At 59.0% G+C, this 57,347-nt stretch carries 54 protein-coding genes and 1 tRNA gene (2 of these 55 running past the window's edge); 22 read left to right on the top strand and 33 right to left on the bottom strand.

Features of this window, described 5'->3' with window-relative positions; genetic code table 11:
- The 5 genes from ACYVI2_RS11645 to ACYVI2_RS11625 all read left to right on the top strand — a co-directional run.
- Window positions 1-155, top strand: partial view of an alpha/beta hydrolase family protein gene (locus tag ACYVI2_RS11645; RefSeq protein ID WP_415820706.1) — the 3' portion only. The gene continues 1,705 nt to the left of window position 1, outside the view; 155 of the gene's 1,860 nt are visible here — the last part of the coding sequence; the start codon falls outside the window, past its left edge; its stop codon occupies window positions 153-155.
- Window positions 156-303: 148 nt separating this feature from the next.
- Window positions 304-2,958, top strand: coding sequence for a penicillin-binding protein 1A (locus ACYVI2_RS11640; RefSeq protein WP_415820705.1), 2,655 nt, complete (start codon window positions 304-306; stop codon window positions 2,956-2,958).
- 61 nt (window positions 2,959-3,019) lie between these two features.
- Window positions 3,020-4,192 (top strand): PepSY-associated TM helix domain-containing protein, encoded by a 1,173-nt coding sequence (locus ACYVI2_RS11635; RefSeq protein WP_415820704.1) that lies wholly within the window; start codon window positions 3,020-3,022, stop codon window positions 4,190-4,192.
- On the top strand, window positions 4,189-4,392 hold the full coding sequence (locus ACYVI2_RS11630; RefSeq protein ID WP_415820703.1) for a hypothetical protein: 204 nt from the start codon (window positions 4,189-4,191) through the stop codon (window positions 4,390-4,392). Before ACYVI2_RS11635 ends, ACYVI2_RS11630 begins: the two co-directional genes overlap by 4 nt.
- A 39-nt stretch (window positions 4,393-4,431) precedes the next feature.
- The gene (locus tag ACYVI2_RS11625; protein ID WP_415820702.1) at window positions 4,432-6,285 is read left to right on the top strand and encodes an ABCB family ABC transporter ATP-binding protein/permease; all 1,854 of its coding nucleotides are present in this window, start codon (window positions 4,432-4,434) and stop codon (window positions 6,283-6,285) included.
- Window positions 6,286-6,500: 215 nt separating this feature from the next.
- On the opposite strand, the gene rarD is transcribed toward ACYVI2_RS11625, so the two are convergent.
- The 6 genes from rarD to ACYVI2_RS11595 form a co-directional block, all read right to left on the bottom strand.
- Complete coding sequence (gene rarD, locus ACYVI2_RS11620) at window positions 6,501-7,436, bottom strand: EamA family transporter RarD (protein ID WP_415820701.1); 936 nt, start codon at window positions 7,434-7,436, stop codon at window positions 6,501-6,503.
- 110 nt (window positions 7,437-7,546) lie between these two features.
- Window positions 7,547-7,762, bottom strand: a complete 216-nt coding sequence (locus ACYVI2_RS11615) for a hypothetical protein (RefSeq protein ID WP_415820699.1) — start codon at window positions 7,760-7,762, stop codon at window positions 7,547-7,549.
- 178 nt (window positions 7,763-7,940) lie between these two features.
- Window positions 7,941-9,047, bottom strand: coding sequence for an AGE family epimerase/isomerase (locus ACYVI2_RS11610; RefSeq protein ID WP_415820698.1), 1,107 nt, complete (start codon window positions 9,045-9,047; stop codon window positions 7,941-7,943).
- A 139-nt stretch (window positions 9,048-9,186) separates the two neighbouring features.
- Window positions 9,187-9,399 (bottom strand): hypothetical protein, encoded by a 213-nt coding sequence (locus ACYVI2_RS11605; protein ID WP_094821683.1) that lies wholly within the window; start codon window positions 9,397-9,399, stop codon window positions 9,187-9,189.
- Window positions 9,400-9,622: 223 nt separating this feature from the next.
- Window positions 9,623-9,847 (bottom strand): hypothetical protein, encoded by a 225-nt coding sequence (locus ACYVI2_RS11600; protein ID WP_415820697.1) that lies wholly within the window; start codon window positions 9,845-9,847, stop codon window positions 9,623-9,625.
- Window positions 9,848-10,168: 321 nt separating this feature from the next.
- On the bottom strand, window positions 10,169-11,158 hold the full coding sequence (locus ACYVI2_RS11595; protein ID WP_415820696.1) for a LysR substrate-binding domain-containing protein: 990 nt from the start codon (window positions 11,156-11,158) through the stop codon (window positions 10,169-10,171).
- Window positions 11,159-11,257: 99 nt separating this feature from the next.
- On the opposite strand from ACYVI2_RS11595, the gene ACYVI2_RS11590 reads away from it, so the two are divergent.
- From ACYVI2_RS11590 to ACYVI2_RS11555, 8 genes are all read left to right on the top strand, one after another.
- Complete coding sequence (locus ACYVI2_RS11590) at window positions 11,258-11,671, top strand: Bug family tripartite tricarboxylate transporter substrate binding protein (protein ID WP_415820695.1); 414 nt, start codon at window positions 11,258-11,260, stop codon at window positions 11,669-11,671.
- 140 nt (window positions 11,672-11,811) lie between these two features.
- Window positions 11,812-13,032: an amidohydrolase gene (locus tag ACYVI2_RS11585; RefSeq protein ID WP_415820694.1), complete on the top strand. Its 1,221-nt coding sequence runs from the start codon at window positions 11,812-11,814 to the stop codon at window positions 13,030-13,032.
- A 357-nt stretch (window positions 13,033-13,389) separates the two neighbouring features.
- Window positions 13,390-14,070 (top strand): S24 family peptidase, encoded by a 681-nt coding sequence (locus ACYVI2_RS11580; protein ID WP_415820693.1) that lies wholly within the window; start codon window positions 13,390-13,392, stop codon window positions 14,068-14,070.
- 255 nt (window positions 14,071-14,325) lie between these two features.
- Window positions 14,326-15,336, top strand: coding sequence for an ABC transporter substrate-binding protein (locus ACYVI2_RS11575; RefSeq protein ID WP_415820692.1), 1,011 nt, complete (start codon window positions 14,326-14,328; stop codon window positions 15,334-15,336).
- Between the two features lie 4 nt (window positions 15,337-15,340).
- The gene (locus ACYVI2_RS11570; RefSeq protein WP_415820691.1) at window positions 15,341-16,213 is read left to right on the top strand and encodes an ABC transporter ATP-binding protein; all 873 of its coding nucleotides are present in this window, start codon (window positions 15,341-15,343) and stop codon (window positions 16,211-16,213) included.
- Window positions 16,210-16,998 carry an ABC transporter permease gene (locus tag ACYVI2_RS11565; protein WP_415820690.1) on the top strand — a complete coding sequence of 263 codons (789 nt, stop codon included), beginning with the start codon at window positions 16,210-16,212 and terminating at the stop codon, window positions 16,996-16,998. Before ACYVI2_RS11570 ends, ACYVI2_RS11565 begins: the two co-directional genes overlap by 4 nt.
- A gap of 11 nt (window positions 16,999-17,009) precedes the next feature.
- Window positions 17,010-17,963, top strand: a complete 954-nt coding sequence (locus tag ACYVI2_RS11560; RefSeq protein WP_415820688.1) for a substrate-binding periplasmic protein — start codon at window positions 17,010-17,012, stop codon at window positions 17,961-17,963.
- A gap of 133 nt (window positions 17,964-18,096) precedes the next feature.
- Complete coding sequence (locus ACYVI2_RS11555) at window positions 18,097-18,975, top strand: DUF2242 domain-containing protein (protein ID WP_415820686.1); 879 nt, start codon at window positions 18,097-18,099, stop codon at window positions 18,973-18,975.
- 6 nt (window positions 18,976-18,981) lie between these two features.
- Here ACYVI2_RS11555 and ACYVI2_RS11550 read toward each other — a convergent pair whose 3' ends face one another.
- Genes ACYVI2_RS11550 through ACYVI2_RS11535 form a run of 4 tightly spaced genes read right to left on the bottom strand, consistent with a single transcriptional unit; the run spans window position 18,982 to window position 24,189 of the window.
- The gene (locus ACYVI2_RS11550; protein ID WP_415820685.1) at window positions 18,982-19,860 is read right to left on the bottom strand and encodes an ABC transporter permease; all 879 of its coding nucleotides are present in this window, start codon (window positions 19,858-19,860) and stop codon (window positions 18,982-18,984) included.
- A gap of 23 nt (window positions 19,861-19,883) precedes the next feature.
- A complete protein-coding gene (locus ACYVI2_RS11545) occupies window positions 19,884-20,834 on the bottom strand; it encodes an ABC transporter permease (protein WP_415820684.1) in 951 nt (316 codons plus the stop codon).
- Between the two features lie 45 nt (window positions 20,835-20,879).
- Complete coding sequence (locus ACYVI2_RS11540; protein WP_415820683.1) at window positions 20,880-22,541, bottom strand: peptide ABC transporter substrate-binding protein; 1,662 nt, start codon at window positions 22,539-22,541, stop codon at window positions 20,880-20,882.
- The gene (locus ACYVI2_RS11535; RefSeq protein ID WP_415820682.1) at window positions 22,534-24,189 is read right to left on the bottom strand and encodes an ABC transporter ATP-binding protein; all 1,656 of its coding nucleotides are present in this window, start codon (window positions 24,187-24,189) and stop codon (window positions 22,534-22,536) included. The genes ACYVI2_RS11540 and ACYVI2_RS11535 overlap by 8 nt, the downstream gene beginning before the upstream one ends.
- A gap of 172 nt (window positions 24,190-24,361) precedes the next feature.
- On the opposite strand from ACYVI2_RS11535, the gene ACYVI2_RS11530 reads away from it, so the two are divergent.
- The 3 genes from ACYVI2_RS11530 (at window position 24,362) to ACYVI2_RS11520 (ending at window position 27,321) form a co-directional block, all read left to right on the top strand.
- Window positions 24,362-24,991 carry a cupin domain-containing protein gene (locus ACYVI2_RS11530; protein ID WP_415820681.1) on the top strand — a complete coding sequence of 210 codons (630 nt, stop codon included), beginning with the start codon at window positions 24,362-24,364 and terminating at the stop codon, window positions 24,989-24,991.
- Window positions 24,992-25,019: 28 nt separating this feature from the next.
- A complete protein-coding gene (locus ACYVI2_RS11525; protein WP_415820680.1) occupies window positions 25,020-26,327 on the top strand; it encodes an NAD(P)/FAD-dependent oxidoreductase in 1,308 nt (435 codons plus the stop codon).
- Window positions 26,328-26,394: 67 nt separating this feature from the next.
- On the top strand, window positions 26,395-27,321 hold the full coding sequence (locus tag ACYVI2_RS11520) for a 2-hydroxyacid dehydrogenase (RefSeq protein ID WP_415820679.1): 927 nt from the start codon (window positions 26,395-26,397) through the stop codon (window positions 27,319-27,321).
- A gap of 99 nt (window positions 27,322-27,420) precedes the next feature.
- On the opposite strand, the gene ACYVI2_RS11515 is transcribed toward ACYVI2_RS11520, so the two are convergent.
- Genes ACYVI2_RS11515 through ACYVI2_RS11490 form a run of 6 tightly spaced genes read right to left on the bottom strand, consistent with a single transcriptional unit; the run spans window position 27,421 to window position 35,261 of the window.
- Window positions 27,421-28,815: an amidase gene (locus ACYVI2_RS11515; protein ID WP_415820678.1), complete on the bottom strand. Its 1,395-nt coding sequence runs from the start codon at window positions 28,813-28,815 to the stop codon at window positions 27,421-27,423.
- A 28-nt stretch (window positions 28,816-28,843) separates the two neighbouring features.
- A complete protein-coding gene (locus ACYVI2_RS11510; RefSeq protein ID WP_415820677.1) occupies window positions 28,844-30,484 on the bottom strand; it encodes an ABC transporter ATP-binding protein in 1,641 nt (546 codons plus the stop codon).
- Window positions 30,481-31,323 carry an ABC transporter permease gene (locus tag ACYVI2_RS11505; RefSeq protein WP_415820676.1) on the bottom strand — a complete coding sequence of 281 codons (843 nt, stop codon included), beginning with the start codon at window positions 31,321-31,323 and terminating at the stop codon, window positions 30,481-30,483. The genes ACYVI2_RS11510 and ACYVI2_RS11505 overlap by 4 nt, the downstream gene beginning before the upstream one ends.
- Window positions 31,320-32,297 carry an ABC transporter permease gene (locus tag ACYVI2_RS11500; RefSeq protein WP_415820675.1) on the bottom strand — a complete coding sequence of 326 codons (978 nt, stop codon included), beginning with the start codon at window positions 32,295-32,297 and terminating at the stop codon, window positions 31,320-31,322. Before ACYVI2_RS11500 ends, ACYVI2_RS11505 begins: the two co-directional genes overlap by 4 nt.
- Window positions 32,294-33,901, bottom strand: coding sequence for an ABC transporter substrate-binding protein (locus tag ACYVI2_RS11495; RefSeq protein WP_415820674.1), 1,608 nt, complete (start codon window positions 33,899-33,901; stop codon window positions 32,294-32,296). The genes ACYVI2_RS11500 and ACYVI2_RS11495 overlap by 4 nt, the downstream gene beginning before the upstream one ends.
- Window positions 33,902-33,938: 37 nt before the next feature.
- Window positions 33,939-35,261 (bottom strand): ArgE/DapE family deacylase, encoded by a 1,323-nt coding sequence (locus ACYVI2_RS11490; protein ID WP_415820673.1) that lies wholly within the window; start codon window positions 35,259-35,261, stop codon window positions 33,939-33,941.
- 172 nt (window positions 35,262-35,433) lie between these two features.
- Here ACYVI2_RS11490 and ACYVI2_RS11485 point away from each other — a divergent pair, with 172 nt between their 5' ends.
- Complete coding sequence (locus ACYVI2_RS11485; protein ID WP_415820672.1) at window positions 35,434-36,195, top strand: IclR family transcriptional regulator; 762 nt, start codon at window positions 35,434-35,436, stop codon at window positions 36,193-36,195.
- A gap of 21 nt (window positions 36,196-36,216) precedes the next feature.
- Here the strand turns inward: ACYVI2_RS11485 and ACYVI2_RS11480 are convergent, their stop codons facing one another.
- The 8 genes from ACYVI2_RS11480 to ACYVI2_RS11445 form a co-directional block, all read right to left on the bottom strand.
- Window positions 36,217-36,759 carry a cytochrome b gene (locus tag ACYVI2_RS11480; RefSeq protein WP_415820671.1) on the bottom strand — a complete coding sequence of 181 codons (543 nt, stop codon included), beginning with the start codon at window positions 36,757-36,759 and terminating at the stop codon, window positions 36,217-36,219.
- Window positions 36,760-36,872: 113 nt separating this feature from the next.
- Entirely contained in the window at window positions 36,873-37,127 is a 255-nt protein-coding gene (locus ACYVI2_RS11475) for a hypothetical protein (RefSeq protein ID WP_415820670.1), read from the bottom strand.
- Between the two features lie 47 nt (window positions 37,128-37,174).
- A complete protein-coding gene (locus ACYVI2_RS11470) occupies window positions 37,175-38,176 on the bottom strand; it encodes a Bug family tripartite tricarboxylate transporter substrate binding protein (protein WP_415820669.1) in 1,002 nt (333 codons plus the stop codon).
- 249 nt (window positions 38,177-38,425) lie between these two features.
- On the bottom strand, window positions 38,426-39,394 hold the full coding sequence (locus tag ACYVI2_RS11465) for a Bug family tripartite tricarboxylate transporter substrate binding protein (RefSeq protein WP_415820668.1): 969 nt from the start codon (window positions 39,392-39,394) through the stop codon (window positions 38,426-38,428).
- 40 nt (window positions 39,395-39,434) lie between these two features.
- A complete protein-coding gene (locus tag ACYVI2_RS11460) occupies window positions 39,435-40,544 on the bottom strand; it encodes an enolase C-terminal domain-like protein (protein ID WP_415820667.1) in 1,110 nt (369 codons plus the stop codon).
- A gap of 68 nt (window positions 40,545-40,612) precedes the next feature.
- The gene (locus tag ACYVI2_RS11455) at window positions 40,613-41,764 is read right to left on the bottom strand and encodes a mandelate racemase/muconate lactonizing enzyme family protein (protein WP_415820666.1); all 1,152 of its coding nucleotides are present in this window, start codon (window positions 41,762-41,764) and stop codon (window positions 40,613-40,615) included.
- On the bottom strand, window positions 41,761-42,738 hold the full coding sequence (locus tag ACYVI2_RS11450) for an NAD(P)-dependent oxidoreductase (protein ID WP_415820665.1): 978 nt from the start codon (window positions 42,736-42,738) through the stop codon (window positions 41,761-41,763). The genes ACYVI2_RS11455 and ACYVI2_RS11450 overlap by 4 nt, the downstream gene beginning before the upstream one ends.
- Entirely contained in the window at window positions 42,738-43,082 is a 345-nt protein-coding gene (locus tag ACYVI2_RS11445) for an NIPSNAP family protein (RefSeq protein ID WP_415820664.1), read from the bottom strand. The genes ACYVI2_RS11450 and ACYVI2_RS11445 overlap by 1 nt, the downstream gene beginning before the upstream one ends.
- A gap of 183 nt (window positions 43,083-43,265) precedes the next feature.
- Between ACYVI2_RS11445 and ACYVI2_RS11440 the strand changes: the two genes are divergently transcribed.
- On the top strand, window positions 43,266-44,024 hold the full coding sequence (locus tag ACYVI2_RS11440; protein WP_415820663.1) for a GntR family transcriptional regulator: 759 nt from the start codon (window positions 43,266-43,268) through the stop codon (window positions 44,022-44,024).
- A gap of 100 nt (window positions 44,025-44,124) precedes the next feature.
- Here the strand turns inward: ACYVI2_RS11440 and ACYVI2_RS11435 are convergent.
- From ACYVI2_RS11435 to ACYVI2_RS11395, 9 genes are all read right to left on the bottom strand, one after another.
- Window positions 44,125-44,201: transfer RNA gene (locus tag ACYVI2_RS11435), tRNA-Pro, on the bottom strand.
- Between the two features lie 106 nt (window positions 44,202-44,307).
- A complete protein-coding gene (locus tag ACYVI2_RS11430) occupies window positions 44,308-44,745 on the bottom strand; it encodes a MerR family transcriptional regulator (protein ID WP_415820662.1) in 438 nt (145 codons plus the stop codon).
- Between the two features lie 57 nt (window positions 44,746-44,802).
- Window positions 44,803-45,144, bottom strand: a complete 342-nt coding sequence (locus ACYVI2_RS11425) for an integration host factor subunit alpha (RefSeq protein ID WP_415820661.1) — start codon at window positions 45,142-45,144, stop codon at window positions 44,803-44,805.
- Window positions 45,145-45,146: 2 nt separating this feature from the next.
- Complete coding sequence (gene pheT / locus ACYVI2_RS11420) at window positions 45,147-47,564, bottom strand: phenylalanine--tRNA ligase subunit beta (RefSeq protein WP_415820660.1); 2,418 nt, start codon at window positions 47,562-47,564, stop codon at window positions 45,147-45,149.
- Between the two features lie 13 nt (window positions 47,565-47,577).
- Window positions 47,578-48,600, bottom strand: coding sequence for a phenylalanine--tRNA ligase subunit alpha (gene pheS / locus ACYVI2_RS11415; RefSeq protein ID WP_415820658.1), 1,023 nt, complete (start codon window positions 48,598-48,600; stop codon window positions 47,578-47,580).
- Window positions 48,601-48,880: 280 nt separating this feature from the next.
- Complete coding sequence (rplT, locus tag ACYVI2_RS11410; RefSeq protein ID WP_415820656.1) at window positions 48,881-49,240, bottom strand: 50S ribosomal protein L20; 360 nt, start codon at window positions 49,238-49,240, stop codon at window positions 48,881-48,883.
- Between the two features lie 15 nt (window positions 49,241-49,255).
- Window positions 49,256-49,453 carry a 50S ribosomal protein L35 gene (rpmI, locus tag ACYVI2_RS11405; RefSeq protein ID WP_012249552.1) on the bottom strand — a complete coding sequence of 66 codons (198 nt, stop codon included), beginning with the start codon at window positions 49,451-49,453 and terminating at the stop codon, window positions 49,256-49,258.
- 274 nt (window positions 49,454-49,727) lie between these two features.
- On the bottom strand, window positions 49,728-51,176 hold the full coding sequence (locus ACYVI2_RS11400; protein WP_415820655.1) for a YifB family Mg chelatase-like AAA ATPase: 1,449 nt from the start codon (window positions 51,174-51,176) through the stop codon (window positions 49,728-49,730).
- Between the two features lie 182 nt (window positions 51,177-51,358).
- On the bottom strand, window positions 51,359-52,333 hold the full coding sequence (locus ACYVI2_RS11395; protein ID WP_415820654.1) for an alpha/beta hydrolase family protein: 975 nt from the start codon (window positions 52,331-52,333) through the stop codon (window positions 51,359-51,361).
- Between the two features lie 207 nt (window positions 52,334-52,540).
- On the opposite strand from ACYVI2_RS11395, the gene ACYVI2_RS11390 reads away from it, so the two are divergent.
- The 4 genes from ACYVI2_RS11390 to ACYVI2_RS11375 all read left to right on the top strand — a co-directional run.
- Window positions 52,541-53,587: a DUF1611 domain-containing protein gene (locus ACYVI2_RS11390; RefSeq protein WP_415820653.1), complete on the top strand. Its 1,047-nt coding sequence runs from the start codon at window positions 52,541-52,543 to the stop codon at window positions 53,585-53,587.
- Between the two features lie 50 nt (window positions 53,588-53,637).
- Window positions 53,638-55,266, top strand: coding sequence for an ATP-binding cassette domain-containing protein (locus tag ACYVI2_RS11385; protein WP_415820652.1), 1,629 nt, complete (start codon window positions 53,638-53,640; stop codon window positions 55,264-55,266).
- Window positions 55,267-55,343: 77 nt separating this feature from the next.
- Entirely contained in the window at window positions 55,344-56,918 is a 1,575-nt protein-coding gene (locus tag ACYVI2_RS11380) for a sensor histidine kinase (protein ID WP_415820651.1), read from the top strand.
- Window positions 56,911-57,347, top strand: the 5' portion of a protein-coding gene (locus ACYVI2_RS11375; protein WP_415820650.1) for a response regulator transcription factor. It continues 259 nt past the right edge of the window; the window shows 437 of its 696 coding nt (coding positions 1-437); its start codon is at window positions 56,911-56,913; its stop codon lies beyond the right edge, outside the window. Before ACYVI2_RS11380 ends, ACYVI2_RS11375 begins: the two co-directional genes overlap by 8 nt.

The raw sequence follows: 57,347 nt of genomic DNA, 5'->3' as shown, positions 1-57,347 counted from the left end.
AGAGCGATCAAGTGGTACAGGCACTACGGGACCGCGGGGTCGAAGTGCAATACCTGGTCAAAGACAACGAAGGCCACGGTTTCCACAACGATGAGAACAAATTCGAGTTTTATGAGGCCATGGAGGCGTTTTTCGTCGCGCACCTCAAACCCTGAGTCATCCCAAAACAGGGACAATCCCCGATAAAATAGCGTCAACGCCGCCTCGCCCGAGGCGGGTAAATCGCCCTTTGCCACGATTGGTTACGGAAACCTAATCCACAGGGGGCGTGTCTATCTGGTTCTGGCCTAGAATCAGCAGCAAATGAATACCCCTGAAAAATCGAATTCAGCCCCCCGTCGGGGCATCAAGCAGTTTCTGCGCAAACGTATCGTGGTGCAGACCGCGGTCGGCGTGGCAGGCCTGGGCCTCTGCGGTGCAGTGCTTGTCGGCCTCGCGGTTGCGCTGACTTGGCCCAATCTGCCGTCCCTGCACGCCATGACCGACTACCGGCCCAGCGTGCCGTTGCGTATTTACACGGCCGATCACGTCCTGATCGGCGAATTTGGCCAGGAACACCGTAACGTCGTGCCCTTTGACGACATCCCGCTGGTCATGAAACAAGCCATGCTGGCAGCCGAGGACGACGACTTTTACTCCCACGGCGGTATCGACTGGATGGGCATGGCGCGCGCCATGCTGACCAACTTGATCCATATGTCGAAATCGCAAGGCGCCAGCACCATCACCATGCAGGCCGCGCGCAATTTTTATCTGTCGTCTGACAAGACCTATCTGCGCAAATTCTACGAGCTGCTGCTGACCTTCAAGATCGAATCCGAGCTGACCAAGGACCAGATCCTGGAGCTCTACATGAACCAGATCTACCTGGGTCATCGCGCCTACGGCTTCGAAGCTGCCTCGCGCACCTATCTGGGCAAGCCCTTGGCCGAAATCACCCCGGCCGAGGCTGCATTGCTGGCAGGCATTCCCAAGGCGCCCTCACGCTCCAACCCGATCACAAATCTCGACCGCGCCGTCGTCCGTCAACATTACGTGCTGGGGCGGATGCAAACCCTGGGCTATCTGACCCCGGAACAAGCCCAAGCCGCCCGCGAACAGCCGCTGCAGATTCGCGGTGGCCAGGGCGGTCAGAACGACGACTTCACGGTCCACGGCGAATACCCGGCGGAACTGGTGCGCCAGATCATGTATGGCCTGTTCCAGGACGGCACGTACACCCGCGGTATCGACGTCTACACCACCATAGACTCCAAATCCCAGCAGGCCGCCTATCAGGCCGTGCGCACGGGCGTCCTGGACTACACCCGACGCGCCGCCTACCCCGGCCCCGAAGATCAGATCGAACTGCCTGCCGACATCGAACAGGATCCGCAGGCCTTCGAAGAAATCCTCGATGGCGTCCAAGACGAAACCCCCGACAGCAGCGACCTGCTGACCGGCGTGGTGCTCTCGGCCAGCCCCACCGAAATCAAAGTGGCGCGCAGCGCGAAAGAGATCATCACCGTCTCCGATAAAAAGGCCCTGGCCATCGTGGCGCGGGCCCTCAACCCACAGGCCAGCGAAACGCAGCGCATCCAGCGCGGCTCGGTCGTCCGCCTGCACAAAAATGGCGATCAGTGGGAAATCCTGAATATGCCGACGCTGCAGGCGGCGTTGGTGTCGTTGGCCCCGAAAGACGGCGCTATACGCGCTCTAATCGGCGGCTTCGATTTCTATAGCGGCACCTTCAACCGCGCGACTCAGGCTTGGCGTCAACCCGGCTCGACCATCAAGCCGTTTATCTACGCAGCCTCGCTCGAGCGCGGCATGACGCCCGCCACGCAAATATCGGATCAGCCCTTTACGCTGTCGGTAGAACAGACCGGATCCCGCCCCTGGACACCCAAAAACGACGGCAATGACTACCAGCCGATGCAAACCATGCGCCAGGGCCTGTACCGGTCCAAAAACATGGTGTCCATCCGCATTCTGCAGGCCATCACGCCGCAATACGCCCAGGATTATCTGACCCGTTTTGGATTCCAGAAAGACCGTTGGCCCGCGGTGTTGCCCATGGCACTGGGAGCGGGCGGCGCTACGCCATTGCAGGTCGCCGACGCCTATGCCGTCTTTGCCAACGGCGGCTACCACGTGCCGCCTTATCTGATCGACAAAGTCACGGATCGCTCGGGCAATGTCCTGATGCAGGCGCAACCCGTCGTGGCGGGCGACGAGGCGGCTCGCACCATCGATCCCCGTACCGCGTGGGTCATGGATGACATGTTGCGCGGCGTGGCCACCAGCGGTACGGCGGCTCGCGCCAAGCGTACGCTCAAGCGCAACGACGTCGCGGGCAAGACCGGCACCACCAACGACGCCGTCGATGTCTGGTTTGCAGGCTACACCCCCGCACTGGCCACCACCGTCTGGATGGGCTTCGATCAGCCGCAGTCGCTGGGCACCAACGCGTTCGGCAGCGGCCTGGCCCTGTCAACCTGGTTGGACTACATGCAGCCCGTGCTCAAAGGCGTGCCCGAACAAGCGCAACGCCCCCGGCCCGACGGATTGCTGGTCGATAACGGCGAATACTATTTCTCGGAATTTCCGCCCGGGCGGGCCATCGCCTCGCTGGACCTGCCCACTGGCGACCAGTTGACCGACTTTCTCAACAACATGCGGCCCAGCGATGGCGCACCGACACAGGTGCGTCCGCTGAATGCTCCCGGCGGCGGCAGCTTGCCCGCGCCGGCGACCCCGGCGGCGCCATTGAGCCAAGCGCCCATGCAGGGTTCCATGGCTGCTCCCGTGGTAGCTGCCCCGGCCACGCCACAAACCTCGTCTGGTACGGGCTCCACCGCCAACCGCACACCCGCCACGTCTGGCGGTTCCCCGTCGGGCCAGCACGATGCCGCACTGGCCATCCCCATTCCCCTGGCTCCGCCACCGGCAAATCCCCAGCCTGTCACAGGATATTGATAGGAATAAATATTATTCGTGATATCGTTGCGAACTAGGTCAACTCAGTTCCGCAACGACCATGACTGCCGCCACCACGATCAAAACCTGGTATCTGGTCCACAAATGGACCAGCCTTGTCTGTACTGTATTCCTGCTGGTCATCTGCCTGACCGGGTTACCGCTGATTTTTCATCACGAAATCGAGGACCTGTTCGACGAAGGCAAGCCCGTCGCGACGCTGCCCGAGGGCACGCCGCCCGCCAGCCTGGACAAAATCGTCGCCTCGGCCAAGGCCTTGTATCCCGACGAGTATGTCGACTACGTCTACCTGGACGATCACGAGCCGCAGGCTTACGTAGGCTTTGCCCCCGAGCTAGGCACTGCGGTAGAAAAAGGCCACGCCGTGCGCGTCGATCTGCGTACCGCCGAAGTCCTGCACGATGCACCGCCCTATTCCGAGGATCGTTTCTCGTTCATGGGGATCATGCTGGCGCTGCACGTAGATCTATTCGCTGGACTGCCCGGCGAATTGTTCCTGGGATTCATGGGCCTGCTTTTCGTGGTCGCTATCGTATCAGGCGTTGTCCTCTACGGCCCCTTCATGAAAAAAATCGAGTTTGGCACCGTGCGTGCCGCGCGCTCGACTCGCCTGAAATGGCTGGATCTGCATAATCTGCTGGGCATCGTCACGCTCGTCTGGGCCTTTGTCGTCGGCGTGACGGGCGTGATCAACGAACTGTCCACGCCCATGTTCCGTATGTGGCAAGCCTCCGAACTGCCGCGCATTCTGGCGCCCTATCAGGGCCGCAGTGTGCCCAAGGATCTGGCCTCGGTGCAAAACGCCTCCGATACCGCGATCAAAGCCCTGCCAGGACGCGAAGTCTCGTTCATCGCCTATCCCGGCAACGCCTACGGCAGCCCGCATCATTATGTGGTCTGGCTAAAGGGCGACACCCCCCTGACCTCGAAACTGAATACGCCCGTGCTGGTGGACGGTGTCAGCGGCGAGCTCAGCGCCGTGGCGCGCATGCCTTGGTACCTGACGGCCCTCGAAGTCTCTCGTCCCCTGCACTTTGGCGACTATGGCGGCATGCCGTTGAAAATCCTGTGGACCCTGCTCGACCTGATCACCATCGTGGTGTTGGGCAGCGGCCTGTACCTCTGGATCGCTCGCCGCAAGGCAAACAACGCTCGCATCGCAGAGCTCGTTCGGCGTCATCAACAACTCAAACCGCAACAAACCCCCGCATGAGTTCACGCAGCCGCTTTTTATTCGTATGGGGTGCGCCCATCGTGCTGGGCGTGCTCAGCATCTTCGGACTGCTGGCAGCCCTGCTGGGTACCGGCCTGTGGCACTGGGCCTCCTGGATCTCGCTGGCGGTTCTGCTAGTGGTCATCGTCAAGTACTGGTGCTTCCCGGCGAAACCAGCGGACTCGACTGCCCGGCGTTGAGATCGGCGTGGCCTGTTCAGGCCGCCTGCTACGTCCACCATGGCCACTGTGAAACCCGGTTCCCTCGCTTCTCCGACTCGCGGCGGCCTGACCACGCTGCGCACCTTGCTGCCTTATTTGTGGCCCAAAGACCGGCCGGGGCTCAAAGTGCGCGTGGTCGTCGCCATGCTCTGCCTGCTGGCGGCCAAACTCGCCATCGTCTATGTGCCGATGCTCTATGCATCGGCTATCGATGAACTCAGTAAAAACACGGCAGGCGCCGCTGTCGTCGTTCCGGTGGGCCTCATTCTGGCCTATGGCGCCGCTCGCGTACTTTCCCTGCTGTTCTCCGAATTACGCGATGCCGTCTTTGCCCGAGTCGGCCAGCATGCGATCCGCGCCGTGGGGTTACAGATCTTCCGCCATCTCCATGCTCTCTCGCTGCGCTTTCATCTGTCGCGGCAGACGGGGGGACTGACACGGGTCATCGAGCGAGGCACCAAGGGCATCCAGACCCTGCTGTCTTTCACGCTATTCAATATCCTGCCCACTTTTTTCGAGATTGCGCTGGTCTGCGGGGTGCTCTGGAAACTCTTTGATATCTGGCTCGCGACAGCAACTATCGTGACGATCGTGCTGTACCTGGCCTATACCTTGGCCGTGACCGAATGGCGCACCAAGTTCCGCCGCTTGATGAACGAAACGGATTCAGAGGCCAACACCAAATCTGTCGAAAGCCTGCTGAACTATGAAACCGTCAAATATTTCGGCAATGAGGAACACGAGGCTCGCCGCTACGATGCATCGCTGACACGCTACGAGCGCGCTGCCGTGCGCAGCCAAGTCAGCCTGTCTATTCTGAATGTCGGCCAGGCGGCCATCATTTCCGTGGGACTGACCATTGTCATGTGGATGGCGGCACGCGGCATTGCCGACGGCCGCTACACGCTGGGCGACTTCGTATTGGTCAATACCTATTTGCTGCAGCTGTATGGTCCGCTGAATTTCTTTGGCTTCGTCTATCGCGAAATCAAACAGTCGCTTATCGACATGGAACGCATGTTCGAGCTCTTGGATCAGCAGCGCGAGATCAGCGATCCCCCCAACGCTGGCACATTGCAGCTGTCCGGCGCCAGTATCGAGTTTCGCGACGTCGCCTTTGGCTACGATCCGCGCCGCCCGATTTTGAAAGGCGTCAGCTTTACGATTCCCGCAGGCCGTACGCTGGCAGTGGTGGGCTCGTCCGGAGCGGGAAAATCGACATTGGCCCGGCTGCTATTCCGCTTTTACGATGCGCAATCCGGTGCCATTCTGATTGATGGGCAAGACATCAGAGAAGTCACACAGAACAGCGTGCGCGCGGCGATTGGCGTCGTGCCCCAAGATACCGTGCTGTTTAACGACACGATTCACTACAACATTGCTTATGGCCGTCCCAATGCGACCGAAGCGGACGTTCATGCCGCAGGCCGTCTGGCGCACATTCACGAACTGATCATGGCCATGCCGGACGGTTATCAAACGCTGGTTGGCGAACGCGGCTTGAAATTATCCGGCGGTGAGAAACAACGTGTCGCGATCGCGCGCACCTTGCTGAAAAATCCCTCGATCTTTCTCTTTGACGAGGCGACCAGTGCATTGGATACGCATACCGAGCGGGAAATACAGGCCAACTTACGTGAGGTCAGCCAGGGGCGTACTACGTTGATCATTGCGCATCGGCTGTCTACTATCGCGGACGCGGACGAGATCATTGTGCTGAGCGATGGGCGGATTGTGGAGCAAGGGCATCATACTGCGCTGCTCATGCGCGATGGGGTGTATGCGGCGATGTGGCGGCGGCAGCAGGGTCAAGGGAATAACGGGGGAGAGGATGCTCCGGGAGATGTTGATTTGTCGTCGTCCCGGGGGTAGGACGATATCGGCGGATTGGGGTTCTTCAGGCGTCTAGGACGCGTGCCGGGCTGCCGCACCGGGCCTATCGCGGCGACTCGGCCCATGACCAGGGGCCTCGGCCCGCTTCGCGGGCTGAATCGCCGCTCTACGGCCCGGCGCGGCAGCCCGGCACGCGTCCTAGACTCATGATGTCGATTAACGGCGGAGCTGGATGGAGGGAGGTTGGGATTTGTCTATTTGCGTCGGAGTGGGGTTTGCCTGGAGCGGTATAAGGAGCGTCCGCCTTCGGCCATTAGTACCAGGACTGCCAGCCAGATCGCGATATAGGTGGGCCATTGTGCAGCGGCGATGGTCTCGCCCAACAAAACCGATACGACTACCAGCAGTACGGGCTCGACATAGATGAGTAGTCCAAATAATGTCAGGTTCAACCGTGGCGCCGATAATGCCTGGCATCCCAATGCCGAGGCGCTGATGACCCCCAATCCCAGCACCAGCCATAACAAATGGGACGAACTATCCAATGTACCCAGTACTTCGCCGCCCTGAAAAATGAAAAAGAGGCTGATGGGCAAACTCAAATTCATGTCGAACCACAGACCGCCCAGGGTATTGGTGTTCGTGACTCGGCGCAGCCAAAAATACCAGGGATATCCCAGACACACTGCCAATACCGGCCACGAGATTGCGCGGGCGATCACCACCTGGTTCACGATCCCGGCCAGCGCCAGCAGACACGCCGCCAGCTGAAACCCGCTGAGCCGATCGCCAAATGCCACACGCCCCACGACTACCATCGCCAATGGCAACAAAAAATAGCCCAGAGATACGTCCAGCCCATAACCATTGATCGGGGCCCACATGAACAGCCACAGCTGCGCCCCTAGCAAAATGGACGACAACAGGCGTTTCCCCCAAAACCATTTCTCGTGCCGGACACGATGCAAAATGGCACGCACTTCGTGCCAGCGGCCCGTGAGCAACACCATCAACGTCAGGCATGGCGCGGTCAACAAGATGCGCCATCCATAGATTTCCTCGCCGCCCAGTTCCGCGAGCAAGCTGGTGTAGCCATACATGATGGCAAACAACACCGACGCCAGAACGTTGAACCCCACCCCGATCGAGGTGTTCACGGTACTGCCCGCACCCGTATTACCCGTACTCATTAATCCGCCAACGGCCTTTGCTCAATCAACCCAAGGGTAAAACGCGTGAATGCGATGTGCCCCTCAAAGGCTCAATAATTTATTGCATATCGGCTGATAATTGGTGCCCGTCAGGGCGCCAGCTTGAATCCCAGGTCAGTGCCCCATTTGTCAGTCTCGCGCAGCCACTTGGCCTCGCAAGCCAGGCAGCGGAAACGATCCTCGCGACTGCCCTCCCGCCCTCTTTGGGTAGAGTAAATAAAGCCCTGATGCCCCAACTCACCGTGGGGCTCTGTTCCCGGTACACCTGGCATGATTGCCTGGCACGCTGGACACATGATGCTCATGACCAATCTCTGAACGATAATTGGCAAATTGTAAGCGATTACACCAATTGTTGACGCCTCATTCGTGACTGGGATCAAGAGATCCTGGCCTAGCGACCGTTTTTGCGGCAAAAAACCCTCATTGTTCTAATGTTCCCATCGACAGCCGCCCCCAAAACGCGCACCAATCCGTTGCCCCTCAAGCTGTAGGCAATGCCGCGTAACAGGTGGCCAAATGATAAGGCGTTGACGAGGGCATATCCGCGCGTGCGAGCCCGCCGCTGCCGTCCAGGCATTCGCGCCAGCCCCCCGGATGCAGAAAGCGGCTCTGGAACTGCTGCAACTGCCGCGTCAACTCGACCCATTCCCCTGACGCCGCCAGATAGCGCGCATACTCGGCCTGCGCCCAGATGCGTTCCGTCGGATCCTTGATCCGGCCATCCTCGTACAACGCGGCGCACACACCAGCAGTCCTGACTGCTACCCCTTGCTCTCGTGCCCAGGTGCAACCGCGTGGCAGCGCCAGAGGCAGTTCCAGATCGGCAAACACGGCCGGCGCACTATTGAGCAAAACAAACCATTCAAACTGATGTCCGGGCTCGATATGATTGTCGTTTTTTCCGGCCGGTGCTTCAGTAATACACAACGTCGGCGCATGCAAAAAAGTATCCGCCACACTTTGCGCCACATTGCGCAACGTCTGTGCAAACCAGGCAGGCTCCGCCACGCGCGAAGCTGCCAGATAGGCTTCGGTCAAATGCATCACGGGATTTTGTGCCGGGCCCGCTAAAGCTTGTTGCCAATCGGCCGACATCGACGCGTGATAGCGGCCATCCTCGCGTCGAAACCGCGCTTCGATCTGTTGCGCCGTTTGCAGCATCGCTTGTCTGGCCTCGGCTCGGCGTGAGCGTTCGAAATACGCGGCGCATGCAAACACCACAAACGCGTGCGTATACAAATCCTGGGCATCGTCCAACGGCAGTCCGTCGGCATCGATGCTATAGCGCCATCCGCCATGCACGTCATCGCGAAAATGCCGCAGCAGCGCATCAAATAAACGATCCGCATGATGCGCATACGCAGCACCCGGGGCACATGCATAGACGTACAACTGACGCGCGCACGCCATCGCCCGATAGCGCTGCACGGGCAACGGCAATCCAGTATCGCCGGCCAATGCCTCGTAAGGCAGGTCCATGCGTTCGTTAAAACCGCGTCCTGCCCACAAGGGCAAAATCACATCATTGAAATGCTGCTGCAGCGCCCGAATGGTGCGTGCGAGGTCAGTAGGGACAGAAATAGCCATCGGAACATGGCGCGCAATCAGCGCGCGCCGAAAATGACGAAGTAACGACGATAACCCGAATCATGCTACCACCAGAACCGGCGTCGTTCCGACCTCATGCGGCGCGCGCGACCTGCATCAAGTTTTCACCTATCCCAAGTTAGCGAACGATGTTTTCTTCGACCCAGTTCTGGGCAAAGATCTCTGCGCGGTCACGCGCCTCATGCAATGAAGAACAAACACCCAGATAGGAAAAGGCGGCATCGACTTCGGTGCCTCCCTCAGCCGTTACCGTCAGCAGTACGCCGTACCCGCCGGTATCCATGGCTGCTGTGGATACGTCGATCAGCACTTCCTGGTCTTGATGCTGCATGGCTTCCTCCCAGTCGGTTATCCAAACGCGTGAATCCACGCGCAACAAAGAGCGGGATCCAATGCAGATGCAAGTTGGACACGTCTTTGTCACGCAAGTTCATCTTACCCACTAGTTGTCGGCTGCGATACTCAAACCATGTCGCAAACGTGACCAAATCCCCTGGGATATTCCCTAGTCCTGCAGCCGGAAAATGCAAAGCATTGCAAAGTGCACACGGGCACTATCCGAGATGAATTGCGCCCGGAGACTCCATGCGCAGCGCCAGACGCCCTTTGTCGGTCAGCACCAGTTGGCCCTGATCGGTTTCTTTTATGCAGAGCAGAATCAGCAGCCCCTCGGCGACATGTGACGGAATCTGATCTCGAGATACCCCCGCCGCCTCACCATCCGAGATGAATTGTAACCATTGGGCTAATTCGCCTTGTTGAACGTTGATACGGGGCATAACGGGTGTCCGAAGAGATATTGCAAAACCGGGGGCTACGATAGCATGCCGCCCGCTGTGCCGAGCCAGTGCTCGGCCACAATGCGTTGTTGCCTTTACGCCAAAAAAGGCCCCCACGCTGCGCCTTCGGCTTGCTGCCCCCCAAGGGGGCGTTTTTGTTTTGGGGCGGCCCGGCAACAAAAAATTTCCCGCGCTGGAAACAATTTAGTGCTTGCATCCGCAAAATCGCAGCGCTACATTGAATTCACCAAGTGTTCTGATACCCAATGCGTACGAGACTTGGTAGGAGCGCCCCAGACTCATCTCGAGCTGGGGCGCTCTTCATTGGGTTGACGCTACGGCCCTACTTTTGCCTGTGGGATAGGTCCCCGCAGCGTCCATCAACGCCGCATGCAAATCGCTGCTCGCCCGGGACTTCAGCGACGGGTTGCGAAATAACGCGATACTCGTAATCCGGCTGGACGCGATCGAACTCAAATCGACATTCAAAACCTGCACCAGATTCCACTCAATCAATTTGTCTGCCAGTGTCTGCGGCAACAGCGCGACATGGCGTTGATCTTTTAATAACTCAGCCACTAGCGGCATGGACGTCGTGCAAATCGGTGCCGCGCGCGGCCCATAGGGCTGTTGGCACAGCAAGTCGAACACGCTGCGTGTCTGCGTCCCTTGCGGCGCGACGATCCAGGCATATTCCGATAACGCGTCCACACTGACAGCAGGCTGCCGAGTCAATACATGCAAGGGGTTCGCGACCACGACCGCCCGATCATCCAACAAAGGGATGCATTCCAAATTAGCCGGACAATCATCGGTATACCGGCCCAAAACCAGATCCAGTTGTCCCGACACCAATTGCGGCAACAGGTTGTGGCTATAGTCCTCGTTGACCAACAGTTGCACTGCGGGATGACGGCGGCTGAAATCCGGCAAGATCGAACACAGAAACCGGGCCGCAGCCTCGATTGCGCCCAACCGCACGACAGCGGCCCCGTTTTCGCGCAATGCGACCACCGTCTCAGTCGAACGCCGTAATCCCATCAGACTGGATCGCGCAAACTCGATCACCAGCAATCCGTACGCATTGGGGCGCACGCCCCGGCTATGACGCTCAAACAGCTCCACGCCCAACAGGCTTTCGATCTCGCGAATTGCATGGGTGGCCGATGGCTGGGTCAGGTCCATGCTCTCTGCCGCAGCCTGGATACTACCCAACTCGGAAATCGCCACAAACAACTGCAGATGCCGCAGGCGCACACGCCCTAATAACCGGTTGTACAGCGCATGAGCGGTGTCGGTGCTGCCAGACATAGAAGAGCTTTATAGGTATCGAAAAATTGGACTATCTGGCCTGACGGCACCTGCGCATAATGCACCGCAACTAGCACTCTGACCTGCGGGACATCATACATGAGCCGTCGTAACGCCCTTCCATCCCTGACTCGCCGCAGCGCATTGGCTCTGCTGATGATGCCGGTGCTCAGTTCACCGGCAATTAGCGTAGCGCAATCCTTTCCCAGCCAGCCCATCACGATCATCGTGCCCTCGTCGGCGGGCGGGTCCGCCGACATCATTGCACGTGTCATTGCCGAGCCCCTGGCACAGAACCTGGGTACGCCCGTCATTGTTGAAAACAAGGCAGGCGCAGGTGGCGCTATTGGCATGAATGCTGTCGCCGCGGCTAAACCGGACGGACACACCATCGCAATCGGTACTGCCAGCACGCTGACCACCAACCCACTGATGAACAAGGCCGCCAAGGTCGACCCGCTCAAAGGCCTGGCGCCAATATCTCCCTTGGTGGCCATCCCGGGGGTATTCTAAGCCCTGTCCGCCATGATCTCTGAGAGCCTGGAGCGCAATCGCGGCATCATCGCGCAACGCGGTTTGACCTTCGACTGACCCTCGTTGACTGCCCCGCACCTCGCCTAGACCCCTACAGCGACATTTCCCCGGACCGCTCGATGACAACAGAACACGCTACGCCAAACCCATACACTCACATCGATAATGCACGGCTCATGGATGGGCGTATTGTCCGCCTGACCATGGATCAAGGCACCATCACGGCCATCGTGCCCATGGCCGGCTTGCCTCGCGACGCGTCCAACGATCAAGCGCTCGATCTGCAACAAGCGCTGCTGCTGCCTGCACTGATCGATGGTCACGTTCATCTGGACAAAACAATGCTGGGACTGCCCTGGCTGCCTCATGCCGCGGGCGCCGACAGAACCAGCCGTATCGACTATGACAAGAAAATCCTGCCTAATCTGCCTGTCTCGACACGCGAACGGGCCGGCAACTTGATCCAGCGTTGCGTGACGCATGGATCGGGTTTCCTGCGCAGCCATGTCGATATCGACACCGATTGCCGTTTAGATAGATTGCATGGCGTGCTGCAAGCCCGCGAAGACCACGCTCATCGTATCGACATCCAGCTCGTCGCCTTTCCGCAAAGCGGTGTCATCCGTGACCCTGGCACGCTCGATCTACTGGATCAGGCCATCCGGGCCGGCGCAGATCTCGTAGGCGGCATGGACCCCTGCAGTATTGATCGGGACCCGGCAGGTCAACTGAATGGCATTTTTGACATCGCGCAACGGCACAGCGTCGGCATCGATATTCATCTGCACGAGACCGGTGAGCTGGGTCTGTTCAGCCTGCAAGAAATCTGCCGTCGAGCAAAGGCGCTGGGAATGCGCCACCATGTCACGGTCAGCCACGGCTTTTGCCTGGGAACCATACCGGAAAGCAGCGCGCTGGCGGCCGCCGAGATGATGGCCGATGCCGGCGTCATGTTGGCCACCCATGGCGCAGCCAAATGGCCCTTGCCGCCGCTCGCGTTGTTGCGCAATCAGGGCGTAATCGTCTTTGCCGGCAACGATGGCATTCGTGACACCTGGACACCGTACGGGACGGGTGATGTTCTCGAGCGCGCAGCCCTCATTGGCTGGCGGGCTGATTACCGGTACGACGAGCAGATCGGCCATGCTTTTGAACTCGTCACCAGCGCTGCCGCGCAAGCGTTAGGCATCAATGACTACGGCATTGCCGTGGGCAATCGTGCCGATTTCTTTTCCGTGCCGGCAGAGAATCTGCAAGCCGCCGTGACAGGATTTCCGCCGCGCGGCTGGGTGATCAAAGCCGGGCGTGTAGTGGCTCACAATGGGCAGATAATGCCTTGATGCAGGCGTCTTCGTCGCGCTCGCGATCGCGCCAATCAAATCGGACTAATCCCACAGAAGGAGGCCCTCCAATCAGCCTGGCACGAGTCCTACTGAGCCCGCTCCCAGGCCTTGAAGATACGAGGCTTTGCCAACCTAAGGAATTTTTTCCATGCCCGGGGGATTCCGTTTGTCCGCCATTGAGACACGGCTCCCGTTGTCAGATCGCACAGACGCGCAACTTCACTGGTACCGCCCAGCGCGTCAATTAAGTCACCATCAGTCTTTTGTTCATTCATGTTTAAATTTTAGTTGACTAATAATATATAAGCAACCAAATCACAGCCAACTAAGATTTAATTTGTTTAGCCTACTAAGATGTTGCTGTTCAAAGACCGCATTCAAGCTGCCTTCAATGAGGAAAACCACCGCCGCAAAGCGGAGGAAGCACCGCGTCTGACAAAAACCGATTTGTGGAAGGCAGCCGGCATGACCTCTGCGGCTGCTACGTTCTGGTTTGACGGATCCAACGGTGCGGACATGGACACCTGCATGAAGATCGCACCTCTCATGCGCGTGAATGCAAAATGGCTGTTTGATGGCACAAAACCCAAAAATATAGACCCTCCCCCTTCTGTTGCCGACGATCACACACCGATCCGGTTCGTAGACGCCAAGGCGTCGGCCGGCAAAGGAAAACTCGTTTTTTCAGACGATATCGCCAAAACGCTGATGTTCCGGCGCGACTGGCTGGCGAAAAACGACGCCAGCCCTGAAGACACCCTCGCCTTTCACGTCGATGGCGCGTCCATGACGGACCTGCACATTGTCGACGGCGCCGTCGTTCTGGCAAATCAAAAAAAGACCGACCCTATATCCAAAAAAGTGTACGTACTGTGGCTCAACGGCCAGCTGTACGTCAAACAATTGGTCAAACAAAAAGGCGTCTGGTACGCCAGGTCCCACAACGCCAACCAGGCAGACGACTACCCCGATATCCAGATCGAACCCGACGACCGTATCGTCGGCAAGGTGTTTTGGTGCGGGTTCGGTTTGTAGGCCATCGGTTGTTCGATGCACTCGCGTGGTCGCCACTCTCATTGCGTTCATACATCTGTCTAACGAGTCACGCAAGATCGAAACCCGCTCACAAGGCGGCAGGACTAGTCTGATTCGTACCACGGCGAGTTAAGCATCTAGCCGCATTTCGATATCCGAAATCAATATTTGGATCCGTGAAAGCAGCCACTACACTTTTGCTGTCTGCACGCAGCAATGTGTTTGTTGCGGCTCTATCCAAAATCGGAAATCGACATGAATCATCCTGCCCCGGCCGTATCCAGAGCGCGCCGCAATGCTCTCGTAAAACTTGGTTCGCTTGCCCTGGCAGGCACTGGCGTGGGCTTGCTGGGCGCGCCTGCGATCGTCCGCGCCGCGGGTGACAAGGTCACGTTCAAATACCCGTTGAACCCCACTTTCGACCTGATCTATCTGGCCGAAGACCTGGGCTATTTCGAAGGCACCAATACGCGACCGAATTACATCGGCCGAGTGTCATCGCCACAAATTATCCCGCTCACAAGTATCGGCGAAATCGACTTCGGTTCCCGCATGGTTCCGCTGGTGATTTCAGCGGTCGCCGCCGGCGGCGATATCAAAGTCGTCGCGGCAGGAGGCAAGACGCTGGAGGAAGCCCCGCACATGAAGTATTTCGTGCGCAAGGACAGCGGCATCAGCAAACCCAAAGACCTCGAGGGCAAGACCATTGGCTTTAACAGCTATGGCGCCTGCGCTGAATTCGTGACGAAAACCTGGTTGCGCCAACAGGGCGTGGACGTCAACAAGGTCAGTTTCGTCGTCATCCCTGATGACAAGGCCGAACAGACATTGGTCTCGGGCAACACGGATCTGGCAATCATTCATGCCCCATTCTCGGGCCGCGCGGATCATGCGCCAGAATTGACGCGTCTGTGGAGCGACTACGATCTCGATAAAGGGCTGGGCGGGATGGCCCCCTACAGCGCTCACGGCAAGTTCATCCGTGAACATCCCGAAGCCGTGCGTGATGTGGTGACGGCCATCGCCAAAGCGGCGAATTGGGTCAACGCCAATCCCGAAGAAGCGCGCAAGCTCGTCTCCAAACGCATCAACCTGCAATTGGAATTTGTTGACCGCTATGCCTATGTCGAAGATCTGGTGATCACCGAGCCGCCCATCCAATACTACATCGACGTGCTCGAACGCGAAGGCAAGCTGGCCAAGGGCAAGGTATCGACCAAAGACATCTATACCAACGAATTCAACCCTTATGCCAAAGCAGCCTGACGCCATGACGCAGAAGATCGCCGCCCGCGGCGTCTCCAAAGACTATGCAATACGGGGTGAAGACGGCAAACCCGCTGTCATCAGCGTACTGCGCGATTTCAATCTGGACATTCGTGAAGGCGAGTTCATCTCGATCCTCGGCCCATCGGGCTGCGGCAAGTCTACCTTTCTCAGTATCCTGGCCGGGCTCACCGGGCGCAGCGGCGGCAGCATCGCCATCAACGGCCAGGAACTGAAAGGCATCAATCCGAACCAAGGCGTCGTGTTCCAAGGCTATGCGCTTTTCCCCTGGTTGACGGTCCTGGGCAATATCGAGGTTGGCCTGGAGATACGCGGTTTGCCAAAGGCAGAGCGGCGCGACATCGCGCAGCAATACCTGCAGTTGGTAGGCCTGGATGGCTTTGGCAGCCGCTACCCGCATGAGATCTCCGGGGGCATGAAGCAACGCGTCGCCATTGCTCGATCGCTGGCTTATAAGCCCGATGTGCTGCTCATGGACGAGCCCTTTGCCGCGCTGGACGCGCAGACTCGTGAAATCCTGCAATACGAGTTGCTGAACATATGGGAAAAGTACAAGAAGACGATCGTGTTCATCACCCACAGCCTGGACGAGGCGATCTTTCTATCGGACCGCATTGCAGTGATGACCAAACGCCCTGGCACCATCAAGGAAATCATTGATGTGCCCTTGCCTCGCCCACGCAATCCCGAGTTACGTAATACAGAGGCCTTCGTACATTTACGCCAACGCGCCTGGGATATCCTCAAGGACGAAGTGCAGTTTCTCAATCCCGCCACCACGCCACGCCCATTGGGTGCCACTGCCAGCCCCGCCGAACGCGGCGTTCAGGCGGAAACTGCGGGAGCGGTGTCATGAGCCGCAGCAACGCGCGCAGCCGCCTGCGGGACCATACGCTGGGCCTGACAGGCATCGTCGGGTTTCTCGTGCTGTGGGAAGCCCTGCCTCGTCTGGGGTTGGTAAGCGAAGCCTATCTCAGCCCGCCATCTCAAGTGGTCGCAGCCATCGCCCAGCTATTCGCTGACGATCAATTGTTCAAGCACATATGGGCCAGCCTGCAGCGTTCGCTTTGGGGACTGCTCCTGGCTGTCGCATCAGGTGTGTTGCTGGGCCTGCTGATGGGGCGCCTGCCGCGCCTCGAACGCGTATTGGACCCTATCCTTCAGCTCTTTCGCCAGACCTCGGCATTGGCACTGTTCCCGGTGTTCATTCTGTTTTTCGGCATCGGCGAAGTCTCGAAGGTCGCCATTATTTTCTGGGCATCATTCTGGCCGGTCTTGCTCAACACTATTGGCGGCGTCAGGCAGGTGGATCCACTGCTGATCAACTCCGCTCGGTCCATGGGTGCATCCAGCACATTTGTATTTCGCAAGGTGATTCTGCCGGCAGCGGCGCCGTCGATTTTCACCGGTGTCAGGCTGGCGGGCACCTATTGCATCACAGCGCTGGTAGCCGCCGAGATGATCGGCGCAAGATCGGGGCTGGGCTTTCTCACACTGAATTCGCAGGAAGTTTTCCAGATCCCTTCGATGTACGCGGGCATTCTGCTGCTGGCTTTGCTGGGCCTGGTGCTGAACTACGTGCTTTCGCTGGTCGAGCGCTGGAGCTTGCGTTGGCGGCAGACGTTGTCGCCGCAGCATTAAAAGGACTTGCCATGGCTTTCGGCTCTCGCGAGCGGCGCGTAGGCATCGCTGTTGTGGCTGTGGCAGGCGCAGCCATATTACTGGGACTCGCCTCGCTGGCACCGTCGCCTTCAATTGCGGAAAGCCTGCTCTCCCGGGCTCGCCTATGGATGGAGGCCGCAACACCTGCGCCCGATTGGGCCACCCTGCCCCGGGGACCTGTCCTGCAGCAGGCGGCACAACGTGGCGCTCTCGTCGTTGCGGTACGAGCCTATCGCCGGCCTGCGCCACCTGGCTCCGCTACCCCTGCCGAACCCGATAACTACGACGCGGCCTTGGCACAGTACATCGGCCGTACGCTGGGAGTACCAGTCACAATCATCGGCCTGCCCACACCGGACGAATCGCCTGATGCGCCAGGCAATCCCGCCGCCGTACAAGCTGATCTCATCATCGGCGGCTCGCGCTACGGTATTCCCATCGCAGGTGACGAACCGGCGCACTCTGCCAATCAATCGGTAGCTACTGCATATGCCAGCGGGCACGCGATGCTGGTCAGCCTGCGCGCCGCTACGTTGGACCAGCCCGCCGGACACCGTGTGTGCCTGCAGCAAGGCAGCCCATACGCCCATGACCTCGTCAACGTATATCGTGCGAAACCCGTTGCCTATGCTTCCAGCGTTCACGCAGCCTATGCATTCATGAGCGGCGAATGCGAGATCCTGGCCGAGGACGATGCGGTGCTCAAGCGCCTGATGGAGCGCGACGATTGGCGCTTTTACAAGCCGCTGCCCGTTGCGGTGCAGACCGGATCCGAACCGCAGATCCTCTTGTCCCGCCCTGATGCCGCATCAGCGCATTATCTGGACAAGGTTGTTCGCCGTTGGCTGGCCAGCGGCGAACAACAAAAAGCCCGCGAACTGCGAGCCGGGGAAGTGAATTTCGAAGTCGCGACACTGCGTGACGGACTGGTTTGCCACGGTTGATGAGCCGTTCCCCTGCGCGCAGACTTCTACCGCAACCAGTAACAAATATAGCGACATGTACACGTTTAGACGTAGGCGCGGGTCCAGTGATCGGAAATAATGGATTCTTATCACTATCTAGGCTCTTACCTCTATGCGTTTACCGCCTCTGCGTCCCATTTCCACCCGATATTCGTTACTCGCTGGGCGGGCGGGCTTGCTGGCCTCTGTCGTGTTGCTGGCGGCCTGCGCCCCCACCCCGACCATCGACGAGCGCGACTCTTTTACGCAGGAAAACACCTATTCCCATAGCTTTGCAGGCACTTCCAGCCAAGCTGCCTGCGAAGCCGGACGGCGTGCGCTGCTAGGCCAGGGCTACATCATCGACAAGGCTGAACCCAATCAAGTCAGTGGGCACAAAAACTACCAGGATCAGGAAAACGACAATCAACACGGACAGATTCTGTTCAACGTCAATTGCACGGCGAGCGGCTCGGGCGAGGCCACGGTGTACGCCAACGCGCTGCGTGAGCTGTATACGATGAAGCGGTCCAGCAATTCGGCCAGCGTAGGCCTGAGCGTGCTGGGTTCGGTGTCCATGCCGCTGGGCGCCAGCGACGATTCGCTGGTGAAGACCTCCAGCGAAACCATCTCGCGTGGCGTGTTCTATGAAGGATTCTTTCAACAATTGGAACAGAATCTGACGTCAGCAAAAGCTGCAATCGATTCAGGTACGACGCCAGGACAGAATCCGAAAGCGGCTGGTGCAGCTGCGAAACAGCAGGTAGAGAAACCGGGTCTACGGGTTACCCCACCCCAAACAGCCCCAGCGCAAACGAACGCCCCCACTCCCGCACAGCCGGCAAAACCGGCGGTCTCGACGTCGCCCACATCATCGCCATCGGCTACAACACCTGCCGATACCAATACCGTCCAACCGGCTCAATCCGGTGCAACCAGCAGCCCGTCTGCGCAGCCTGCACCCACGGACTCTTCGACGGCTCCGGCGTCGGGCAATAGCAGTGACAATTGACCACACTCACATGTGATCGTTGCGCACGTCCAAGGCGTCGCGCAATCCGTCGCCAATGAAGTTGAAGCTGGTGACAGCCATCGTGATCATTAGACCCGGCACGATGGCCAGCCAAGGCGCACTCGCCAGATATTGTTGCGCGCCGTTCAGCATGTTGCCCCAACTGGGCAATGGCGGTTGGATCCCGTAGCCGAGAAAACTGACATAGGCTTCAAGCAGGATCGCACGCGCTACGGTGAGCGTCGCGGCCACAATAATCGGCCCCACGACATTGGGCAGGATCTCGCGAAACATGATGTGCGTACCGCTCAACCCCAGCATCCGCCCTGCCTGCACGAATTCCCGCTCACGCAGCGAACGCACTTCGGCTTCGACAATGCGTGCAACTTCCATCCAACTGGTGATTGCGATGATCACCGTGATCATGGTCGGGCTGGGCTTTAACAACGCGGCGAGCGCCAGCACGAGAAAGATCGAGGGAAATGCCAAGAAAGCATCGACCATCCGCATCAACGCGGCCCCTACCCGGCCGCCACGATAGCCTGCGATCACGCCCACCGCGGTGCCGATAATCGTAGACAGCACCATCGCAGAAAATCCCACCAGCAGCGAGATTCGTCCTGCCTCCAACAAACGGGCCGTCTGGTCGCGCCCCAAGGGGTCGGTGCCCAGAAAATGCAGCCCCGAAAAAGGCGGTGCGAAACGCGCGCGCAGATCGACATAGAGCGAGTCATACGGCAACAGCAAAGGCCCCACGATGCAGGCCAAGACCAACACCGTGATCATCACCATGCCCACCAACGCCAGCCGGTGACGAACGAACCTGCGCACGGCGCGGCTCTGCCACCAATGGGTACGGTCTGAGAGGACTGCGATAGTAGTCATGACAAGGTCCTGAGCGGAGGGGTTCAGCTAAGCCGGATACGCGGATCAACCGTCGCCACAATAATGTCGGCAATGAGGTTTCCGAGCAGCGTCAAAAAGGCGGATAGCATCAGCAGCCCCATGATGACCGGATAATCGCTATAACCGAGACTATCGAGAAACAAGCGCCCCATACCGGGCCAGGTAAACACCGTCTCAGTCACCAACGCGCCTCCCAGAATCGTGGGCAATTGCATCCCCGCCAATGTGATCATGGGAAGCAAGGCATTGCCCACCACATGCTTCATCAGAACGCGGCGCTCCGGCACGCCCTTGGCCCGAGCGGTTTTAATGAAATCCTGATTGATCACGTCCAGCGTGGCCGATCGCATGTAGCGGCTCCAGGTGGCGACATGCACCAGGGACAGCACGAGGCTCGGCAACACCAGGTGATGCAGGTAATTCAACCACGACTGATCTCCGATGGTGTACATATTGCCCGCGGGCACCCATCCGAGTTTCAGCGAGAAAAGGTAGATCCCGACCAAGCCAAACCAAAAGGTCGGGATAGACAATGCCACCATGGCGCCAATGGTCGCGACATAGTCAAAACCCGAATAGCGGTGCGTCGCCCCGCGGATGCCAATCCATGTGCCAATGGCAATGGAAATGGCGGTCGACGTTCCCATCAGCAGCAGCGTCGCGGGCAGATGTCGCCCAATGACTTGCAGGACCGGGGTGCCGTCGCGATAAGACCGCCCCCAGTCGCCCTGCAGCATCTGCCAGGCCCAATCGAGATACCGCAGCGGCAAAGGCTGATCCAGGCCCAACTGGCGCGTCAGGCGATCGATATCCGCCTGCGTCATACTCGCATCCAGCGCGAATTGCGACAGCGGGCCACCGGGAATCATATTCAGCACCCCAAAGCCGATGATCGACACGATCAACAGCAAAATGATGCTTTGCCACAAACGATTAAGCAGAAATCCGGCCATTCATCCCTCACGACGGATTACAAACGAGTCACCACCGGGGTCTCATCACGCCCCGCGAAACCACGCGGCCGCATGCCAGGATTCGGTACGCGTATTGCTATTGCTGGCCGTACCCTGGATGTCGGATTTCCGTCCTCGGACCACGTTTTCGGAAAAGAGCGGTAGAAAAGGCAGATCGGCACGCACTTGCGCCTGGATTTCCTGGTAGATCTCGATGCGGCGCTTCTGGTCAAAGGTGCGCGCGCCTTCTTCCAGCAATTTGTCTACGCGCGGATTACTGTATTGCGCCGTATTGGAGCCGCGCCCGCCCTTGGCGCGAATCGCACCCGTATGGAACCGGTTGAATACATCGGGATCGGAACCCACTAGATAATTGATTCCCACCACGACGGAGTCGTATTGCGACAGCGTCCAGAAATCGCCCCAGATCACAGCCGCCGGCAGATTCGAGATTTTCATCTCGATGCCGATTTCCTTCATGGTCTGCTGGACGAACTGCTGCAGTTGTTCGCGCAGGTGATTGCCCGAGGTGGTGGAGCAACTGAAGGCGAGCCGTACGCCGTTCTTGGCACGGATGCCATCCGAGCCTTTTACCCAACCCGCATCATCGAGCAGCTTGCGTGCCTTATCGAGACTGAATTCGTGTTTGGGCAGATCATGGTTGTAGTAGACCGAGCCGCGCGGCATATAAGACTCGACGGGCTCGGGCAAGCCATAGTACAGCGCGTCGATGATCGCTTGTTTGTCGATGGCGGCATAGATCGCCTGGCGAACGGCGAGCTCCTTGAATACCGGACGTTCCAGATTCAGATAGATCTGCTCAACGGTGGGCGCCGGTTGCAATTCAACGACCCGGTTCTTCAGCGTCTTGGCCTCTGCGTAGTTGTCGGGCGTGATGTATTGACGTCCCACCAGATCAATATCGCCACTCTTGAACTGCGTATACAGCACTGTCAGATCGGGAATGTATTTGAATACCAGTTGTTCGATGTAGGGCCCTTCGCCGTGGTAGTTGGCATTAGCGACCAACTCGACATGATCGCCCGCGACGCGGCGGCCCCATTTGAACGCGCCGGTGCCGATCGGGGCTTGGTTGAACGCCGCGGTGTTCTTGTCGGCCTCTTTCTCCAGCACATGCTTGGGAACGATAAACGTCTCCGTCAGGAACGACATATACGGAGCGAAAGGCTCTTTCATCTTCCAGGTCAATTCGGTCGGAGAAACGACGGTAATGTCCTGAACGAGATTGTGCCCGGCGGTGCGCCAACTGCGGAACTTCGGATCGACGATCAGCTCGAGCGTGAACTTCACATCCTCGGCCGTCATGGGCGTGCCGTCATGCCACTTCACATCGTCGCGCAGCTTCACGCGCCATTGCAGACCATCAGCAGACAGCCCACCGTTTTCCTGGGTCGGTACCTCTGTTGCGAGGTTGGGCACAATCGAACCATCCGGCATAGTGCGAAACAGCGCATCGAACACCGAAAAATGCAGACCATCATCGACTTCGATCTTCAACATCAACGGATTGAACACCGTTGGCTCTTGCGACAGGCCCACGATGACTCGCCCTGTTGGCGCGGCGGGCGGCGTCTGGGCAAAAGCAGGCTTGCCCAGCAGATTCGTTGCAAACAAACCCGTCGCACCGGCAAGCCCCATCAGTTTCAATGCGGAACGGCGGCTCATCGAGGTGGTTGTGTCAGTCATGGGAGATCCTCCGTGGGAATACGGCATGGTTAGCGCTGAAGTCTTCAGTTGACGGCTCCCGCTGGCCCGGCTCCTGGCCCGGGATGGCAGCCACCAACTCGCGGGTATAGGCAGATTGGGGATTGAGAAAGATCTGCGAGGGTGGTCCCATCTCGACGATCTTGCCTCTCTGCATCACAACAATCTCGTCGCAAATCTGACTGGCGACGCGCAAATCATGGGTGATGAAAACCATCGATACGCCCGTCTCGCGTTGCACTTGATCGAGCAACATCAGGATTTGCGCCTGAATCGACACATCGAGTGCTGAAACCGACTCATCGGCCACCAGCAGCTTGGGCTTGAACATCAACGCTCGAGCGATGCCGATACGCTGACGCTGCCCACCAGAAAACTCATGCGGATAGCGCTCGAAAGCCCCCGCATCCAGGCCTACGTGCGACAACAGCGCTTTCGCTTGTTCGCGGGCCTGCGCGACGGGCATGCCATACGCGACCGGCCCGACGGTCAGGATGTGTGCAATGGTCGAGCGCGGATTCAGCGACGCGAAGGGATCCTGAAAAATCATCTGGATCTTTGGACGCATCGCACGGAATTTGTCCTCGCTCATCGGGGCGATATCGGTGCTCTCAAAGAAGATCCGGCCGCTATCGCTGTCCATCAGCTTGATCAGCAGCCGTCCAAGCGACGTTTTCCCCGAACCGCTTTCTCCCACGACGCCAAGCGTGCGACCGGGTTTCAGTTCAAAAGAGACATCGTCGACGGCCTTGACGATGCGCTCACTGCGCAGCAGGCGGCTGCCGCTGCGATAGGTCTTGACCAGATTTTCGACTTTCAGAATCGGCGTTTCGGTCGTTCGCGACAGCACGCGGTCGGTACCGGTCAAATGCGGGACGGCTGCGATCAGACGCTGCGTATAGGGATGCTCCGGAGTCCTCAGTACCCGGTCGGCAGGCCCTTGCTCGACGATCTTTCCCTTTTCCATCACCACCACGCTATCGGCGATCTCCGCGACCACGCCGAAGTCATGGGTGATGAACATCACACTCATCCCTTTGCGACGCTGGATATCTCGGATCAGGTCCAGGATCTGCGCCTGCGTGGTCACGTCGAGTGCGGTCGTCGGCTCGTCCGCGATCAGGATGGTGGGCTCCAGTGCCAGCGCGATCGCGATCATCACCCGTTGCCGTTGTCCGCCGGACAAGCGGAACGGATACTGGTGATACATCAACGCTGGGTCCGGCAAACCAACCTCGGTCAACAGCTTGAGGGCGCGCTCCTTCCGACTATCTGCGGTGCCCACACCGTGCGCCATCAACGCTTCGGTAATTTGCTCGCCTACCGTCATCAAGGGATTCAATGCCGACAGCGGATCCTGAAAGATCATGGAAACCACACGGCCACGCAAGTCGCGTAAACGCTCGGATGCGGCACCGATGATCTCGGTATCTCCCAACCGGATCGAACCCTCAGTGACACGAATCACTCTGGGCAGCAAGCCCATGATGGCATTGGCTGTCACCGATTTACCCGAGCCCGATTCCCCGATGATGCAGAGGATCTGCCCTTTCAGTAGATCGAATGAAATGCCGTCGACGGCGTGGGCACGCTCCATGCCAGCCGGCAGACTGACGGTCAGATTGCGCACTGCAAGTGTCGACTCAGAGGCTGCTGTACTGCTTGCCGGTATCGAAGCCACAAATCCCCCTACCTGTAATGATAGTGATGGCGTGCGAGCAAAAATTTAGGATATATTGAAAATCTGGCAGATATCTTCATTATCTTGCTAGACGCTCATTTCCTGTCAATAGGGGATTTCGATGCCGGCATCCGGGAAAAACGCCGATCAGCGTGCGACCGCCCATCATGCGGATGCCGTTGAATTTCATGTCGGCACCAATCTGCGAAAACTGCGCAAGCAAAAGGGAATGTCGCTCGAGAGCCTCGCTCAGGCGTCGGGAGTTTCCATGGGAATGATCAGCCAGGTCGAACGCGGTGTCGCCAACCCTTCAATGCGGCTGCTGACCTCGCTGCGCCGAGCGCTGAACATCAGCATGCAGGAATTGTTTGGCGAAACGAGAAACGAAGCGCTCAAGACAGGAGAGCCCTCTTTTGTGCGTCGCCGTGCACAGCGGCCAGTCATCGATCTGGGCATGCTGCACAAAGAACTCCTCACGCCGCCTGACCGGCAAAACCTGCAGATCATGATCCTGCGGCTTGAGCCTGGCGGGAAATCAGGCGGCCATGCCCTGAGCTATCCGGCAGAGAAAGGCGGCCTCGTCCTGTCAGGCAAGGTGGTTCTTACCGTCGATGATGAAGCCTCTGAGTTGGAGAGCGGCGATAGCTTCGTCTTTGACAGCAACCGGCCGCACTCCCTGCGCAATACCAGCGATGCTCCGACTGAGATTCTGTGGATCATCGGAGCAGTCCAGTTCGATCGTTTCCTCTAGCCCCCTATCCTGCACAAGGAGATTCTCCATGCAACAGCCTCCCCTCGCCGACAAGAGCACTCCCTATTGGTGGGAGGCCGCGCCGGTCCGACCGCTGCCGACACAACCGTTGGCCAAACAAGCCGATGTCGTGATCGTGGGTGCGGGCTACGCCGGGTTGACGGCGGGGTTGACGCTGGCGCGTGCGGGCCGTCGCGTCGTGGTGCTGGACAAGATGAATCCCGGCGAAGGCGCATCGTCGCGTAATGGCGGTATCACCAGCGGCAACATCCGATTGAGCTATGCCGAACTGGTACGGAAATATGGCGAGGCACGCGCCATGGCTATCGAGGCCGAGGGCAAGGCTGCGCGCGAATTCATCTACGACTTTATTCGCACTGAAAATCTGAATTGCGACTTCAGTTTGACCGGCCGCTTTTACGGCGCCATAGGCAAGGCGCAATACGAGACGATGGCCCGCAGTGCCGAAAAGCTGCAGAAAACGCTGGGAATCGAGTCCTATGCCATTCCGTATGCCGAACAGCGCCAGTATGTGGGCACCGACTACTATCGAGGTGGTTCGGTCCGCATGGATATAGGCGGGCTGCATCCCGGCAAATACCATGCAGAGATTCTGCGCGTGACACTGGCGGCCGGCGTTAGCGTGCATTCCGACACGGCAGTCAAATCCATCACGAATAATGGCGCGGGCTTTCGGGTCGAGACGTCGGCGGGCACCATCATTGGACGTCAGGTGCTGATCTGCACCAATGGCTATACCGATGGCGCCGATCCGTGGCTGCGGCGGCGCCTGGTCCCCGTACGCAGCCGTATTATCGCTACCGAGGAACTGCCCTCCGAACTGATGGCGCAGTTGATGCCACGCAGAATGATGTGCGGCGAAGGCAAGGTGCTTGGCTATTACTATCGTCCCTCGCCCGACGGAAAACACATCCTGCTGGGCGGTCGCGATGCATCGCAAAGCGGAGATCCAACGGCATCAACAGTGCAGTTGCGCGACGGATTGATCAATCTTTTCCCCGAGCTCGCGGATGTGAAACTCAGCCACAGCTGGTTTGGCAACGTCGCCATGCACCGCGACATGCTGCCTCGAATCTTTGAACACAATGGACTGACCTACGCCACGGGCTTTTGTGGCTCGGGCGTCGTGTGGGCTCCATGGATAGGCAGCCGTGCGGCGCACAAGCTATTGGCGGACGATCAACGGAAATCGGCTTTCGATTTCCGGCCTATCCCTGCCATTCCCCTCTACGCCGGTAAACCCTACTTTATGCCTGCACTCATCCAGGTCTATCGGCTGCAGGATCGCCTCGCGCTGGCTCGCGCCGAGCGCTGAATACGTTCTGTCTGCGCGACTCCAGCCTGGCACGTGCTCGGCGGCTTTGATTTCACAAGGATGTCTGATGGCCTTTCTCATGCTGTCCTATCCCGAACGCGTCGACGTATTTCGGCGTGCTTTCGCCCGTGATTTACCCAGCGTCCCCTTCTACAGCGACGCGACGCAGGTCGACCCACATGCGGTGCGATATCTGATGACCTGGACCTTTCCAGGCGATCTGGCTGACCGTTACCCGAATCTCGAAGTGATTTTTTCTGTGGGTGCGGGTATCGATCAGGTCGCCCAGACGCCGATCCCGCCTGGGGCAAAACTGGTGCGCATGATAGAGAGTGGCCTGACCAGTCTGATGCGAGACTATGTCGTGATGAGCGTCCTGGCGCTGCATCGCCGCCTGCCGACTTATCTGGAGCAACAGCGGCGCCATGAATGGATAAATCTCGATTTCGCCTGGGCAGATCAACGCCGTGTGTCGGTACTAGGCCTGGGTGAGCTTGGACGCGCATCGCTCGAGGCGCTCAAACCGTTCGGATTCCAACTCGCCGGCTGGAGCCGCAGCCCAAAAACCCTCGAAGGCATCCGCGCATATCATGGTCCCGATGGATTGCAGACCATGCTGGCCGCCACCGATATCCTCATCTGCCTGCTGCCACTCACCGACGAGACCACCCACATTTTGAACAGCGAACTCTTTGCGCAATTACCTCGCGGAGCCTCGCTCGTTCAAGTGGGTCGTGGCAAACACATGGACCAGGATGCACTATTGGCTGCGCTGGATAGCGGACAATTGGAGGCCGCGTTTGTCGACGTGACCGAACCCGAGCCGCTGCCCGCTGATCATCCGCTGTGGTCTCACGCGAAGGTCGTGCTGACGCCACATATTGCCGCACACACGCGCGCCGACAGCGCGGCCGCAGCGACGATCGTTAATATGCAACGGATACTGGCGGGTGAAAATCCTCATGGGCTCGTCGATCCTTTACGGGGATATTGACGCACTGACGAGGAGAAAAGCTGGCGGCGCGGGTCAAATGATGAGCCTGCATGATGCTGAGGCTCCGCGTCGCTATGACTTCATGGCATGACAAACGAACTAAAACGCCGGTTTACGCTGCCGCCAGGGCGCTGCCCGTTCGAGTTGAGCCGAGACGCTCAGTATCATGTCTTCGCGCCCGAAGCGTCCCACTAGTTGCGTAGCAACGGGCACGCCCTCTGCCGTGGCAAACAACGGCAGGCTGGCGGCAGGTTGGCCTGACGCATTGAATGCCGCCATAAAGGTCGCATACCTCGAGACCCTTTTACGCAGATCGAGAAACTCGCCGCGTTGCGTGGACAGCTCTCCGAGTTTCACAGGCAACTCGGTCAGTGCCGGCGTCAGAATCAGGTCAAAGTCACTCATGTAGGCTTCCATCGCGCGGCCGATGGCGTGCAAACGGTTCACGCTGGCGATGTATTCTTTCGCCATCAAGCGCTTGCCCTGTTCGTAGCCTGAGAGCATGATGGGCTCCAGATCGTCGCTTTGCAACGCTTTGCCCGTCAATGCCAGGCGCGTGTCCACCGCAAGCACAATATTGCTGGCCAGGATGCATGCATGCGCCAATACAAAGGCGTCATAATCGATGGCCGGTGGCGCCGAATCGATGACGGTATGCCCCAGGCTGCGCAGTAAGTCAGCGCTGTGCTGCACCGCATGCAATGGCTCTGACGAAATCGCGATATCGTTCCAGGCCGAACGCCATACGGCGATCCGCAGCGGCTTGATGGCCGACTCTGCCACCACATCCAGATAGGCCCCTGTCTTGGGAGGCGCCGCGTACGGCGCGCCAGGCTCGTAGCCGGAGATGGCATCCATGGCGGCGGCAGTGTCCCGCACGGTCACACTAAGCACGCCGTCGGTTGCCATGCCTCCCCATCCCTCGCCACGCAAAGGACCCATCGGTACGCGACCGCGGGATGCTTTTAAACCGTAAACGCCGCAGCACGCAGCCGGAATACGGATCGAACCGCCGCCATCACTACCATGAGCCACCGGGACGATACGTGCGGCCACTGCAGCCGCCGCACCGCCACTGGAGCCACCCGCCGAGCGGCTTCGGTCCCAGGGGTTGAGGGTGGGCCCACCGTTGACCACAGCCTCGGTCGTCGCCACCATGCAGAACTCCGGTACGGTAGTACGGGCGAACGCAATCAAGCCCGCCTGCTCGAAACGATCCGTGAGCGTGCCATTGCATTCGTAGGTCGTGTCGTTGAGCAGGCGCGAACCCACACTGGATGGAAACCGCGTAGACGGCAGCCCTGAATCCTTCAACAAAAAGGGAATACCGCCGAACGCTCCCCTCTGCAGCCAGGTGTTGGCCAACTCGATGGAGGTTTCATACTGCTCGTAGCGCAGCGCATTGAGTGTCTTTCCGCGACTACGCGCCAACTCCACAGCGCAGCGCATCAATTCGCCGGAGGAAATCTCCCCCGACTGAAGTCGAGCTGCCATGTCCAAACCGTCCAATGATTCATACTCGTCATGTTGCATATGCTGTAGGTTCCTCTGAAGAGCCGGCTCGGGAGAGATCCGGCTTGGACCACTGTTTACCGGGGATGGAGTCGATCAATCGACGCGTGTATGCGTGCTGCGGACGATAGAAAATATCGATGGCCCGCCCTTGCTCGACCAGCTCGCCCTGACGCATCACCGCAATGCGGTCGCAAATCTCGGCGGCGACACGCAAATCATGGGTAATAAACAAGACTGACAGATCGAACTGTCCGCTGACGGTCTTGAGCAGCTCCAGCACTTGTGCCTGAATGGACACATCCAGCGCCGATACCGCCTCGTCGGCCACGAGCAGCCGAGGGCGTAACGCCAATGCGCGGGCAATACCCACTCGTTGTCGCTGCCCGCCTGAAAACTGGTGTGGATAGCGATCGCCGGCATCCCCCCCCAGGCCTACGAGTTCAAGTAGTTCACGCGCGTTGGCCAACGCTTTGCGCCGTGACTCGCCAAATGCGATAGGACCTTGCGCCACGGCATCGACGATGCGATGGCGCGGATTCAATGAGGCATACGGATCCTGAAAAACCATCTGGATCTGGCGCCGATGCTCGCGCCATTGGCGGGCAGATAGGCCCACGAGTTCTCTCCCGTCGATCTTCACGCTGCCGCTGTCAGGAGTAATCAAGCCAGTGAGCGTGCGGCCCAGGGTGGACTTGCCCGATCCGGACTCACCGACCAGCCCCACTGTCTCGCCTTGCTGAATCGTCAGAGAGATATCGTCCAGCGCCAGTACCTGCCGTCCCTTGTCCGAACGAAAGGTCTTGCGCAATTGATCGATCACCATCAGCGGCGGCGCCACGGCTGCCTCCGCTTTGCCCAGAGGTTTATGCGGAACAGCAGCAATCAACTGGCGGGTATAGGCGGCTTGCGGCCGGTTCAGGATGTCGTCGGATGCGCCCTGCTCTACCACCTGGCCCTGCCGCATCACCACGATTCGATCAGCGATCTCCGCAACGACGCCAAAATCATGGGTGATAAAAATCACGCCTATGCCCATCCGCGCCTGGATGTCTTTGATCATGGCCAGAATCTGGGCCTGCGTGGTGACATCCAGCGCCGTGGTGGGCTCATCGGCGATGAGAATATCCGGCTCCATCGCCAGTGCCATCGCGATCACCGCACGCTGGCGCTGGCCGCCTGACAACTGGAATGGATAGGCATTCATCAACTTCTCAGGCTCGGGCAGCATGACGTCGCGAAACAGTTGCAATATCCTGGTGCGGCGCGCCTCGACAGATAGATCGGTATGGCGTTCGAGTACTTCGTCTACCTGACGGCCGATACGCATGATGGGGTTCAGTGCCGTCATAGGCTCCTGAAACACCATGCCAAATGACTTGCCTCGCAAGCCGTACCAGTCTTTCGGCGTCAATCCAACCAGTTCGCGGCCGCGATAAAGAATGCTGCCCGAATCGACCTGCAATTCGCCATCGGGCAACAGCCCCATCATGGCGTGCGCGGTCACGGATTTTCCTGAACCTGATTCACCGACCACGCACAGGATTTCGTTTCGGTTAACGGTATAGGACACGCCCTTCACGACGTGCGTCGAGGGTCCATTCTGCACGACAGAAATAGACAGATCGCGGATTTCCAGTAACGCTGTCATGAGCCGGCCCTTTTACGCGCCAGTTTGGGATTGAGCGCGTCGTTGAGCGCCTCACCCACCAAATTGAAAGCCAGCACCGTCATCAGGATGGCGACCCCTGGAAATACACTCATCCACCACGCATCGCGCAATACGCTGCGCGATGCCCCGATGATGTACCCCCATGTCATGGTGTTGGGATCACCCAGTCCCAGAAAACTCAGCGCCGACTCCAGCAAGATTGCGCTGGCGACCATCAACGAGCCGGACACGATGACGGGCGACAAGCTGTTGGGCAGTATCTGGGTCAGGATGATGCGCGTGTTGGACTGACCACTCAGGACTGCTGCCTCGACAAATTCGCGGTGTTTCATACTCATGAATTCGGCACGGACTAGCCGCGCCAGCGGTGGCCAGGATACGAGCGCAATCGCAAAGATCACCGTGCCGATGCTGGGGGTCAAAATAGCCACCAGCACGACAGCCAGGAAAAACCCTGGAATCGTCTGGAACAGCTCAATGAATCCGACGATGACTTGATCGACTTTGCCACCGTAGAAACCAGCGATAGCCCCGACTGTGATGCCGACCAGGACCGACACCGCTGTGGAGATCAACGCCAGCACCAATGTGACCCGGGCGCCATAGGCAATGCCGCTGGCGATGTCACGGCCCAGGGTATCGGTACCCAATAGAGCATCCTCGGACAAGGGAGGCATATACGGCGCGTTGACCATGTCCCATGGGCTGTCGGGAAATATCCAGCTGGCGCAAACGGCTAGCAGGCTGACCAGTGCCAGGACAGCCAAGCCCATCAGGCCGCCCTTGTTGCGGCAAAATGCGCGAAAGAAGCTCTTCATTTCAGCTCTATCCTGGGATCGACGATCGTGTAGAGAATGTCGGTCAGCAGATTGACAGCTACGACGACAATGGATGCAACGAAGAACACACCGAGCAACACGCTGTAGTCGCGTTGCACCAGGGCATCGAACGCCAATCGCCCTATGCCCGGCCAGGCGAACACGGTTTCAACAAGCAAAGACCCGCCTATCAGGTGCCCCGCCTGGATGCCCGCATAAGTGATGATGGGCAGCAAGGCATTGCGCAAGACGTGGCGCGTAATCACCGTGCGTTCCGCGAGCCCCTTGGCACGCGCCGTCTTCACAAAATCGAGCTGGCGAATCTCCAGCATGGACGCGCGGGTCAAGCGTGCATACACCGCCATGTAAAACATACCCAGCGTGATCGTCGGCAGGATCAAGTGGCGCGCAATGTCTGCGACACGTGCTAGCCCCGTCAGATTGGCACCCACGCTCTCGTAGCCAAAGGAAGGCAGCCACTGCAGTTGTACCGAAAACACCAGCACCAGCATCAACCCCACCCAAAATATCGGTGTAGCGTAGGCCAGCATGGCAAACGTCGTGATGATGGTATCGCCCCACTTGCCCACGCGTAATGCGGCCTGGATGCCCAGCCCGACTCCGGCAAGAAGCGCGAATGCAAACGACGTCAGCGCCAGCACCAGGGTTGCGGGTAAATGCGCCAGGATCAGTGTTGATACGGGGGTTTGCTGCCGATGGGAATAGCCCAGGTCAAACGTAGCCACGTCTTTGAGATAAGACCCGAGCTGTACCACCAAGGGCTTGTCCAGTCCAAAATCCTGGCGCAGCTTTTCGATGTATTCCGCGTCGGCTGCCCCGGACTGCCCTGCCAGAATCTCGGCAGGATCTCCCGGTGCGGCCCGAACGAGAAAGAAATTGAATATGGCGATCATGAAGAGCACCAAGAGACTCTTGACCACGCGCCTGCCCAGGAATGCGGCGATCTTGCTCATTCTTTCGACAACCAGGCATCGCTGTAGGTGTCGACTACGCCCAGGCCTGTAGTGATGGCGTCATGCACGCGCTTGTTCAAGACTGTGCCGTAATTGGTGTCCACCAGCCATACCAGCGGTACGTCCTCGACCAGAATTTTTTGCACCTCGGAGTAATACTGCTGCCGCTGCGCATCGTCGCCGGCTTTTGCGGCGAGGTTGAACAACTCGTCGACCTTCGGGTTGTTGTACTGGGACGTGTTGCTGAACATCACGCCCTTGCGTATGTTGGTACCCACATAGGTGCGCGCCACGCCGATGGCGGGATCGGCATACTGAAAGACGCCGTTGCCCGCCATGTCGTAGTCCCAGTTGCCGACACGCGACACCCATCCGCCTACGTCAGTGCTCTCGAGGTTCAACGCGATACCGACCTTGGACAAATTCTGTTTGATGTATTCGGCCACCCGCCGCGGCATCTCGCCATAAGGCAGCGGAATCATGCTGACGGTGACCCGCACGCCATCGCCGTTCGGTTTCAAGCCCATTTCATCGAGCAGAGCAATGGCCTTCTTGGGATCGTAGTCGTACTTCTTGACATTCGAATCATAGAAGCGCGTGTTGTGGTGGATCGGACCCGTGGCGGGTATCCCCTGGCCAACCATGATCTTTTCCGCGATGAACTTACGGTTGATCGCATACATCAATGCCTGGCGAAAACGCTTGTCGTTGAACGGTGCTTTCGCGTTGTTCAACTCGATCCATTGCATGGTTGACCAGTATTCGTAGCCCTTGTTGGTATGGGTCATGTTGGGCAGCTTCGCCACACGCGGCACATCCATCGGCTCCAGGTCTTGCAGCCAGGCTTGCATCACCGTGCCCTGCTCGATGGCCAATCGGCGCGAGGCGGCGTCGGGAATCACACGATAAGTAATACCGTCCAGGTACGGGCGACCGGCTTTCCAGTAATGCTCGTTCTTGACCAGCTCCACATACGAACCACGTTCCCATTTCTTGAACTTGAAGGGACCTGTGCCGATCGGATGCGCGTTATTCGGGTTTTGGCCGATGGGCGTGTCCACGTCGTATAGATGCTTGGGCAAAATGGCACCGCCACCGATATCAAGTCCATACAGGAACGCGGCGTAGGGTTCCTTTAACTTGAATACCACCGTGTTCGCATCGGGCGCCGTGATCGATTCGACGTTTTGCATCAGGCCACGGGTACGTGGTGTCTGGGACAACACTTTTTCATACGAAAACACGACGTCTGCCGAAGAAAACGGCTGGCCATCATGCCAGGTCACACCTTGCTGCAAATGGAAGGTATACGTCAGCTTGTCGTCGGAAATTTCCCAGGATTTAGCGAGGCTGGGCAATGGCTTCAGATCAAACGAATAGGTCAACAGGCTCTCGAAAATCTTGCCACCGACCATCTGCGTCCCAGCAACCTGCTGGAGTGCCAGGATGAGGCTGGGCGGCTCCGGATGCAAAATTGCCGTGAGTACGCCACCGGACTGCGGCGTTTCGGCGGCGTGCGCGGGCAGTTGTACCAGCATAGCGGCAGCGGCTAACGCAAACCCGCATTTGACAATGGCCCGACGGACCTGACTGACCAGTTTCATCCTGTTCTCCATGAAACACGTGGATTAACGGAAAGCATCAACTGCGCTTGGGTTCGACCCCGCACCACTCGTTTAGAAAGAGCGCAAACGTCTTGGCAACGCGCAGCATGCTCTGCACGCTGACGCTTTCATTGAACCCGTGATAGTTGCGCGAGACCGGTCCATAGCAAGTGACCGGCACATCCGCCATGAAATGGAAATGCCGGCCGTCAGTCGTGCCGGTCGATGCTACCGATTCAGGCAACTCCCCCGCTACCTGCCGGTGCAAATCTGCCAACAGGCGCAATGCTGGCACGGCCAGGTCATATTCGCACCCAGGCGCATGAAAACCTTCGTAGCGAATGATGAACTGGGTGTCGGGCTGTGCCACCTCTTGTTCGACTTGGCGTACGCACGCCTCGATACGCGCCTTCGCCGTTTCGACATGCATGTCTGGATAGCACGACAAGCGCAAGCCCAGCGTGCAGACACTGGGCACCGACGAGTTCCAATCGCCGGCATGGATCTGGCCGAGATTAAAGTTGATCGGGTGCGCGTGATCTCGATATGCAGGATGACGATTCTCGGGCAGATTCCATTCATGCTCGATTTTCTTGACCGCATCCACGACGCGCATGCCCAGATCCACTGGATTGATTCCCGTCGTCATCAGAGACGCGTGAGCCGGCTTGCCGATGATATCTACATACATCCAGAACACGCCCACCTGAGCCGACATCAGGGCTTCCTGCGTGGGCTCAGGAATCAACACCGCGTCGAACGAGCTGAGTTTGGCGACGCCCACCGCGCTTTTCAGCGCAGATATCGTGGCCAGCGTGCCATTGCCGGTGTTTTCTTCTTCGAGCACGCCGTTAAAGCCGACGAGCGCGGCGGGTTGCATGCCTAGATCCTGGAGTGCTTTGAATGCAGCCAGCGAACACACGATGCCCGCCTTCATGTCTCCCGCGCCTCGGCCATAGAGCCAGCCGTCATGCAGGCTGCCTTTAAACGGCGACTCTGCCCAGAGATGCTCCGGTCCCGTGGGAACGACATCCAAGTGGCCGTTGAAAAGCACGGACCGCCCAATATTGTTCGCCGGTTCATGGCATGCCAGCACATTGAAACGCCCGCCATCTGGGCAGCAAGCCGGCGAATAGAGGGGCAATCCCTCGATGTCTTCGGTACGCAGCGCGATGCGCTCGCTTTGCAGTCCGAGCGCTGCCAATTCGATCTCGAGGAACTCGGCAGCGGGGATCTCCTGGCCTGGCAGGCTGCGACATTGCACGAAACGCGACAAGGTGTCGGTCATGTAGTGCTCCAACCGGTCGACTGCTGCTTCGATGTCCTGTGCGGACAACTTTTGCGCCTGGACTTCGTTCATTTCACCTCCATGATTTTGTCGGTAAAATACAAGTATCAAATATTGATACTTACGTGCCTATTAATGACATCTTAGGATCGTATATAAAACCGGGCAAGATCTTTGGAATGAGAGATTTCCCTAACATCGGCAGTGGTACGACAATCGCTACCGTGTCAGCAGGAGGCAAATAATGAGCAGTGTGGATACTCGATTCAATCAGTCCGTGGCCAAGGCATTCGACATCCTTGAAGCGTTCAGCGTAAAACCCGGCATATTGAGCTTGAACGAGCTGGTGGAGATTTCAAATCTGGATCGCAACTCGACGTTGCGTATGCTGCATACATTGGTGGCATTGGGCTATCTCGAACGTGGCCCCAACCAACGCGGCTACACATTGGGCAAGAAAATCCTGCACCGGACGTTCGACTATCTGCGCGGCAACCCGTTGATCGAGCGTGCCAATCCGGTGTTGATCGAACTGCAGCAAGAGTCCGGCGAAGGGGTGGACCTGAGCCTGCCCAATGATCTGAACATTGTGTACGCACTGCGTCGGCAAACTCGGCGCCGCTACTATTTCGCGACCTTGGTCGGACGCACTATGCCGATGTACCGAGCATGCGCGGGCCGCGCCATCATGGCGCACTTGCCCGACGAGCAGGTCGATGACATCTTGACGCGTTCCGACCTTGTGGCCGCCACGCCGCATACCCTCACCGAGCCGCGCGCCATTTGGAAAAAAATCTCACAGGCCCGTCAAGACGGTTTTGCCATGACCGTACAAGAATCGTTGCTGGGTGAACTCGCCGTGTCGTCGGCTGTGCTGGACCTCGCGGGTCATCCCATCGCGGCGATTCACATTTACGGCCTGCTGTCGCAATGGAAGCCAGAGGATTTCGCCCAACGCTATGGGCCTTTGGTCATCAATGCGGCACAGGCGCTGAGTAAGCAATGAGACCGGCGATAAGCGCCGAATCTACCGACTGGAAGTCATTCGGCGCAACACCCCATCGCGCAGCACATAGTGATGGAACAGCGCCGAGAGTGCGTGCCCGACCGTCAACACAATAATGGTCCAGGCCACGTAGTAGTGCAGGCCACCAATGAACTGGCGCTGTTCATGATCGATCGCAATCAATGTGGGGATGGAGAACAGCCCAAAGAACGTAAAAGACTCGCCCTGGGCCCAGCGAAACAAAAACCCCAACACAATCTGCGCAGCCAGCAACAAATAGAACACGCCATGCACAGTCGCCGCGGCGCTTTGCATCAGGCCGCTCGAGGCAGGCGGCAAGCGCCGGCCCAGCGACACTCGCCACAGCATGCGCAGCACGAACACGACTGCAAACAGCAAACCAAAAGAAATATGGAGCCATTGCAACAGGCGCCGCACCGGCGTGCCTTTGGGCAGAAATTCCCAGATTTCTGCCAAGGCAAAAAGCCCCACCACCAAAAATACCGTCGCCCAATGAAAGAAGATCGTCAAACGATCATAGTGACAGGTTTTCGGGTCGTTCAAGGTAGTTGCTGAAGTCGCCACGTCGCACGCTCGCTGGTAGTGAATGGAGAAAATCCGAAGCCCCTAGCGTAAATAGGGACAGCTTACAAACCCCTGACTTCTGAACGCAGTAACTACTCGTTGATCCAGTTCTGGGTATCCCTCACGAACCATGGGAGATTTAGTCTTTCACCCTCACCCGACTGAATTGTCAGCCGGGGTTTCGGCGCAACATGTACGGTATCGCCGTCCTTTGCGGTATAGGTGTATTCCGGCGGCGATTCACCTCGTACCTCGGGAGGCTCGAACGCGGTATTGGCGCATGAGGCTAGCAACGCACTCATTATCGCCAGCGGGACTCGCGATGAGGCTAAACGATGGATAGGCATGATGCTGGCGGCTCCAAGTAGCTATGCCGCCAAGCATAGCAAATCTGTCAGCTCTTATTCAGGCCACCGATCGATTGAATTACAGTCCGCCATTTTTGAGTCTCAGAATCGACCAGTTGCGTCAATGCGTCAGGCGTTGAACCGACGGGTGTGGCGCTCAGGTCCTTGAGCTGGGCCTGCACATCCGGCTGTGCGACCACCTCATGCAAAGCACCGCTCAGGGCGTCGACCATAGGACGCGGCATACCGGCGGGGCCGAATACCGCGTTCCATGTCCATGTCTCGTAGCCGGGCACCCCGGATTCCGCCATCGTGGGCAAATCAGGAAAAGACGCTACCCTCTCGCTCGTGGTCACCGCGAGCGCGCGTACCGAACCTGCGCGTATATGCGAGGCTGCGCCGCTCAATACGTCGAACAGAATCGGAATATGGCCTGCGATGAGATCGGTCATTGCCGGGCCGCCGCCCTTGTACGGCACGTGGGCCATCTGCAATCCCATCATCGATTTGAACAGCTCGCCAGACAGATGCGGCGGTGTTCCCACGCCCGACGAGCCATAGCTGAACTGATTCGGATGCGCCTTTATCAAGGCGATCAACTCTCGTACGTTGTTGGCTTTGACCGACTTGTTTACTAGCAGCACGTTGGGCACTGTGACGACCAGCGACACGGGCGTGAAATCGGTCTGAGCACGGTATGGCAACTGCTGCCCCATAGACAGCGGATTGATCACATGCGTAGCGATGGTGCCCATCAATAAGGTATGGCCGTCAGGCGTAGCACGGGCCACTTTCGCCGCACCGATTGCGCCGCCACCTCCGGATAAATTCTCCACCACCACGGTGCGTTGGATACGATCCCCGAGTCGTTGCGTCACGAGACGGGAAACCACATCGGTGGCTCCTCCTGCGGCAAAAGGGACCACCAGGTTAATAGGCCCCTTTGGTAGTGCTGTGTCAGAGGACCTCGCCAGAACTGGCGATGCAACCAGCCCGAACATCGCCGTAACCCCAGCCTGCAACAGTTGGCGGCGTGATGGGTTCTGCATGGTGCTGTCTCCTTTTTTTGGTATCGGTAATAGACGCATCCCATGACAGAAACCGAAAGGATCAGGATGCCGGAGTTGAGATAGTAGAAATCAATTCGTTAATCCTTCAAATAGAATTTTGGCATCGATGGATCACAATTATTGATCGTCTGTTGAGCACTTCCATCGCTCAACAGACAGGAGTAAACGTTCGACACCGTTGGTCAGACTCTGCTTTGCCGGGACGGCAATACGAGCGGCAGGTAGCGCTTAGTCCACGCGGGCGCCCGACGCTTGGACCAACCGCTTCCACAGCACGACTTCGTCTTTCAAGAACGCCTGAAATTGAGCGGAGGTGCTGCCGACCGGCTCCGAGCCTTGGTCTTCGATCAATTTTTTGGTCTCAGGATTCGATACCGCCTTGACGATCGCCTTAGACAGGGTATCAACCACCGCTGGAGGTGTCCCCGCCGGAGCGAAGATTCCATTCCAGGTCCCCACGTCGAACCCTGGAAAGACCGTCGCAATCGGCGGCACATCGGGGACCTGAGGCGCCGGCTTTGACGTCGTAAGCCCCAGGGCTTTCACCTTGCCGCTGCGAATGAACGAAAGCGCATCGATCAACGGTGCAAACATGATCTGGATGTTTCCGCCCACTAGATCCGTCACCGCCGGAGCGGCGCCCTTATAGGGAACATGAGTCATCTTCACACCAGCCATCTGCTCGAACATCACGCCCGCCAGATGTTGCGACGTCCCCGACCCGCCCGAACCATAGTTCAGTTTGCCAGGATTGGCTTTGGCATACTTGACCAAGTCCTCGATACTATTTTCCGCGAGTGACTTATTGGCAATCAGTACCAATGGCGTGTGCACAATCTGCGAGATTGGGATGAAATCCTTTTCGATATCGAACGGCAGCGTTTTAAATAGCGAGATGTTGGCGATAGATGTACTGGTGCCCATGAACAGGATGTAGCCGTCCGGCGCAGAGCGTGCCACATAGTCACCTGCGATATTGCCACTGGCACCGGCCTTGTTTTCCACGACAACCGGCTGATTTAACTCGCCAGTCAGCTTGCTGGCCAGGATTCTCGTCACAATATCGGTACTGCCGCCCGGAGCGAACGGCACGACAATATTGATACGCCGATCAGGGAAACTGTCCGCGGCCAAAACAGACGCGGACAGCGCCAGACATAGCAATCCCGCCACGTATCGCATCGTATTTTTTTTCATGTTGTCTCCTCGAGGTTTTACACACTACGTATGGCGCGTATCAGCTCAGTACAGCGACCTTCATTCTTTCGATAAGCGCGAAATCAATATCGGCCCCTAGCCCGGGCCCGGTGGGTGCATACACATATCCGTCGGCATCTGCCTCGATGTCCGTTGCGAGACCGTATTTCTGCGCCCCGTCAGGCAGCAGCACCTCGAAGAACTCCGTGTTCTTCAGTGCCATGATGACGTGCAGACCTGCCACGTTGTTCAGTGAATTCCCGCCATGGTGAACTTCGTAATTCATCCGGAACGATTCAGCCAGGTGCGCGGTCTTCATCATGTTGGTGATGCCGCCCTTCAATGCGACATCACCACGCAGAAAATCCGTAGCGCTCTGCAACACCCATGGCGCATAAGCATCCAACCCCACAGCGGGAAACTCTGTCGCCATGATCGGGATGTGTACCTGCTGTTTTAGTTTTACATAGTTGTAAATGTCAGCATCATGCAAAGGATCTTCGTACCAGTAGTAGTTCAAGTCCTGAATCGCGCGCCCAACGCGCACGGCTTCGGGGTATTGATAACTCCAGGCTGCATCCAACATGACGAGGTAGTCGTCACCGACGGCTTTGCGAACCGCCTCGCAGACTTTGATGTCTTCCTGCCAAGGATGTGGTGGATGAATTTTGTAGGCGGCCCAGTTCAACGACTGATAGTGTTGCGCCTCCTCTGCATAGGCCTGTGGCGAATCCAGAATCATCGAGCTGGCGTATGCCTTGACCTTATCCCGATAGGAACCGAGCAGGCGATGGATGGGTAAATTGGCAACCTTGCCCGCGATGTCCCACAAGGCAACATCGCAAGCACCGATGGTGCGTACCGTCGTGGTACGCGAACGACGCCAGAGCGCATGAAACAGCCGCTCACGATCCAATGGATCCTGCCCCATCAAGATGGGCTTCAAATACTTGATCAAGTTCGGGCCGTCGAGATCAGCGCCGTAGTAGGCAGATCCTAGAAACGCGTGGCCCGTGACACCTTCGTCCGTTTTAATCTCCAGCAATCCGATTTTGCTGGATCCGGCGAATTTTCCCGTATGGGCGGCATAACTGGTCGGCGGAATATCGTTCCAGGCAAACAGCGTAAGCGAAACGTCCGTTATTTTCATTGTTTCCTCTCGTGTTGGGTAAAGTGGGGCCGGCCAATGGCCGGAAATCGAACTATGCGGCGTGGCAATTACACATAGGCTGGGCCCTCAATGACGGGATGAGCCAGCAAAAATGATTCATCCACCTCTACGCCCAAGCCCGGCTTGTCACTGGGATAAACACATCCGTCCTGGTCAAGCAGATCGGGGCGAGAGGTCAGCTGATCGCGAAACAGGTTTTCGCGCGCAACGTCTGCCTCGAAATAGCCGCCGTTATCGATTGAAGCCAGGAGGTGAATACTGGCTGCCATGTTCAATCCGCTGGCAGAGGTGTGAGGGCAAATTGGCAATTTCCACGCCGAAGCCAAGGCCGCGATTCGCAAGCCCTCGGTCAAACCCCCGGTCTTGGACAGGTCCGGCTGCAGAATCCCTACCGCCTCGTCTTCGATCAATCGATTGAACTCAAAGCGCGTGTAGTGATTTTCACCGGCAGCTAAGGGCACCGAGACCAACTGCCGTGCCTCGCGATAAGCACGGTAGTCCTGAGGCGCAAAGGGTTCCTCTAGCCACAACACCTTGTGATCACTCAGGGCCGCAGCCACATTGCGTACATCATCCAAGGTGTAGTTCACATTGGCATCGACCATAATGCCAATGTCGGCGCCAAAAGCCTGCCGTACCGCACTGAGCCGCTCTATATCACGTGACACCGTGTCGCCAAAGCGCAATTTGATGGCGCGATAGCCCTGCCCTACTAGATTGGAGACCTCATCCACCAATTGCTGTGGAGGTTGAAATCCCAGAGAAATGCCTCCTGCATAGGCCGCAATCGCCCGCGCCGAACCACCCAGCAATCGGTATAGCGGCCATCCCACCGCCTTGCCACGGATATCCCATAGGGCCATATCGAGTCCACTCATGGCCAAAGCGGCCGCTGTGCCCATTCCGTGACTGGCCAACTGGCGCTGATGTATACGTGACCATACCCCCACGACATCTGTCGCAGACATACCGCACACCAATTGGCGTAGGGTGGTCTTGATCAACTGTCCGATCGCCCCGGGACAACGTCCATGGTGCGACTCGCCCCACCCGACCAATCCGTTCTCGGTCGTCACCTTCACAATGACACAATCCCGTTTGACTGCCCGGCCAATCCCCAGTGTCACGCCCGCCGTCACCGGAAAAGAAGTCGGAAACGCTTGAACGTCGACAATACGCAATTCGTCAGGGATACTCATGCCAGTGTCTCCGCCATTTTTCGCCGGCGCTCCCAGATATCCGGATTCACGAGGTGGTCGGGGCGATCTCCGCGCATCAGTTGCAGAATCTGCCGCGCCGTACCGATACTCATGCTCGCTGTGCTTTCTTCGGTCAGGCCAGCGATGTGCGGGGTGAGCAATGCGTTATCGACATCAAGCAGCGCATGATCGGACGCCAACGGTTGCTGCCCATAGACATCCAGTGCCGCGCCTTTAATCCGCCGGGCACGCAGCGCATCCATCAGCGCCTCTTCATCCACAATAGGGCCCCGTGCGGCGTTGACCAACACCGCCTCGGCCCGCATCCGCCCCAACCGCTCGGCGTTTAAAAGGCCTTTAGTCTGGTCGGTCAGTGGACAACACAGCACGACAAAGTCACTTTCGCCGAGTAATGCCTCCAGCGTCGCCGGCACGATGTAATCAGGGACGCCCGCATAGGTCGGCTGATGGCCCAACACACGCATGTCGAATCCGAAATGACAGAGGCGCGCTAATTTTTGGCCCACAGTTCCCAAGCCGATGATCCCTACCGTTTTTCCGGCGATCTCTGCTGCGCCTGCGGTGAGCCTTCTACCGGCCTCCCAACCTCGCTCTCGAAAGCACCGGCCTATGCGATCGACCCCACGCGCCAAACTCAACATGCTGGAAATGCAGTATTCCGCGACGGCTTGGGCATTAGCACCCGGAACATTTGCGACCGGGATACCCAAGACGGAAGCTTCGGCAACCGGTATGAAATCAAGTCCCGTGCCATGTCGTATCACGCCTTTCAGACGGTCGCCATGGACGAAGACTCCAGACGGCAGCTTGGTGCGCACAACCAAAAAGTCAGCATGCGGCAATAACCTGGCAAAGGCATCACCCGATGTGTCGGGCATGACGGTGATGTCAGCGTGGCCTGCTAATAACGCAATACCCGCCGGGTGCATGGGGAGCGTACATAAGACGTTCATCACTGTGCTCCTGAGAGGTGGGCCGGACCGTCCGCCCATGGCGAGAAGTCGGCCGGTATCAAGATTTTGTTTTGCTGAGTCATGACCAACGGCTGCACTTTGGCCGCGTAGGCTTTCCAGGCTGGATCGGCCAAGAGCCGCGCGCGCCGCGCGCCACGGTCCTCAAAGCTCTCATAAGCCCATAGATGCACGACCTGATTCAACTCACCCATGTCGGAGGTGAAATACCCCACCAGGTGCCCGAGTATCGGGCGCTGTATTGCAAGACCTTCCGCCTGATACATCGCAACGTACTGCGCCGCCTTGGCGCAATAACAGGTGTAGATGCGTTCCTCGACAATCATCGATAAACCTCTCAATAAGTGGGTGCCACGATCCGGCCAGGAAAATCGAACAGCTCGATTTAAATACTATAGCTATAGTCCTATATAGGACTAGAATTCTAGTACTCTTGATCTGTGTGTCAAGCGGTTTTTTTGAACTGCCGAGACGTGCCTTAACATCCAGCTCCCGGATAAACTAAGCCTATGACTGCATCCGCTCATACCCCACCCCCTCTCCTGCATCTAACAGGTGTCAACGGACTTCCCAAGTACCTGCAACTGAGAGACGCGTTGATTTCAGCCATTGATGAGGGCCGATGGGTACCCGGCGATAAGCTTCCGGCGGAGGATGTGCTTGCAGAGATGTCCGGACTGAGCTTAGGTACAGTTCAGCGATCATTGCGCATGCTGGTAGAAGAAGGCCGGCTACTGCGGCGTCATGGTTCAGGCACTTTCGTGGCTGAGAAGCAAGCACCTCTTGGTGGACCTTTTCAGCATTTCCGTTTTCTTGACGATAGCGCAGAGGGCTTGTTGCCGATCTACACCAAGGTGGTTCGGCGCTTTGCGGTCAACACGGCCGGCCCATGGGACGCCTGGTTGAGCAGTGACCGCTTGATCTGCATAGACCGGATATTTTCAATCAATAAGGAATTTGACGCCTATGTGCAGATTTATTTCTGTGGCCGTCGATTTCCCGAGTTGAATCAAGTGGACACCAAGGCACTTACCGGCGTCAGCTTCAAGGATCTCATTTCCCGCCGCTATCACCAGCCGACGAGCAGCTACACACAAAAAATGCGGATCTGTGCGTTTCCCGACGCTATCTGCAAAGCAATCAAGCAGCCCGCGGGCACAACAGGTGCACTGATGGAGATTGTCGCGCACGATGCGCGCGGGGACGCTATCTACTTACAACACGTGTATCTGCCGCCTAATGGGCGCCAGCTTCTGATTCAGCCATAGAGCGGTGGCTGAGCAACGACGGTAACCTGAAGGCGCTGCTTAGCAGCGCCACAAACCGAAAAGGGCCTACAGAGAAAACTCTGTAGGCCCTCGGTATTGCTGGTCGGGACGGCGGGATTCGAACTCGCGACCCCTTGCACCCCATGCAAGTGCGCTACCAGGCTGCGCTACGCCCCGAAAGAAAAAGAGTATAGCAGAGATAAAAAAAGCCTGCATCGAAATGCAGGCTTTTTTTTAGGAAAAATGCGAAATTTTTTTAGTGCTTTGCGATACAGATAAGACCTCAGGCGTGCCCACCTGATTGCCCGCTTGACGCGGTTGCTGCAGCGCCACCCGATGAGGAATTCAACGCCTCTGCCAGCATGGTTGAGATGTTGCCCAACTCGGTACGCAACGACTGGAGCTCTGCCCCACTCAACCGCACTGCCGCGTCTTGATCATGTGGTGTATCGCGGGTATCGCCGAGACGATTGCGCGCACCGCTGATCGTGAAGCCTTGTTCGTACAGCAAGGAACGGATACGGCGTATCAGCAGGACTTCGTGGTGCTGGTAATAGCGGCGGTTGCCACGACGCTTTACCGGACTGAGTTGCGTGAATTCCTGTTCCCAGTAACGCAGCACGTGAGGCTTGACGAGACATAGATCGCTGACCTCACCGATGGTGAAGTAGCGTTTGGCGGGAATGGGCGGAAGCGCAACGGTGGGTTCGGGACGAGTCATGGATTGATTTTATGCCGTGATGGACGTTAAGCCGATAACAATTGCCGACAAAGCGTATCACTCCTCGTTGGAGTCCGCATCCGCCGGCTCGGTCTGTTCGACCACGCTTTTCAATTTTTGACTGGCGTGAAACGTAACCACGCGCCGTGCGGCGATGGGGATCGTCTCGCCCGTCTTGGGGTTGCGCCCAGGACGGGGAGGTTTGTTGCGCACCTGAAAATTGCCAAATCCCGATAGCTTGACGGCGTCTCCGCGAGCCAGGGCGTCGCGGATTTCCTCGAAGAATGTATCGACGATGTCTTTGGCTTCGCGCTTGTTCAGGCCGACTCGCTCGAACAGCAGTTCGGCGAGTTCGGCTTTGGTCAAGGTACGCGGCTCAGCAAGCATAGAGGTTCCCATGATCAAGTGCGTTGACGCGCGCCGTGTGCACCGATGAGCGCCTGAGTGATGCGGGCCAGGCAGTCGGCAACACGGGCTTCGTCCAGCGTGACTTCAGTGTCTTGTAGCCAGAAACGGAAAGCAAGACTTTTCTCGGTGACAGGCTTGCCGTCTTGGGGCTTGTCGCGCCATACATCGAACAGGCGCGTGTCTTGCACCACAGCCAATGTAGCATCTGCTGCGATGGTTGCGGCAACGGTGTCCAGCATCGCCTGGGCGCTGACGGGCAAATCGACCCACAACGCCAAGTCGCGAACGACGACAGGCTGACGCGATAGCTCGCGCACCTGGGGCAATTGCCCCTGCGACAGCGCCTGGACGTCGAGTTCGAACACGACGGGGGCATGCGCCAGGTCGGCCTGTTGCGCCCAACGGGGGTGCAATTCACCGATCCAACCCACAGGCTGGCCATCAAGATCGATGCGAGCGCTACGGCCGGGATGCAATGCGGGATGCGTGACAGCCTCGAAGCGCAATTCGCTGGCACGCGCACCGAACAAGGCCTCTACGTCCATTTTGACGTCGTAGAAATCGACCTGACGAGTCGGCGTGCCCCACTGTTCCTCGACGGCCGGGCCCCAGGCTGCGCCCGACAGGCGCAAGGGCTGGCGTACACCGGCCACATCGAGCGGACCGTCCTGGTGCGCCGAGTCGCGCAGGAATACGCGGCCCAGCTCAAAGACGCGCACGCGTGATTGTTTGCGATTGGCGTTGTAGCGGATGTTGGCGACCAGACCCGCGATCAGACTGGAACGCATGACCGACAGATGGCTGGCGATCGGGTTGAGCAGGCGCACAGGCTCGTTGTTGCCTGCGTAGTCACGTTCCCAATCGGCCTCGACGAAGCTGTAATTGACGACCTCTTGGTAGTCTTGGGCCGCAGCCATGCGACGCAGCGTATGCGGGCCGCGGCGCTGTTCGGGCTGCGAAAACATCTGCGCGCGCGCGATAGGCGGCACATCGGGCAGGCGCTCGAAACCGTAGATGCGTGCGACCTCTTCGATGAGGTCTTCTTCGATCTCGAGATCGAAGCGATACGAAGGCGGCTCGACAATGAAGTCGTCGCCTTCGACCTGGAACTGCAGACCGAGGCTATTGAAAATCTGCGCGACTTCGGCTTGAGGCACGGGGACGCCCAACACGCGATGGCAGCGCGACAGGCGCATGCGTACGGGTTGGCGCGTGGGCAGATTGACGATCTGGTCGTCTGCGGGGCCGGCCTGACCGCCGCAGATGTCGATGATCAGGCGCGAGATGAATTCCAGATGCTCGGGAATGCTGGCGTAGTCGACACCGCGTTCGAAACGATGGCTGGCCTCGGAGCTGAACTTGTAGCGGCGTGCGCGACCAGCGATGGCCTCGGGCCACCAGAACGCGGCCTCGAGATAGATGTTGGTCGTATCCAGCGTGACGGAGGTCGCCTCGCCGCCCATGATGCCGGCCAGGCTTTCAACCTGGTCACCCGCCACGACGACGCCGACTTTGGGGTTGAGCTCGACGGTTTGGCCGTTGAGCAATTCGAGGGTCTCGCCCTCGCGTGCCCAACGTACGTCGATATCGCCGCCGATCTTGTCCAGGTCAAAGACGTGGGACGGACGGCCCAGCTCGAGCATGACGTAGTTGGAGATATCCACCAGCGCCGAGATCGAACGCTGCCCTGCCCGCTCGAGGCGGTTTTTCATCCAGGCGGGCGTCGCGGCACGGGCATTGACGTCGCGGATCACCCGGCCTGCGAAACGGCCGCACAGGTCCGGCGCGGACACGGTCACGGGCAGGCGATCCTGCAAGGTGACCGGCACGGCGACCGCGGTGGGGACCGACAGCGGAGCGCCGGTCAGGGCCGCGACCTCGCGTGCGACGCCGAGGATCGACAGGCAATCGGCACGGTTGGGCGTGAGTTTCAGGGTAAAGAGCGTGTCGTCCAGGTCCAATGCCTCGCGGATCGACTGGCCCGGGGTCAAGTCGCCGGGCAACTCGAGCAGGCCGGCGTGATCCTGGGACAGGCCCAGTTCGCGAGCGGAACACAGCATGCCGGCGGACGGCACGCCGCGCATTTTGGCGACACCGATTTTCATGCCGCCGGGCAGTTCGGCGCCGACACGGGCCAGGGGCACGGTGAGGCCTTGGGCGGCATTGGGGGCACCGCATACGATCTGCAGCAGCTCGCCCGAGCCGTCGTCAACCTGGCAGACACGCAGCTTGTCGGCGTCGGGATGCGGCGCGATCGAGACGATGTGCGCAACGACCACGCCGGTGAAAGGCGGCGCAGCGGTGGTGGTTTCTTCGACTTCCAGGCCGGCCATGGTGAGCCGATGGGCCAGTTCGTCGGTAGTGATCGCGGGGTTAACCAGGGCACGTAGCCAAGATTCAGGAAATTGCATGATCAGCCGTCGGTTATACGTTGAACTGGCGCAGGAAGCGCAGGTCGCCTTCGTAGAATTGGCGCAGGTCGTTGACGCCGTAGCGCAACATCGTCAAGCGCTCGAGGCCGGAGCCGAACGCAAAGCCGATGTAACGCTCGGGATCCAGGCCGAAGTTGCGCACGACTTGCGGGTGCACTTGGCCCGAGCCAGAGATTTCCAGCCAGCGGCCACGGTTGGGGCCCGACGTGAACATCATGTCGATCTCGGCCGAAGGCTCGGTGAACGGGAAGAACGACGGGCGGAATCGCACGACCAGATCGTCGCTCTCGAAAAAGCGGCGCAGGAAATCGGTGTAGACGCCTTTCAGGTCGGCAAAGGAGATGTCCTCGGCGATCCAGAGGCCCTCGACCTGGTGGAACATGGGCGAGTGCGTGGCGTCGCTGTCGACGCGGTACGTACGGCCCGGGGCGATGACCTTGATGGGAGGCTTGTTCATGCGGGCATAGCGCACCTGCATGGGGCTGGTGTGCGTGCGCAGCAACAGCGGCAAACCATCACCGTCTTGCAGATCGACGTAGAACGTGTCCTGCATGGATCGCGCGGGATGATCCAGGGGGTTGTTCAGTGCCGTGAAGTTGGTCCAGTCGTTTTCGATTTCGGGGCCGTCGGCCACGTCGAAACCGATGGAGCGGAAGATTTCTTCGACGCGTTCCCAACTGCGAGCCACAGGATGTATGCCCCCCATTGAACGGCCACGGCCGGGCAAGGTGACATCGATGGTTTCAGAAGCAAGGCGAGCATCGAGCTCGGCCTGAGCCAGTTCAGCACGACGCTGGTTCAGCAGGGCTTCGATCTGCTGTTTGGCTTGATTGATGCGACCGCCCATTTCGCGTTTTTGCTCGGGGTCGAGCTTACCCAAACCCTTGAGCAACGCGGTCAGTGCGCCCTCTTTGCCCAGAAAACGCGCTTTGGCATTTTCCAGAGCCGCGGCGTCGGTGGCCTCGGCGAATCGTTCTTGGGCCTGGGAGACCAGGTCTTCAGCCAATAGAGTCATGGAGTCAGTGCCATAAAATGCGCCCCACGCCGCGCCTGGCGGCTTGCTGCCCCCGGGGGAGCTGTTTTGCCTTGGGGCGGCCCGGCGGCAAAACGCAACTAAGCCTCGATCAAGAGGCATTTTGCCTAAAAGTAGAGCTCGATGGGCGTATCCGCCTCGATACTGCACCTGCAGGCTTGCTGCCCCACTCGGGGTGTTTTGTCTAAGAACAGCCCCAGACAAAACGCAAACGGGGCCAAAAAGCCCCGTTTGCAGCGATGCGCGATGCGATCAGCGCACGTTAGGCAGCCAACGCTGCCTTGGCCTGTTGCACGATGGCGGCAAAGCCAGCCTTGTCGCGCACAGCCAGATCGGCCAGAACCTTGCGGTCGAGTTCGATCGAAGCCTTTTTCAGGCCGGCGATGAACACGCTGTAGCTCAGACCCTGCTCACGCACAGCGGCGTTGATACGGGTGATCCACAGGGCGCGGAACGTGCGCTTTTTGTTGCGGCGATCGCGATAGGCGTATTGGCCAGCACGCATGACCGCCTGTTTGGCGATGCGGAATACATTACCGCGGCGGCCACGGTAACCCTTAGCAGCGGAGATGACTTTTTTGTGACGAGCACGGGCAGTAACGCCGCGTTTAACGCGAGGCATAGTAGATCTCCTTTATCAAGCGAAAGGCATCATGGCTTTCACGGAAGCCACGTTGGTTTCATGGACCGCAGCCGAACCGCGCAGTTGGCGCTTGTTCTTGGTGGTCTTCTTGGTCAGGATGTGGCGCTTGAAAGCCTGGCCACGCTTGATCGATCCGCTGCCGCGAACCTGAAAGCGCTTGGATGCGCTTTTCTTGGTTTTCATCTTGGGCATGATGATTCCTACGTTGTTAATTTAATATGGACACACAGGTGCTCGACGGGCTGGCAGACTCATCGTCTGCCGGCACGGCAAGGCTTGCCGAACCTGGATCCACTTCTGGTTTCCCCCGAAAGATCCGGGAAAGCCTTTGATTATATGGTGGTTTTGGGATTTTTGTCTAATTCGATCGCGCCCGCGGCTCAGGGCGGCGCTCAATCCGAGCGCACATTCTGTCCCTCATTAGCGATCCGGCGGTACCCGGCGCAGGACAAAGACGCCAGAAAACCTATCGTAGGCGACAACGATACTGTAGCGCCTCGGCGACATGACGCGCCTGTATACGAGGTTGCTCGTCCAGATCGGCGACCGTGCGAGCCACACGCAGCGCACGATGGGTGACGCGGGCGGAACCGTGCAGACGTTGTATGGCCTGGATCAACAAATGCTGACTCTCGGCGTCCAGCTCGCAGTGGGCATCGATGTCCGGGCCGTGGAGCTGGGCGTTGGTGCATCCCTGGCGCTGCTGCTGGCGCTCGCGGCAACGGGCCACACGTTCGCGCACAGGCTCGGAAGGTTCGCCCGCAGGCAAGGAGAGACAATCTGTGCCTGTTGCCGGCAGCTCGATCAGCAAGTCGAGCCGGACAACGAGGGGACCAGACAATCTGCCGACATATCGGGCCACCTGGTCGGGGGTACAGGCGCAGGGGCGTTTGGGGTGTCCACGCCAGCCGCAGGGACAGGGATTCATGGCCGCGACGAGTTGGAAATGCGCGGGGTACTCGACGGTATGCCTGGCCCGGGCGATGACCACCCTGCCCGTCTCCAGTGGCTCTCGCAGCGACTCCAGCGACCTGCGGTTGAATTCGGGCAATTCGTCGAGAAATAGGACACCGTGGTGGGCAAGGCTGATTTCGCCTGGCCTGGGGTAAGCCCCGCCACCAATCAACGCGGCCGCTGAAGCCCCATGATGCGGCGCGCGAAACGGCGGCTGGCCCGGCAGGTCGGCGGCGGGTGTGCCTGCCAGGCTCGACAATGCCGCGGCCTCCAATGCCTGCACCCGTGAAAGTGGCGGCAGCAGTCCAGGCAAGCGCTGCGCCAACATGCTCTTGCCGGCGCCCGGCGGACCGACCATCAGTAAGCTGTGCCCGCCTGCCGCGGCGACCTCCAGCGCCCGCCTGGCCATGGGCTGGCCACGCACATCGGACAGGCAAGGCGGACGGGTCGCCTCAGTCCAGGCACTGGGCTGTGCCGCCGATAGCGTTGCGCTGCCTGTCAAATGTGCCGCCACGTCGGCCAGGGTGTCGGCGCAGAACACGGATAAATCCGGCACCCACGCCGCCATGGCCGCGCTGGCCGTCGGCAGAATCATGGTGCTGCCAGGCTGATCACGGGCAACAGCCAACGCCAATGCCAGGGGCGCGGCATCGCCATGCGCACCTGGCACCGCGATTTGGCCGGAAGCCAGCAACACACCCAATGCGATGGGCAGATCGAAACGCGCTGACGCCTTTGGCAGATCGGCGGGAGACAGATTGACGGTGATACGGCCATTCGGGAATTCAAAGCCGCTATTGATGATCGCGGCACGCACTCGCTCACGGCTCTCGCGGACCTCGGTATCTGGCAGACCCACCACGGTAAAGGCCGGCAAGCCCACGCCCAAATGCGTTTCTACACGCACGGCAGGCGCGTCGGCGCCGGACAAGGCGCGGCTGGCAAGGATGGCTAGAGTCATGGCGGCGTCTGAAGTGAAAACGACGGCCAGTATGCGTAAATGCGCTCGGGTTGGGCAGTGCCATGGTGATCGCAATGTCACGCTTTTCAGGCACTTTTTTCTGGCGCAGAAAGTGCCTTCGTTTGATTGGCGGCGTCGATGGATGGCGTTCCGGATTTCAACGGAGAAACCGGGTCCTGCCATCAATCCAAATCAAACAACCAGCGCAGGCCGATCGGCGAGCGCAAAATGCGAGCGCCCTCGTGCCCCAGACCCGGCACTATCTCAAACACGTGGCTGGGCGGCAGGCCGCCATACAAATGCGCCAGATAGTCCCGGTAGGCGAGACAGCGATCCCGCCGGTCACTGCCCTGCAACAGGGCTGCAGCGCTGCGATCCAGGTGCGGGTCGTTGGGATCGTTGTCGTGTTCCCCCACCAGATAGACGACGTCTTTGCCGGCATAACTGCGGCGCAGTTCGTCTGGATCGATACCGGCAACGTAGGCGTTGGGCCGCTGCAAGCCGTATTTGTAGTGGTCGTAACCCAGGCAGTGCAGCAAGGCCTGCCCGGATGGCTGGCCGTATGCACCAGCGGGCCCATGGCCGCGGCGGGCGGCGTCGAGGTACAGATACGACGATGGTCCCACCACGATGTGGCGCAGCGCAACGCCCTGCTCTCTGGCCAAGGTGGGGACGGAGCTCGCTGCCGCGTGGCGTTGCACGAATTGTGCTCCCGCCGAATGCCCCACGATAACGATGCGTTCGAGATCGGGAAAGCGTTCGCGGCACGCCAGGCGCCGGACCATGGCGTCGAGCACTGAAAACGCGCTGACACCTGTGCCGTGGCGCGACGCATCGCCCTGTTTCCAGGCCTGCGGCGCCCAGGCCAACGTGGATGCACCCAGGCCCCACGTACGGGCTTCGCGTCGCGTGTAGAACTGAGGCGCCGCCAGCAAAGTCTGATCGCGGACGCCTCGTCCCGCCAGACGCGCGGCCCTGTCCAACGCTCGCCAATAACGGTGGCCGTCGCGCTCGGTGCCATGGACGACCAGTACTGCACGACGTATGCCGGGCTGCGGTTCGTCCAACGTGCTGTCGCTGATATAGACGCAGGCCAGGCCTTCGCGCAGCCAAAGGCGGCGAGCATGCCCGGCATCTGAAACGTGTCGCAGGTTCAAACCGGATTCGCCTCCTACCTCGTGCGCAGCGCGGCACCGTGCCGCACTAGTTGATGATGCGGGTCGTTGTAGCACGTGGATTTGAAACTCGCGGGGCTCTTACCTGTTTTTAATCTGGCGCTTTTCTATTTCTCAATTGCGCGCGAGGCGGGCTTGATATCGTGAGCACATCAACTTTTCACGATCAAATATTTTGCGGAGATAGACATGTACGATCTCGACCTGCACCAGCGGCTGCAGCATTGCAAGACGGCATACAGCACCCGCCATGTGGATCTGTCCATGGCCACGGATCTGGTCACCACGGTCAGCCCACGCGCCGGTGACCTGGTCCTGGCGGAAGTGACCAAGCTCGGCCATCACAAAGCGCTGGAATCGCGCGATGGCCGGCGCTCCACCTTGTTTGTTGGCGACGAGATCGTGGTGGCCTACGGTAATCGCTATGCCCCCGATCAGTTCGAGGCGGAAATCCGCGGCGACCTCGGCCCATGTGACTTGGTCGCCGCCGGCGGCATCGCATCCAATGTGTTGTCGCGCAGTGCGAAAACCAGTGCTGCGACTGCCATCACGCCCGTGGGCTTGCTGGCCGATCGCACGGGCCGCGTCTTGAATGTAGCCGATGCCGCCTTGCCGGCCCTGCGTGAGCCCAAGACCGCTCGTATCTACGCCGTGATCGGTGCGTCGATGAACGCCGGCAAGACCACCACTGCCGTGAGCCTGATACGGGGGTTTCGTGCAGCCGGATATCGCGTCGGCTCTGCCAAAGTCACAGGCACTGGAGCAGGTGGAGATTTGTGGCGCATGATGGACGCTGGCGCCCGCCCAGCGCTGGATTTCACATCTGCTGGCGTGGTGTCCACGTATAAGGTGGGACACGACGAACTGCTGCGCATCTGCTTCACGCTGGCCTCGCATGCCATGAAGACCGGCATCGATGTTCTGGTACTGGAAATCGCCGATGGGCTATATCAGCGGGAAACGGCGATGCTGCTGCAATCGCCGGAGTTCCAGGAGTTGGTCGATGGCGTGTTTTTTGCTGCGCGTGACGCACTCGGTGCCAAGGCCGGCGTCGATTGGCTGGCACGGCATCGCCTCAAAACCCTCGCAATCAGCGGCATTATCACCATCGCACCGCTAGCCATTCAGGAAGCCACCGACGCTGTCGGACTGCCGGTGCTGGGCCTCGATGCGTTGGGCGACCCTGCCATGCTGGAAGAATTGACCGGCGCGGAATCGGTGCAGGCCGTCCTGTGAGGCGCCGCGGGCCGCTTCCGTCCGTGTTGGCGGGCAGCCGGCGCGGACTGATGGCCTGGCTGCTGGCCAACGGGATCGCGCAGGCGGCCACAATGGCGGGTATCGCGATCGCCACGCGGCATGGCTTTGACGGGCTGCATCAATCGGAAGTCGCGCCGCATTCGGTGCTGGCCCATGCCGCGGCGATTGCCGTGCTGGGCCTCGCGCTGATGTGGCTACGCATGGCAGAACGAACCACGGCGGAACGACTGGGACAGAGTTATCTGACCGCGACTCGTCTGCGGCTTTTCGATCATCTGAACAATCTGCCCAGCCGCGTGCTGCAAAAACGTACCCAGGGCGTCCTGATGGTGCGTTTTGTCGCCGACCTCAATGCGCTCAATGACTGGGTCAGCCGCGGGCTGGCTCGGCTGGCGGTAGCCGCGATCACGATTGTATCGGCCATCGGAGTATTGGCTTGGCTCGATCCGCTCATCGCCGCCTGTGTTGCCGGGGCGATCGCGGTAGCGATGGCGACCCTCGCGGCCGCTGGTTCGCCGCTGTACCGGCGCGTACGCGAACTACGGCGCGCGCGCGGCCGCATGGCAGCCAATCTGGGCGAAAAACTGAATGTCTATTCGCCGGTACGCGTATTCGGCCGCACCCGCGGCGAGCGCTCGCGCCTGCAGAAGCAAAGTTCGCGGCTGGCCCAGGCAGCCGTATCGCAGGCACGCCTGGCCGCTTTGCTGCGAGCGGTGCCTGACGCTGCATCGACCATATTGACTGCACTGGTGCTGGCGGCCGGCCTGTTGCGCGTACAACAGGCCGGCTGGGGCACCCTGCTGGCGGCCATCCTGGTGGTCAACCTGCTGGACTCACCGTTGCGCGACCTGGGCCGCATTTTCGTGTTCTGGCAGAATTTCCGCGCGGCGCGGGATGTACTGGGCGGCTTTTTACGCCTGCCCACCCTGGCATCCGGCCGGCGTATGCCCCCGCTTTCTACCGGCCCTGGGCATCTGGAGCTGGACCAAGTATCGGTAGCCGGCGCACTCGGGCAGATCAGCGTGCAGGCGGCGCCAGGTTCACTGATAGCCATCACAGGCGGCAGCGGCTCGGGAAAATCTACGATACTGGCCCTGGCTGCTCGCATGTTCGACCCCGACCACGGCACGGTACGGCTGGATGGAGAAGTGCTGGCCCAACATGACCTCACCTCTATCCGCCAAGCAGTGGGCATGATTTCGCCCGACCTGCCGCTGCTGCGCGGCTCGATCCGGCGCAATCTGACTTATCGAGCAAGCACCGCCAACGATGCCGAGATTGCGGACGCCTTGCAATTATGCGAGTTGCAGCAAGCCATTGCCGCACTGCCCCGCGGCCTGGATACCCGTATTGCCGAGCGTGGCTCGGACCTGCCCGCAGCGCTGCGGCAGCGGCTGATCGTGGCACGGGCCGTGATGGGCGGGCCGCGTCTGCTGTTGATCGATGATGCCGACGCCATGCTCGACGAGGTGCGTACCGGTACGCTGGCACGGGTGCTGCGCCGACGTGGCACGACGATGTTGCTGGTCACCAGCGACCCGCAATGGCTGTCTGCGGCTGACGCCGTATGGCGCATGGATGCAGGACAACTCGAACCCGTTACAGAGACGAAACATCTACATACATCAGAACATGCATGTGCGGAAGCAAATATATAAAAGGATGCCCTCGCCGGGCACCTTCGCACATGCATGATGCGCGGCCCATCCGCGCATTCTGAGTGTATGAGGATAACTTGAGTATCAAGACTCGGATCTGGTTGTTCCAGGCCATAGTCGCTTTTTCCGTCATTGTCATGGCGATTACCTCTGTCTTTGCCACGCGCACGGCCAAGGATTACTTTGACCGGCTTTTGCATGCGCGCAAAGAACTAGCCATGACGTCTGATCTGGCGATCGACGCGAATCGCTATGCCGAGCAGATCGCCGAACTGATATTGATTGGCCCTGCAGAGCGGTCTGATTTCGAAAGCGCCCGTGCCGACGTCTATAAATCGTTCTTCGACGTGAAGCAGCTGGATCTGCGCATCACGGCAGAATCGGAGCGCGACGACATCATGACGCTGTCGCTCTATGAGCGTATGCACCTGCTTATCGACAGCATTGACGGCTCCGTGGATGAGTTGCTCGCCCTGTCCTTGGCCGGCAAGCGCGATGAAGCGATTGCTCAGTTCCGTTATCAGATCGAAAACCGGCTGGATTCGGAACTCGAATATCTGATTGCCGAGAATGTCCGCAGCAAACAGGCCGAGGTCGACGCCCTGGAGTCTGTCACTGAACAATTGCGACAGAAGGTGACCGTGTCCGTGTTGGGTTTGCTGGCTGTCCTGCTGGCCTTGATCTCCGTGTCGGGCTATTTGCTGGCCCGCTCCATTGGCCGCCCTATCCGCGCCCTGGCAGCAGGCACACGCGCCATTGAACAAGGCTCGCTGCACTATCGCATCGGCAGCCAGGCACGCGATGAATTGGGTGTGCTGTCGCGCAGCTTCGATGCGATGGCCGAACAACTGCATGGGCAGCACGCGCAGTTGCTCGCGTCCAAGAGTCAACTGGAATGCGAGGTGGCACAACGCACGCAGGACCTGGCCCAGGCCAATCATCGGCTGACCCAGGTAGACCAGCAGCGCGTGCGCCTGCTGGCCGATATCAGCCACGAACTGCGCACTCCGCTGACCGCGTTGCGGGGCGAGGCCGAGATTGCATTGCGCGGCAAGGCCTGGCACGAGACCATGTACCGCGAGGCTCTGGCTGCGGTGGTGGCGCGCGCGCAGGAAATGGGGCATCTGATCGAAGACCTGCTTTTCCTGGCGCGTTCGGAAGGCGACGATATCGTGTTCGAAAAAGCCCCTCTTGACCTGAAGGAAGTCGCGCTGGCAGCCATCCAAGACACCAACGTACTGGCTCGCCGCCAGGATGTCAGGCTGGTGATGCAGGATGCGCCGACGGACGCCGTACCCATATGGGGAGACCGGGCGCGGCTCAAGCAGGCCGCCATGATCGCGCTGGACAACGCGATCAAGTATTCACCCGCCGCCACTACAGTCGAGGTTAGCGTGCGCGCAAGCGCCCAAGGGGAACTGATCGTTCGTGATCACGGCGTGGGCTGCGCCGAGCAAGACCTGCCCCATGTCTTTGACCGCTTCTATCGCGGTACGCTGGCACGGGAGCGCTGGGCAGCCGGCAGCGGCCTGGGCCTGTCGATCGCCCGCTGGATTGTGCAGAAACATCAAGGCACTGTGGATTTCAGCAGTACAGCGGGAAAAGGTTCGACATTCACCGTCCGGCTGCCATTGAGACATCGCCATGTATAACGCCAAAGTCTTGTTGGTCGAGGACGACCCGCGCATCATTTCTTTTCTGCAGCGCGGCCTGCAGGCCGAAGGCTATCGCGTCGAAGTCTCGCGCGATGGCCAGCATGGATACGAAACCGCACGCGACGGCGAATTCGATCTCATCATCCTCGACCGCATGTTGCCGCGGATGGAAGGCGTCGAGATCTGCGCCCGCTTGCGCGCTGATGGCTGCCGCGGCCTGATTCTGATGCTGACGGCCAAAGCAGAACTGCAAGAACGCATTCTAGGCTTAAAACAAGGAGCGGACGATTATCTGGCCAAGCCATTCGCATTCGACGAGCTGGTGGCGCGCATGCAGGCGCTGCTGCGCCGGCGCCAGGATGGCCGCGCCCCGGGCACGACGCTCAGCGTCGGCGATCTGCGGCTGGATTTCGCCGCCAGGACTGC

The organism is Bordetella tumbae (assembly GCF_054780995.1).
The sequence above is the reverse complement of the archived record's forward strand: the minus strand, read 5'-3'. Positions and strand labels throughout refer to the sequence as shown.

Excerpts from the sequence above, each read along its gene's own strand:
- ACYVI2_RS11640 (WP_415820705.1), top strand. The coding sequence starts at position 304 with ATGAATACCCCTGAAAAATCGAATTCAGCCCCCCGTCGGGGCATCAAG.
- ACYVI2_RS11635 (WP_415820704.1), top strand. The coding sequence starts at position 3,020 with ATGACTGCCGCCACCACGATCAAAACCTGGTATCTGGTCCACAAATGG.
- ACYVI2_RS11630 (WP_415820703.1), top strand. The coding sequence starts at position 4,189 with ATGAGTTCACGCAGCCGCTTTTTATTCGTATGGGGTGCGCCCATCGTG.
- ACYVI2_RS11625 (WP_415820702.1), top strand. The coding sequence starts at position 4,432 with ATGGCCACTGTGAAACCCGGTTCCCTCGCTTCTCCGACTCGCGGCGGC.
- rarD (WP_415820701.1), bottom strand. The coding sequence starts at position 7,436 with ATGAGTACGGGTAATACGGGTGCGGGCAGTACCGTGAACACCTCGATC.
- ACYVI2_RS11615 (WP_415820699.1), bottom strand. The coding sequence starts at position 7,762 with ATGAGCATCATGTGTCCAGCGTGCCAGGCAATCATGCCAGGTGTACCG.
- ACYVI2_RS11610 (WP_415820698.1), bottom strand. The coding sequence starts at position 9,047 with ATGGCTATTTCTGTCCCTACTGACCTCGCACGCACCATTCGGGCGCTG.
- ACYVI2_RS11605 (WP_094821683.1), bottom strand. The coding sequence starts at position 9,399 with ATGCAGCATCAAGACCAGGAAGTGCTGATCGACGTATCCACAGCAGCC.
- ACYVI2_RS11600 (WP_415820697.1), bottom strand. The coding sequence starts at position 9,847 with ATGCCCCGTATCAACGTTCAACAAGGCGAATTAGCCCAATGGTTACAA.
- ACYVI2_RS11595 (WP_415820696.1), bottom strand. The coding sequence starts at position 11,158 with ATGTCTGGCAGCACCGACACCGCTCATGCGCTGTACAACCGGTTATTA.
- ACYVI2_RS11590 (WP_415820695.1), top strand. The coding sequence starts at position 11,258 with ATGAGCCGTCGTAACGCCCTTCCATCCCTGACTCGCCGCAGCGCATTG.
- ACYVI2_RS11585 (WP_415820694.1), top strand. The coding sequence starts at position 11,812 with ATGACAACAGAACACGCTACGCCAAACCCATACACTCACATCGATAAT.
- ACYVI2_RS11580 (WP_415820693.1), top strand. The coding sequence starts at position 13,390 with ATGTTGCTGTTCAAAGACCGCATTCAAGCTGCCTTCAATGAGGAAAAC.
- ACYVI2_RS11575 (WP_415820692.1), top strand. The coding sequence starts at position 14,326 with ATGAATCATCCTGCCCCGGCCGTATCCAGAGCGCGCCGCAATGCTCTC.
- ACYVI2_RS11570 (WP_415820691.1), top strand. The coding sequence starts at position 15,341 with ATGACGCAGAAGATCGCCGCCCGCGGCGTCTCCAAAGACTATGCAATA.
- ACYVI2_RS11565 (WP_415820690.1), top strand. The coding sequence starts at position 16,210 with ATGAGCCGCAGCAACGCGCGCAGCCGCCTGCGGGACCATACGCTGGGC.
- ACYVI2_RS11560 (WP_415820688.1), top strand. The coding sequence starts at position 17,010 with ATGGCTTTCGGCTCTCGCGAGCGGCGCGTAGGCATCGCTGTTGTGGCT.
- ACYVI2_RS11555 (WP_415820686.1), top strand. The coding sequence starts at position 18,097 with ATGCGTTTACCGCCTCTGCGTCCCATTTCCACCCGATATTCGTTACTC.
- ACYVI2_RS11550 (WP_415820685.1), bottom strand. The coding sequence starts at position 19,860 with ATGACTACTATCGCAGTCCTCTCAGACCGTACCCATTGGTGGCAGAGC.
- ACYVI2_RS11545 (WP_415820684.1), bottom strand. The coding sequence starts at position 20,834 with ATGGCCGGATTTCTGCTTAATCGTTTGTGGCAAAGCATCATTTTGCTG.
- ACYVI2_RS11540 (WP_415820683.1), bottom strand. The coding sequence starts at position 22,541 with ATGACTGACACAACCACCTCGATGAGCCGCCGTTCCGCATTGAAACTG.
- ACYVI2_RS11530 (WP_415820681.1), top strand. The coding sequence starts at position 24,362 with ATGCCGGCATCCGGGAAAAACGCCGATCAGCGTGCGACCGCCCATCAT.
- ACYVI2_RS11525 (WP_415820680.1), top strand. The coding sequence starts at position 25,020 with ATGCAACAGCCTCCCCTCGCCGACAAGAGCACTCCCTATTGGTGGGAG.
- ACYVI2_RS11520 (WP_415820679.1), top strand. The coding sequence starts at position 26,395 with ATGGCCTTTCTCATGCTGTCCTATCCCGAACGCGTCGACGTATTTCGG.
- ACYVI2_RS11515 (WP_415820678.1), bottom strand. The coding sequence starts at position 28,815 with ATGGCAGCTCGACTTCAGTCGGGGGAGATTTCCTCCGGCGAATTGATG.
- ACYVI2_RS11510 (WP_415820677.1), bottom strand. The coding sequence starts at position 30,484 with ATGACAGCGTTACTGGAAATCCGCGATCTGTCTATTTCTGTCGTGCAG.
- ACYVI2_RS11505 (WP_415820676.1), bottom strand. The coding sequence starts at position 31,323 with ATGAAGAGCTTCTTTCGCGCATTTTGCCGCAACAAGGGCGGCCTGATG.
- ACYVI2_RS11500 (WP_415820675.1), bottom strand. The coding sequence starts at position 32,297 with ATGAGCAAGATCGCCGCATTCCTGGGCAGGCGCGTGGTCAAGAGTCTC.
- ACYVI2_RS11495 (WP_415820674.1), bottom strand. The coding sequence starts at position 33,901 with ATGAAACTGGTCAGTCAGGTCCGTCGGGCCATTGTCAAATGCGGGTTT.
- ACYVI2_RS11490 (WP_415820673.1), bottom strand. The coding sequence starts at position 35,261 with ATGAACGAAGTCCAGGCGCAAAAGTTGTCCGCACAGGACATCGAAGCA.
- ACYVI2_RS11485 (WP_415820672.1), top strand. The coding sequence starts at position 35,434 with ATGAGCAGTGTGGATACTCGATTCAATCAGTCCGTGGCCAAGGCATTC.
- ACYVI2_RS11475 (WP_415820670.1), bottom strand. The coding sequence starts at position 37,127 with ATGCCTATCCATCGTTTAGCCTCATCGCGAGTCCCGCTGGCGATAATG.
- ACYVI2_RS11470 (WP_415820669.1), bottom strand. The coding sequence starts at position 38,176 with ATGCAGAACCCATCACGCCGCCAACTGTTGCAGGCTGGGGTTACGGCG.
- ACYVI2_RS11465 (WP_415820668.1), bottom strand. The coding sequence starts at position 39,394 with ATGAAAAAAAATACGATGCGATACGTGGCGGGATTGCTATGTCTGGCG.
- ACYVI2_RS11460 (WP_415820667.1), bottom strand. The coding sequence starts at position 40,544 with ATGAAAATAACGGACGTTTCGCTTACGCTGTTTGCCTGGAACGATATT.
- ACYVI2_RS11455 (WP_415820666.1), bottom strand. The coding sequence starts at position 41,764 with ATGAGTATCCCTGACGAATTGCGTATTGTCGACGTTCAAGCGTTTCCG.
- ACYVI2_RS11450 (WP_415820665.1), bottom strand. The coding sequence starts at position 42,738 with ATGAACGTCTTATGTACGCTCCCCATGCACCCGGCGGGTATTGCGTTA.
- ACYVI2_RS11445 (WP_415820664.1), bottom strand. The coding sequence starts at position 43,082 with ATGATTGTCGAGGAACGCATCTACACCTGTTATTGCGCCAAGGCGGCG.
- ACYVI2_RS11440 (WP_415820663.1), top strand. The coding sequence starts at position 43,266 with ATGACTGCATCCGCTCATACCCCACCCCCTCTCCTGCATCTAACAGGT.
- ACYVI2_RS11430 (WP_415820662.1), bottom strand. The coding sequence starts at position 44,745 with ATGACTCGTCCCGAACCCACCGTTGCGCTTCCGCCCATTCCCGCCAAA.
- ACYVI2_RS11425 (WP_415820661.1), bottom strand. The coding sequence starts at position 45,144 with ATGGGAACCTCTATGCTTGCTGAGCCGCGTACCTTGACCAAAGCCGAA.
- pheT (WP_415820660.1), bottom strand. The coding sequence starts at position 47,564 with ATGCAATTTCCTGAATCTTGGCTACGTGCCCTGGTTAACCCCGCGATC.
- pheS (WP_415820658.1), bottom strand. The coding sequence starts at position 48,600 with ATGACTCTATTGGCTGAAGACCTGGTCTCCCAGGCCCAAGAACGATTC.
- rplT (WP_415820656.1), bottom strand. The coding sequence starts at position 49,240 with ATGCCTCGCGTTAAACGCGGCGTTACTGCCCGTGCTCGTCACAAAAAA.
- rpmI (WP_012249552.1), bottom strand. The coding sequence starts at position 49,453 with ATGCCCAAGATGAAAACCAAGAAAAGCGCATCCAAGCGCTTTCAGGTT.
- ACYVI2_RS11400 (WP_415820655.1), bottom strand. The coding sequence starts at position 51,176 with ATGACTCTAGCCATCCTTGCCAGCCGCGCCTTGTCCGGCGCCGACGCG.
- ACYVI2_RS11390 (WP_415820653.1), top strand. The coding sequence starts at position 52,541 with ATGTACGATCTCGACCTGCACCAGCGGCTGCAGCATTGCAAGACGGCA.
- ACYVI2_RS11385 (WP_415820652.1), top strand. The coding sequence starts at position 53,638 with ATGGCCTGGCTGCTGGCCAACGGGATCGCGCAGGCGGCCACAATGGCG.